The sequence below is a fragment of the Verticiella alkaliphila genome (genome assembly GCF_018904615.1).
Classification (GTDB): domain Bacteria; phylum Pseudomonadota; class Gammaproteobacteria; order Burkholderiales; family Burkholderiaceae_B; genus Verticiella; species Verticiella alkaliphila.
The window spans coordinates 1-55,455 of the sequence record NZ_JADCNH010000017.1 but is presented as its reverse complement, the minus strand read 5'-3'; the positions used below and the strand labels follow the sequence as shown (position 1 = coordinate 55,455).

The following is a 55,455-nucleotide window of genomic DNA, read 5'->3' as shown; positions in this document are numbered from 1 at the left end:
TGAATGTCCTGAGGGCGAAAACGCAGACGAATGCGAACGGGCATCTCGCCCTCCCCATCGCTCACGTCCGCATCGGCGGTGTAGGTCGTGGTGCCGAGAAACGGCGTGTTGAAGATCACCGTGCTGGTGATCGGGGGCCCGTCGAGCGGCTGCACCGTCACGCGGTCGCCGATATCGATGGGGGCATGATCCAGCGGGGCATCGGCCGGACGCTGGACGAGGTGGTGCGGAAACAAGGTCTTCACTGTCAATCCTGAAGGTAGGCACGACCGTCATTGCCGAACACAGGCAGCGGAAAGCTCCGACGCTGGCGGCGCAAATACGGTATCGGCGATGGGCGCTGCCACTAGCGTAGCGAACGCGGATGACGCTTTGATGATGGGCTTGCGGCTGGGAATTGTCGTAGGAGACCGCAGGCGCCGGGCTGCCGGGGCAGCGTGCTTTCCGAGAAGCGGATAGCCAAAGCGTGCCGCATTATGCACGTGGCCCAGGACCATGTCAAGTGGAAAATATCACTTCGCTGACGATTGCGCACAAATGCGCGACGATACGTAAGATTTACGCGCAGTTTTAGGCATCGACATCACCGCCGCGATAGCGTGGCGCGGAGGCAGTCTGGCCAGGCACATCGATTGCTATTAGCGGTTCACTTTGGCGACCCTTGATGATCGCCCCGCATGAGGAGTTTTGATGGCCAGCCGTTTTCACGCTTCGTACACCCGAATCACCCTCCAGCGCGCCCAAGGTCGCCTGGCGGCCGCGCGTCGCGCGTTGCCCTGGGAAGACCAGATCGCCGCGCGACCCGACGACGATCTCGGTGATCGTCCGCTGGAATTGCCGGTGCTCAAGCGGCCCACCGAGGCACCCGCCCGGCGGCCGGACGACGTCGAACCGCCGCGGCCGAATCACGTGCCGCTGCCCAGCCGTTCTCCGGTCGGCGTGAGCCTGCACGCCTGATTGATCACGCGGGCGGCGCGAGGCGGATCAGGCCTTCCTGCATGGTGGAGGCCACGAGCCGCCCGTCCCGTGTGAAGAAGCGGCCACGGCACAGACCGCGGGCGTTGCTGGCACTAGGCGATTCGGTGACGTACAGGAGCCATTCGTCCATCCGAAACGGCCGGTGGAACCACATCGCATGATCCAGGCTCGCGATATGTAGCGCCGGGTCGAAGAAGCTCATGGCATGGGGCAGCAGCGCAGCATGCAGCAGATAGAAATCCGACGTGTAGGCCAGCATGGCCTGATGCAGCACCGGCGAATCCGGCAGCGGGTCGGCCGCGCGCACCCAGGCCGTGAAGAGCGGCGGACGCGCCGTGGGCGCCAACGGATCGAAGCGCGTCACGGGACGGATCTCGATCGGCCGCACGCGCTCGTAGGCCGAGCGCACTTTTTCCGGCAGCCGCGCGATCACCGCAGCCAGCAGTTCGGATTCCGGCGTCAGCCCTTCCGGACCGGGCACGTCGGGCATCTCGTCGGCATGCTCCGCACCGTCTTCGAACACCTGGAAGGACGCCGACATGTTGAAGATCGGTCGGCCATGCTGGATCGCCACGACGCGGCGGGTGGTGAAGCTCGAGCCGTCACGAATGCGGTCGACGTCGTAGACGATAGGCGCGCGCTTGTCGCCTGGTCGCAGGAAGTAGGCGTGCAGGGAATGCACCCCGCGCCCCTCCTCCACGGTGCGCGCCGCAGCCGCCAGGGCCTGGCCCAGAACCTGGCCACCGAACACCGCGCGGCTGCCGATGTCGCCGCTGATGCCGCGGAAAAGGTTGAGCTCCAACGGCTCGACCTGCAACAGATTGATCAACTCCTGGGTCATGCTCATGGCGGGGAATCCTCGCAGCGTGTTCTCTGGAATATCCGCATTATCCGCGTTTCCCAGCCGCGCTGGTGCAGCGCAGCATGACGGCCCAAACAAGGCATTTTCGCTGGAGACGACATGGCGTGGCTCAAGGCCTTGCACATCATCTTTCTGATCCTGTGGTGCACAGGCCTCTTCTACATGCCGGCACTCTTCGCCCATTACGCCGGCGCCACCGACGCGCGCGAACGTCACCGGATGCGCATCATCACCCGCTTCACCTTCATCGTGATCACGTCACCTGCAGCGGTGCTCGCGATCATCACTGGCACCATCCTGGTTTACGCGACAGCCATCCAGGGGGTGTGGTTGCCCGCCAAACTCGCGGTGGTCGCGGGCATGGGATTCTTTCATGTGTATTGCGGGCGGCGTGTCGTGGAGCTCGAGCGGGGCGAACACATCGAGCGACGCAGCTTTCACATTGCGCTGGTGTTGGTGCCGTTCGTGCTCGTGAGCACGGTGCTGTGGCTGGTGCTTGCCAAGCCGACCCTGTGGAGCAGCGGCGCATGAGCGCGCCGCCTCAGGGCCGCGCTCAGCGCGAGCTGTCGTCCGCCAGGTCGAGCGGATCGGTGTCGTGGTCCTCGCCCTTGTCCACGGCGATCTGGTGTTCGAACACCAGCTTGCCACCCAGCCACCCCGCCGCTCCGACCAGTACGGCACCCAGCGCTGACAGATACAGCCCCGTTGGCATGATGCTGCCCACCGGGTCGGCCAAGCGCATCACCCAGTTGATGACGGCCGTGGCCAGCAGCGCGACGGCCAACACGAAGTGGTTCCAGCTCGCCGGACGGCGTCGGATCTCGGTCACCCACAACAACTCCACGGTGCCGGCGATGCCGGCGAGGATGCCCATGAAGGCCCCTGCGCCAACCAGCCAAAGCGAGACGCGCGCCCAGAAGGCGTCGCCCGTGTACCAGAAAGCGAGGTCCGTCCCCAGCACGCCGAGCAGAAACGCGATGGGAAAGGTGACGAGCATGGGGTGCAACGGGTGGCGGGCAAACGCGACCAGTGTGCCGGAGCCAGGCGGGAGGGGCTTGCCAAATCGTTCCATGAGTCTCCTGCGGGCGGAATCGTCGCCGAACACAGATGCACCCGGCGTAACGGGCGCCGTCTGCAAGGAACATTCCTGATGCCTCCTCGTCATGTCGTCGCCGGCCTCACCGCCCTGCCCCTGCTAAGCGGTTGCATTCGTCAACCCTTGTCCACGCTCGATCCTGCCGGCCCCGCCGCCGCCGACATCGCCCAGGTCTGGTGGGTGATGTTCTTCGGCAGCATTCTCGTCTGGCTCCTCGTAGTCGTTCTCGCGCTCTATGCCGGTATGCACCGGCGCCGCACGGGCAAGGCGCCACGGAATTGGCTGCTGATCGGTGGTGGGCTCGTGTTGCCCATCAGTACGACGCTCGCCCTGCTGATCTATGGCATCAACGCCGGACAGTCCATGCTGCCGCTACCGACGAAGGAGCCGGTGTATCGGGTAGAGGTGCGCGGGCACCAGTGGTGGTGGGAGGTCATCTACCTGGACGCACCGGGTGGGCCTCGGTATTCCGCCAATGAGATCCACATCCCGGCGGGCCGCTTCGTCGACGTACACGTCAGCACGAACGACGTGATCCACAGCTTCTGGGCGCCCGCCTGGGCGGCAAGATCGACGCCATTCCGGGACGCACCAACGTCGTGCGCCTGCGCGCCGATGCGCCCGGCGCTTACCACGGGGTCTGCGCGGAATTCTGTGGCGCGCAGCACGCCCGCATGCGCCTGGTCATCCACGCTCATGACGAGGCCGGCCTGGACGAGCGGATGCGTGCCCTGGTGACGCCCGCCGCCACGGCGGACATGACGACTCATGGTGCCCAGGCCTTCGCGCGCGACTGCCTGGCCTGTCACAGCCTGGATCCCGCCAGCCGCAGCGCGCAGCCGGGTCCCAACCTCGCGGATCTCGGCCTGCGCGGCACGCTCGCCGCGGGCACCCTGCCCAATACACCCGAGAGCCTGCGCGACTGGCTTGCCCACCCGCAGGCGCGCAAGCCCGGCAATCTCATGCCCGACCAGAACCTGTCCGGCGAGGACGTCGAGGCCATCGCCACCTTCCTGGAAAGCCTCCCGTGACCGAACCGTTGTCGCCCATTGCCCGCCATCACCGCCTTCAGGCGATCTGGAACGATCCCCAGCACGGGCTCGCGCGCATCTTCTGCGCCGTCAACCACACGGCGATCGGCCAGCGGTTCGTCGTCACGGCGCTGATCTTCTTTTTGATCGGCGGCGTGCTCGCCATGCTGATCCGCGCGCAACTCGCCACCTCGGGCAACGCCTTCCTGGGCAACGAACTCTACGCGCAGCTCTTCACCATGCACGGCACGGTGATGATGTTCCTCTTTGCCATTCCCGTGCTGGAGGGGATTGCGCTCTACCTGCTGCCCAAGATGATGGGCGCGCGCGATCTCGCCTTCCCGCGCCTCGGTGCCTACGCCTACTGGTGCTACGTGTCGGGCGGGATCATTCTCATCACGGCCCTCCTGCTGGGGCTTGCGCCCAACGGCGGATGGTTCATGTACACGCCGCTCTCGAGCACGGAGTTCACACCCGGCATCCAGGCTGACATCTGGCTGATCGGCGTCACTTTCGCCGAGATCTCGGCGATCTGCGGCGCGGCCGAGATCGTGGTCACTATCTTGAGGCTGCGCACGCCCGGCATGGGCCTTCGCTCGATGCCGATCTTCGCCTGGTACATGCTAGTCACCGCCGGCATGATCCTGATCGGCTTTCCCCCACTCATCCTTGGCAGCATCCTGCTTGAGATCGAGCGCGCCTTCGGCTGGCCGTTCTTCGAGGTCGCGCGCGGCGGCGACCCTCTCCTCTGGCAGCATCTGTTCTGGCTGTTCGGCCACCCTGAGGTCTACATCATCTTCCTGCCCGCAGCCGGCATGGTGTCCACCATTCTTCCCGTGTTCGCGCGCCGCCCGTTGGTCGGCCACACGTGGATCGTGGGTAGTGCGCTCGCCACCGGCTTCATCAGCTTCGGCCTCTGGGTGCACCACATGTTCGCGGTGGGCATCCCGTATCTGGGCCAGATCTTCTTCTCGGCCGCGAGCATGCTCGTGGCCGTGCCCACGGCCATCCAGTTCTTCGCCTGGATCGCCACGCTGTGGTCGGGCCGCCCGGTATTTCGCCTGCCGATGCTGTATCTCTTCGGCTTTCTCACGATCTTCGTCATGGGCGGGCTCACTGGCGTCATGGTGGCGCTGGTGCCGTTCGACTGGCAGGTGCACGACACGCACTTTGTGGTTGCGCACTTGCATTACGTGCTGGTGGGCGGCATGGTCTTCCCCGTGATGGCGGCGATCTACTACTGGCTGCCCCACGTGACGGGGCGCATGCCTTCGGAGACCATGGGCAAGTGGGCGTTCTGGATGATCTTCATCGGATTCAACGCCACTTTCCTCATCATGCATCTGACCGGGCTGCTCGGCATGCCTAGACGTGTCTACGTCTACGACGGTCACCTGGGCTGGGACGTGCTGAATCTGGTGTCCTCGATCGGCGGCTTCCTGCAGGCGATCGGCTTCGGCCTGCTGGTGCTCGACATCTTCTTGCAGGGCAGCATGGGACGCGCCGCTGTGCGCAACCCGTGGGGGGCCGACACGCTGGAGTGGACGACGGCGACCCCGGTGGCGCCCTACAACATCGGCGCCCAGCCACACGTCACCTCGCGCACCCCGTTGTGGGACCACCCCGATCTGGCGCCCGAACTGGCCGCTGGCAAACACTATCCAGGGAGCGCTCTGCCCACGCGCCGCGAGACGATCAGCGTGGACGTTCTGACCGGCGAGGCACGGCACCTCGTGATCCTGCCCGGCCCCAGCCGCATGCCAATCATCGGCACGCTGCTCACGGGAGGCTTTTTTCTCGCCGTGCTCTTCAAGGTCTACTGGCTTGCCGCCCTCTTTCCGTTCGCCGTGGCCGCCCTCTTCCTGCGCTGGGCGTGGAGCACCGGCGTACGTGAGGATCCGGTGCCGGTCAACGTCGGCCAGGGGCTGATGCTGCTGCCTCACCATGGTGATCCGGAAGGCAGCCCCGGGCGCGCTGGCACGATCTACACCTTGGCCGCCGACGGAACGCTCTTCGCGTGCCTGCTCTTTGGCTATGTGTTTCTGTGGACCATCGCACCGAACTGGCCCCCACCGGCGTTCATCGATCCCTCGCCGTGGCTGCCGCTTCTGGCCGCGAGCGGGCTCGCCGTCGCGCTCGGCACGTCCAGCCTGGGCCTGGCCCGTGTCGGCGCAGGTCGAGTCGGGGCCGGCGCCACGCTGGCTTGGCTCGCCACCGCGGGCAGCGTGGTTGGCGCGCTGGCCTTCGGCCTGCTGCCCAGTCTCGCGCTGCCGGCGCCCACGGGCCACGCCTACGCCGCCATCAGCGCGGTGCTCTGCTACTACATGGCCCTGCATTGCGCGATCGGGGCGCTGATGACCGGCTTCGCCGCGCAGCGCTGCCGCCATGGGTTCATCTCGGCCATGCGTCGCCTGGAGTTCGTCATCGCGCGCACCTGGTGGCGCTACACCGCGGCGGCCGGCGTCATCGCCCTGGTCGCCCTCTACGGCTTTCCGCTGGGGGCACGATGAGCACGTTTCCGCGCGGCCCCGTCTCGCTGCTCATCATGACCGGCGGCGTCATTGTCTGGAGCGTGTGCTTCGTCGTACTGTATGGCGGCATGTCGCTCGCCTGCACCCAGGGCTGGTTCGACGTCACGCTGGCCGGCCTGCACGGCATCAACTGGATGCTGGTCGTGCTCTGGGTGGCGCATCTCGTCCTGCTCGCGCTCATGACATGGGTGTCGCTGGGACACCTGCGCATGACCCCGCGCGAGGACGCGTCCACGCGGTTCGGCTGGCGCACGACGTTCGTTCTGAACGTCGTGGGGCTCGCAGGCACCGTCTGGATTGGTTTCCCGATCCTGATGACGGTGCCCTGCATTTGACCTTCAGCCGCTGACGCTCGGCCACTGACGCTCAGCCCATCAAGGCGTAGGGCCCACCGCGCTCGAGCGCTGCCCGGTAGGCCGGCCGGGCGTGAATTCGCGCAAGGAAATCCGTCAGACGCGGGTGCGTGGCCGCGGTGAGCCCCGCCCGCTGCGCCGCAGCCTCCAGCGGAAAGCTCATCTGCACGTCCGCTGCCGTCATCTCGTCACCGGCGAACCACTCGCGCAGCGCCAGTTCCGATTCCATGTACGCGAGCTGGTTGCGCAGGTTGGGCTCGATCATGCGTGCTTTCACGCCGTTGGAGATCGCACGGGCGATCGGCCGCGCGAAGAATGGCATCGGCATCGTTGGGATTTTGCCGAAGATCAGGCTGAGCAGGAGCGGCGGCATGGCCGAACCTTCGGCGAAGTGCATCCAGTAGGTGTAGCGCCGATGCGCCGGCGTGCCGGCAGCCGGGCGAAGCTGCCCGCCCGCCTTGTCCACCAGGTACTCCAGGATGGCGCCGGATTCGGCCACCGTGATCTCGCCATCGGTGATGACGGGCGACTTGCCCAGCGGGTGCACCTGGCGCAGCTCAGGCGGCGCCAGCATCGTCTTGGCATCGCGCTCGTAGCGCTTGACCTCGTAAGGCAACCCCAGCTCCTCGAGCAGCCACAGCACACGCTGCGAGCGCGAATTGTTCAGATGATGGACGACGATCACGGCGTTGACTCCTCGGATGCCCGGCAAATGTGGGCATGTGGGTTGCTTGAGCGCCTCATGGGCGCCCGGCCATGGTAGCGGCACGCGCGCGCCGCTACAACGGTCGGAGGAATCGCCATGCCACGCGTCGTCTGGAAAGGTGCCATCTCGTTCGGGCTGGTGCACGTGCCCATCGTGCTGCATCCCGGCGCACGCCGCGCCAATCTCGATTTCGACTGGGTCGACAAGCGCGACATGGCGCCGGTGGGCTATCAGCGCATCAACAAGGTCACCGGCAAGACCATCGAATCCGAGCACATCGCCAAGGGGTATCAGTACGAGAAGGGCGAATACGTGCTGATGAGCGACGAAGACTTTCGCCAGGCAAACCCGACGGCCACGCAGACGGTCGAGATCGTGTGCTTCGTCAAGGCCGAGGAACTGCCGCCCTACTACTTCGAGACGCCCTACTACATGGTGCCGGACAAGCGCGGCACCAAGGGCTATGTGCTGTTGCGCGAAACCTTGCGCAAGGCCGACCGCATCGGCATTGCCAACGTGATCCTGCACACCAAGCAGCACCTGGCGGCCGTCATGGTGGTGGATGACATGCTGGTGCTCAACACCATGCGCTATGCCGACGAGATCATTGCCCGCGACGACCTGGACGTGCCCGCAGGCAACCTCGACAAGGCCGGCATCTCCAGCCGCGAGGCGGACATGGCGCGTCGGCTGGTGGACGACATGACCGAAGCCTGGGAGCCCTCGCAATTCCGCGATGCCTATCGCGAGGATCTGCTCGCGCGCATCGAAGAGAAGATCGATGCGGGCCAGACCCACACCCTCACCGAACCCTCCCGCGATGCCCCGAGCACGCGCAGCAGCGCCAAGGTGATCGATCTGGTGTCCATGCTCAAGCAGAGCATCGAATCCCGCACGGGGCGCAAGTCCGCCGCCAATGACGACGAGGAGGCCACCCCGCGCCGGGGCCGAAAGGCAAGCGCATCGGACGACGCGGACGCGACCCCCGTGCGCAAGCGGGCGACGAAGGCGGCCGGCAAATCCGCTGGCAAGTCGACGGCGCGCAAGACAGCCACCAAGACAGCGGCCAAGGCGGCAGGCAGGCGTGCGGCCAAGCGGCCCGCGAAGACAGCATCTGAGCGTGCGGCACCGGCAAAACGCCCCGCCAAGACGACGGCCCCGCGTCGGCGCGCCGCCTGAGCGGAGTGACGCATGGCCAGGGATGCCCTCACTGCCTACCGCGACAAGCGCGATTTCTCGGCGACGGCCGAGCCTAGCGGCAAGCGCGCAGGCAAGCGACGTCAGGCGCAGGCACCGATCTTCGTCGTGCAGCGCCACGAAGCCCGTGCCCTGCACTACGATTTCCGGCTGGAACTCGATGGCGTGCTGCGCAGCTGGGCCGTGCCCAAGGGGCCATCGCGAGACCCTGCCGCCAAGCGCCTGGCCGTGGCCGTGGAAGACCATCCGATCGACTACGCGACCTTCGCTGGCGAGATCCCCGAAGGCCATTACGGCGCCGGCCATGTCGACATCTGGGATGGTGGGACCTGGGCGCCGATCGATGCCGATCCTGCCGCCGCACTGGACAAGGGGCGGCTGCATTTCACGTTGCAAGGTCGGGTATTGCAAGGCGAATGGATCCTGATCCGTACCGGTCGCAGCGGCAAATCCTGGCTGCTGCGCAAGCGCGACGATGAATTCGTCGTGCCCGGCGATGATGCGGAAGCGATCACGCCCGTGACGGCGTCGCAGCCGGCCGATGCCGGCTCGGCGAAGGCGCCATCGCATGCCGCCAGCAAAGCGCCTGACAAGACGGCCCCGCGTCGTGCGCCGAAGGCCAAGCGAGCGCCCCTGCCTGAGCGCCTGACGCCCCAACTCGCGACGCTGGTCGACGCCCCGCCGCCCGGCCCGGGTTGGCGCTATGAGCTGAAGTACGACGGCTATCGCATGCTGTGCCGTATCGACGGCAAGGACGTTCGCTGGATCAGCCGCACCGGCAAGGACTGGACAGCGCGCATGCAGCCACTCTCTGACGCCATCGCCGCGCTGGACCTCGGCCGAGGTTGGATCGACGGCGAGGTCGTGGTCTTCGGCGAGAACGGCAAGACGGAATTCCAGGCGCTGCAGAATGCCCTGGATGCGCGGGCGGACACGCTGCACTTCATTGCGTTCGATCTGCCTTATTGGGGCGGCAAGGACTTGCGCGCGCTGCCCCTGGAGGACCGCCAGGCGCAATTGCAGACCCTGATTGCCGCCATCGAAGGGGCCCCCATCAGCTTCACCGACCGCATCGACGCGCCGGATGCCGCCAGTGCGCAGGAGGCGTTGGACCAGGCGTGCCGGCTTGGACTGGAAGGGCTCATCGCCAAGCAGGCCGATGCGCCCTACACCGCGGCACGCTCGTCCACCTGGGTGAAGCTCAAGTGCCGGCCGCGCCAGGAGTTCGTGATCGGCGGCTACACCAGTCCCGCGGGCAGCCGCACCGGCTTCGGCGCCTTGCTGGTCGGCGTACGCGAGGGCAACAAGCTGGTCTACGCCGGGCGTATCGGCACTGGGTTCGACAGCGACACGCTGGATTCCCTGCATGCGAGGCTGCGCAAGATCACCGTGGCGACGAGCCCTTTTTCCGCCCCGTTGCCGCCCAACCAGCGCCGCTTCGCCACCGGCGGGCCACGCGACATCTTCTGGGTCAAGCCAACGCTGGTGGTGGAAGCCGAGTTCGCGGGCTGGACGAGCGACAACGTGCTGCGCCAGGCGAGCTTCGCCGGGCTGCGGCAGGACAAACCCGCGCGCGACGTGGGACGCGAGACAGCGGCCCCGCCGCCGGCAGATGACCCTGCGGAATCCGCGGCCGCCACCGGGCGCCGCACCACGACCCGTCGCGGCAGCACCGCGGCCCGACCCGACAGCGCCGCCCGGCCATCGCGAGGCCGCGGCGCAGAACGCCCGAACCCGGTGGCGGGTGTGCGCATCACCCACCCGGATCGCCTGCTCTTTCGGGATCCCGACATCGACAAGCTGGATCTGGCCACGTACTACGAGGCCGTGGGCGAATACCTCATGCCACACCTGCGGGGGCGTCGCCTGGCGATGCTGCGCTGCCCCGAAGGCACCCAGGCGGAATGCTTCTTCCAGAAGCACATCGCTCAGCGGCTGCCCGCCGGCATACGTCGCGACGGCGAGCACATCCTCGTGGCCGCGCCCAAGGGCGTGGTCGCGCTCGCACAGAACGGCGTCATCGAACTACACACGTGGGGTTCGACGCTGCCAAAGGCCGATCGTGCCGATCGCCTCACGCTCGATCTGGACCCTGGCCCCGGTGTCGATTGGCCCGCGCTCGTGGAAGCCGCCCAGCTGACGGCAACCCTGCTGCGCGAGATCGGCCTGGTCCCCTTTCTCAAGACGACGGGCGGCAAGGGGCTGCACGTGGTGACACCGATTCGTCGTACGCTGGATTGGGATGCGGCCAAGCGGTTTGCTGGAGGGCTCGCGCGGCACCTGGCCGGGCTCATGCCGGATCGCTATACCGCGAACATGAGCAAGGCGCGCCGCCAGGGCCGCATCTTCATCGACTACCTGCGCAACGGCGAGAATGCCACGGCAATCGCGGCCTTCGCGGCGCGCGCCCGGCAAGGGGCCCCTGTCTCCCTGCCTCTGGCTTGGGAAGACCTGGCGCCAAGCCGTGATCTGCGCGGCGCCGTCTTCAACATCCGCAACGTGCCCACGCTGCTCGCCCAATGGACGGACCCGTGGGCAGACTACGCCGGTGCGGCGCAAACCGTCACGCAGGATCTGCTCAAGGCATTCGCGGACAAGGCATGATTCAACCTGGGGGGCACGCCGCTTGCTCTACGAGAGCACACCCTCTCAAGGAGACTGGCATGGCCCACCAACCCGTCGAACCCGATACTCCCGACGCACCGATCCCGGTCGATCCCGATCCGGTACCCCCGTCGCCCGATGACGTGCGCGCGCGCCCCAGCACCATTGCCGGCTCGCCGGCCCGGGACCTGCCCGGTACGCCCGGCCCTGACGCTTCCGGCCAACGCCCCTGACCTCTTCACCAAGGACCTGTCCATGACCCGTTGGATCCTCACTCTCGCCGGCATGACGCTGGCTGCCGGCACCGCCATGGCGGATGTCACCGTGCCCATTCATGCCGCGACAGACAAGGGTCAAGGCGATTCCCTCGGGTCGGTCACGGTGACCGCTACGGAATACGGCCTGGTGTTCACGCCCAAGCTCACCGGACTCACGCCAGGCATCCACGGTTTTCACATTCACGAGAACCCCAGCTGCGACGCCAAAACCACGGACGGCAAGGTAACTCCGGCGGGCGCAGCGGGCGGGCACTACGACCCGCAGAAGACAGGCCGCCATGGCGCGCCCTGGGGGGATGGCCATTTGGGCGACCTGCCCGCGCTCTACGTCAACGACCAGGGCCAGGCCGTCCAGCCTGTCCTGGCGCCGCGGCTGAAAGACCTCAAGGAGATTCAGGGCCGATCCCTCATGGTGCATGCGGGTGGTGACAACCATGACGATCATCCCGAGCCGCTGGGCGGTGGCGGGGCTCGCATCGCCTGCGGCGTGGTGAAGTAAGGAGCTGACTCATGCAGGCAGGATGGCTGCGCCGTGTGCGCGAATTTGGTCCCTTGGCGGTCTTCATCGATGCCGCGCAACGCTGGATCGACAAGCGTGCCTCGAGCAAGGGCGCGGCGCTCGCGCTGTACATGGTGTTCTCATTGGCCCCCATGCTGTTGCTGGTGATCGCAATCGGGGGATGGTTTTACGGCGAGGATGCCATACGGACAGAGTTGCTCGCGCAGATCGGGCTCTATGCGGGCGAACAGAGCGTGCAGGCAATCCGCACGGTGCTGGAAAGCGCGCAGTGGTCTGAGGGCAGCCTTATCGCCGCGCTGATCTCCATCGTGCTGCTGGTGTTCTCCTCGACCACGGCGTTCGCCGAGCTGAAGGCAAGCCTGGACGACATGTGGGATGTGGACCTCCTGGCGCAGGCGGGCCTTCGTGCCACGGCCATGAGCCGCGTGCTCTCGTTCGGCATCGTCGTGACGCTCTCGTTGTTCCTGCTCATCTCCGTCGTCATCGATGCCGTGATAGCTGCCTTGCAGACCCGCTGGGCGGCGCTCTTCAATGAGCAGTTCTTCACGATCCTCGCCCGCGTGATCTCCAACGCATTCTCGTTCGCCGTCTTCGTGATGCTCTTTGCGATCGTGTTGAAGACGCTGCCGAGCGTGAAGATGCGCTTTCGCGATGTGCTGCCGGGTGCGCTGCTGACGGCCGTGCTCTTCGTGCTCGGCAAGGTGGGGATCGCCTACTACCTGAGCCAGGGCACGCTGGTGTCGTCCTACGGTGCGGCCGGCTCGGTGATTGCACTGATCCTCTGGATCTACTTCTCGTCGCTGCTGTTCTTCTATGGCGCGGCATTTACTCGGGAGTACTGGCTGCGCTACGGGGCTGGCCGCAAGCTCAAGGCCGTCGTGGAGCCGTCTCCCGCCTATGGCGCGATGGGGACAGGGCACTCGCGGCTCTGAATAAAGACGGGGCGCCGCTTGGCGCCCCGTCTTCGTCTGTTCGCGTCAATCCGTCAGGTAAAGGCGTGGAGCATGACGAATCCACAGCCGAGGCAGAATCCCAGGGCCACTAACGCCATCAGCCCATCGCGCCCTATCAGGGCCAGGCCGAACGCCGTAATGGCCACGCCTGCGCTCGTGGCAGCAAAAGGCAACAGTTCGAGCGGTGGCATTGTGAGAGCCACCAATGAACACATGGCCGCGACGAAATATACCGCATAGCTTTCGACCAGGAACGTGAGACGCTGGCGCAACAGTCGGTCGATCCAGCGGGCCACCGGGCGCGTGAATCGCATGGCCTGCTGCAGGCGCTGATGGGACACGCACCGATTGAGCAGCCACTGCGGCATCCAGAAATGCTGGCGGCCGATCAGGAGCTGCACGCTCAACAGCAGCACCATCAAGCCAGCCAGCGAGGGCACGCCCGGCACGCCACTCAAGGGCGACAGCACGAGCAAGCCGGGAAGCAGCAGCAATGGCCCGAAGGAGCGGCGACCTATGATGTCGAGCATCGCATCGACTTTCACCTGGTCATTGTCGCGTTCAGCGAACTCCAGGCGGTCAAGCATCTCGGTGAGGGTGGTAGCTTCCAGGCGCGTGACCCGGTTGCGCTGGAACCGCTGGCGGACCCAGTCGCGATAACGCCGACGCCGCGGCAGCGGCACCTCGGATTCAGGAGCTGACATGCGACGGGACCCAGCACAAAACGTGCCAGATCCGTCGCATCCTAGTCACGACACATCTGTGCCTGCGTGATGCTGCTCTTGGCGGGCACGCTTTGCGTCAACCACACATTGCCCCCGATCGTGGAGCCCTGGCCAATGGTCACGCGACCCAGGACGGTGGCCCCGGCATAGATCACCACGTCATCTTCGACGATGGGGTGACGCGGCGCGCCCTTTTGCAGCGAGCCGTCTTCGTTGGCAGGGAAACGCTTCGCCCCCAGCGTCACGTTCTGATAGATGCGTACGTGATTGCCAATGATCGTGGTTTCGCCGATGACCACCCCCGTGCCATGGTCGATGAAGAAGCTATGTCCCACCGTGGCTCCGGGATGGATGTCGATCCCGGTCTTGGAGTGCGCGATTTCCGTCATCAGTCGAGGCAGTAGCGGAATGCCCTGCGCATAGAGCACATGCGCCAGGCGGTAATACGTGATGGCCAGAAAGCCCGGGTAGCACAGCAGGATCTCGGAGATGCTGTGCGCTGCCGGGTCGCCCTGGAAGGCGGCGCGCAGGTCGCTCACGAGCAACGCGCGCACCTCGGGCAATGTATCGGCGACATGGCGGGTGACTTCCACCGCTTTGGCATCGAGCGCCTCGCTCGTCCAAGCGTCGTCGTCCGACAGAAACAGCAAACCGCGCCGCAACTGCCCGCGCAACGCATTGAGCGTGCGATTGAGCGTATTGCCCACGAAGTAGTCGATGCTCTCGTCCGTGAGATCCGTCTCGCCGTAGTGCGTGGGAAACATGGCACAGGCGAGCCCGTGGAGGATGTCCTGCAGCACCGCGCGCGACGGCAGTTCGCGCAAGCGGCCGCGATGGCGCACCTTGTGGGTATGTTCGCGCGACGTGCGCAAGGCCTGCACCAGCCCGGTCAGATTCCAGTCGGGCTGGCCATGGTCAGGGTACGAGGGCATATAAGGGAGTCGGGACATGGCGAATCGGAGGCAGATACGGCAAGGGCCGTGGCGCATGCACACGGCCCTCTACCTTACACCGCGTGCCGACGCGGCAGCGGCAAGCCCCGTCTGATGACAGGGGCTTCACGATGCCACTGTCAGTTGCCCGGGCCGTTGCCGCCGACGCTGTAGCGACCGGCACCCAGGAGCGCCACCGCCAAGGCACCGAAGAGGAACAGGCCCTGGAGTTCAAGCGACCAGCCGCCGCCATTGCCCAGCGAAAAGAGTTGCTGGCTGTGCGCGAGGAAGATCGCGACCAGCATGTTGACTGCCACCAGCAGAGCTGCCCAGCGCGTATAGATGCCGATGATGAGCAGCACCGGGGCCAGCACCTCGCCCACGTAGACGCCCCAGGCCAGAAAGGCCGGCAAACCCTTGGCGGCCAGCATGCCCTCGATCGGCCCGATGCCGTTCATGAGCTTGGCCAGACCGTGGAGCAGTACCAGGATACCGATCGTGAGGCGCAGTACCAGCTTGCCCGCATCATCCGTGCGTTGTAACGACATGACAGCAACTCCCAGGGTTGTGTGATGGCCACGAGCGGCCGCCGGTACTCTAGACCTGCCGATACGCAATGCAATGGGGGGGGGGGCCGCGGCGCCGTCAGTCGTCCTCGAGCTTGACGGTCACCGGCGTGGCTTTCAGCAGTTCGGTCAGCACCTTCGGATCGATGCCGATCAGATACCCCCGACGCCCCCCGTTGAGCAGGATGTCCGGCATGTCGAGGATGGACGCTTCGACGAACACCGGCATCGCGCGCCGCGTGCCGAATGGCGATGTGCCACCCACCTGGTAGCCGGAATGCCGCTGGGCCACCTCGGGGGTGCAGGGCTGGATGCGCTTGCGGCCCGCCTGCCGGGCGAGATTCTTGGTCGAAACCTCGCAATCCCCATGCATCAGCACGATGAGCGGCTGGGCCTTCTCATCTTCCATGACGAGCGTCTTCACGACCTCGTGCGGGTCGCGTCCGAGCTGACGGGCGGACTCGCGTGCGCCACCGTGATCGACGTAGTCGTAGACGTGTTCGGTGAAGGCAACGCGCTGGCGGCGCAGGAGATCGGTGGCTGGCGTGGCCGAGACGTGACGGGACTTGGACATGAGGAATCATCCGCGCGATGGTGTTGCGCGTGCAGCTGCTTCAGGCGCTCGCGAGCAACGTGAGTGTAGATCTGGGTGGTGGAAATGTCGGCGTGACCGAGCAACAGCTGCACGACGCGAAGATCGGCGCCATGGTTGAGCAGATGCGTGGCGAACGCGTGGCGCACGACGTGCGGCGACAGGGGTGCGTCGATGCCGGCGCGCGCCGCCGCTTTCTTGACGATGAGCCAGAACGCCTGGCGGGTCATGCCCTCGCCGCGCGCCGTCACGAAGACGTCGTCGCATGCGCGCGCGCCCAGGAGCGCGCCGCGCGCTTCGGCGAGATACCGCGCCAGCCAGTGCGCCGCCTCCTCACCCAGCGGCACGAGCCGGTCCTTGCCGCCCTTGCCGCCCACGACACGCACCACCCCTTCCGTCAGGCTCACGTGCAGGAGCCGCAGGCCCACGAGCTCGGAGACACGCACACCGGTGGCGTACAAGGTCTCCAGCATGGCGCGGTCGCGCAACCCAAGCGGCTCGCGCACGTCGGGCGCGGCGAGCAAGGCCTCGACCTGCGCTTGCGACAAGGTCTTGGGCAGGCGCGGGGGCGGCTTGGCCGACGCCAGGCGCAGGCAGGGATCCTCCGTGCAATGGCCTTCGCGCAGCGCCCATTGGTAGAAGCGGCGCAATGTGGCGAGCCGCCGGTTCGCGGTGGTGGCGCGTGTGTCCAGCGCATTCTCGGAGAACCAGGCCTGCAGCGCAGCGGCATCAGCCCGGGCGAGCTCGGTGACGCCCTGCGCGGCCAGCCACGCCGCGAGCGCCTGCAGGTCGCGCCGGTACGCTGCCAGCGTGTTGGCGGCCAGACCGTCTTCCAGCCAGAGACTGTCGACAAAGGCATCGATGAGCGCGGGAGCGGCGTGGGGCATGGGAGTGACCGTGAGAATCCGCATGATAGGCGATCCGCAGGACGTGCGCACGCGGCGTGATGATGTCTTATTGTTCCTACATTACGGTGGGAAATGAAGCACCACAGACGCGGCCATGGCTCATCGGAGCCATGGCCTGCCCGCGCGTCGGTTGCTAGAGTGACTGCACACCCACTCCAGGGAGACGTTCATGCCCGCCAACGATCTGCTTCCCACCCTGCACGGCCTCGTGGCCAGACACCACGACCTGCTTGAACGACTGGCCCAGGTCAAAGACTCCGCCCAGGCAGCACGGCTGATGACTGACGCGGCCGCCGCCGAAGGGCTGCGCCTGGATACCCGCGCCGTGGAGCAGCGCCTGATTGCCGAGCAGCACGGGGCATTGGGCCTCATCAGCGACGAAGCCCTCGCCTTGCTGGCCGGCCCGGCTTGCAGGCGATCCTGGCACGGATGAGTCATCATCCACCGATTGCTGCCATGGTCGAGCGCGCTGCACTCGACCTTAGCGGTCGACACGCTGCACCGCAAGGGCTGGCACAGGGGTTGCCTTGAAGTCAGGGCACTGACTACCACGAGGAAGATCCCATGTTTGCCCACAACAAGCGTCTGCAATACACCGTGCGGGTGTCGCAATCGAACCCCGCGCTGGCCAATCTCCTGTTGGAACAATTCGGCGGTCCGCAAGGCGAGCTCGCTGCGGCGTGTCGGTACTTCACCCAGGCCCTGGGCGAAGAGGATCCGGGCCGCAAGGACATGCTGATGGACATTGCCACCGAGGAGCTCAGCCATCTGGAGGTGATCGGCACGCTTGTGGCCATGCTCAACAAGGGCGCCAAGGGCAAGCTTGCCGAAGCCACCGACACCGAGGCCGAACTCTTCCGTTCGCTGCAGGGCGCGGGCAACGATTCGCACGTGACCCAGGTGCTCTACGGCGGCGGCCCGGCACTCGTCAACTCGGGCGGCCAGCTGTGGACGGCCGGCTACATCGATACGATCGGCGAGCCCTCGGCCGACCTGCGCTCGAACATCGCTGCCGAGGCACGTGCCAAGATCGTGTATGAGCGGCTCATCAATGTCACGGACGACCCGGGCGTGCGCGACGCCCTCACCTTTCTCATGACGCGCGAAGTGGCGCATCAGCAATCCTTCGAAAAGGCGCTGTACTCCATGGACAAGAGCTTTCCGCCGGGCAAGTTGCCGGGCGATCCGCGCTTTACCAACGTCTACTTCAATCTGTCCCAGGGCGAAGGCGACACGACTGGTCCGTGGAACGATCCGGCGGTGTTCCAGGTGGAGAACGATGTGGCCAATGCCCACAGCATCGACGGGGACGGCATGGCGAGCGTCGCCATGGCGCCGGACGAGGAAGCCGCCGTGCAGGCACTGGCGACCCGCACGATGTCGAGCCCGGACACGAGCCCGGTCACGGGTGCCGAACTCGCCTCGGGCCCACCTGTCGAGCAGGCCGGGCAGCGTCGTTGAGCGTCCGGGATCCGGCTAAGTCCCGATCCGGCAACCCGCGCCGGCAATGGCGCGGCGACACGGCGGTGAGGCATCGCGCCTCGCCGCCCCTTTGCGTCAACCGTTGACGACTTCTCCTCCGTTCGGATGCAGTACCTGACCCGTCATGTAGCTCGCATCGTCGGAGGCCAGGAAGACATAGCACGGACCCACTTCGTCGGGCTGCCCAGGTCGCTTCATCGGCACCTGTTGTCCGAACTCAGCGACTTCCTCCGGTGTGAAGGACGCGGGGATCAGCGGCGTCCAGATCGGTCCAGGGGCCACTGCATTGACGCGGATGCCCCGCTCGACCACCGCCGAGGACAGCGAGCGTGTGAAGGCCACGATCGCGCCCTTGGTCGAGGCATAATCCATCAGCTTCGCGCTGCCCCGGTAGGCCGTGACCGACGTCGTATTGATGATGCAACCGCCCGACGGAATGGCCGGCAGCAATTCGCGCGTCAGGTTGAACATCCCGAAGAAATTGGTGCGAAACGTACGCTCGAGCTGGGCGCTGGTGATGTCTTCCAACGCCTGCTGCGTATGCTGTTCAGCAGCATTGTTGACGAGAATGTCGATCTTGCCGAAGCACTCGCGCGCGCGTGCGGCCACCGCCTTAGCGTGGGCCTCATCGCCCAGATCACCGGCGATGAGTTCGCAACGGCGGCCGGTGGCTTCTACCAGGCGCTGCGTCTCGTGCGCATCCTCTTCCTCATCCAGATAGGCCACGAGTACGTCGGCACCTTCCTTGGCAAACAGGACGGCGACGGCGCGGCCAATGCCACTGTCACCGCCGGTGATCACCGCCGTGCGCCCCTGCAGCTTGCCCGCCGCGAGGTACTCGCGGCCATCGCCCTGCGGCCGTGGCTGCATCTCGGATTGGATGCCGGGTTGGCGATCCTGCTGCTGCGGCGGCAGCGTATCGGGTTTCGAGCTCGACATGAACAGACTCCTCAAGAAGACCAAAATGTGAGGACATGTCTGAGCAAACCCTATGCCCCTTCGCGGGGCGGCATGCCGGGTGGGCGCATGAATGAAACGCCGAGCAGGCCAAGCGTGGGCTCGGTGAATCCTGCTCGGCGTCAGCGGCGCGGAAGGAATGGCGAGCCGATGCGGTCTGTCGCTGAGGCAGACCCGGCCCGCCGGCGCCTTACACGTAGCGACGCGATTCCAGATCGGCCACGCGCGAGCGCGAGCCCGCGAGGCCGGCCCCGCCACTCACCAACGCACCGATCACGAGCGCGATGAAGGCCCACAGCGCCGAACGCGACGCGGCAGCAGCCGCCTTGTCCGCTTCTTCACGCGCGCGTTGCTCGGCCGCCTCGAGGCGCTCACCCAGACGGTTGAGATCCTCTTCGACCTGCGTGAGTCGGCGCTCGAGTGCAGCGACCGACTCCCGGTACTGGGCAATCGCCTGGTCGACCGCTCGCTCGGCTTCCGGGCGGGTCATCTGCGTGTTGTTCTGCAGGGCTGTCACCGCCGCTTCACGATCCACGTTGTCGGCAATGCCTTCCGCCCGCTGGCGCAGTTGCTGGCCGAGTTGCTTGGCGATCTCGCCCACGTTGTCAGGACGGTCGAGCATGTCGCCCACCGCGCGGCTCACGTCACGACGGGCTTCGGCGACCTGCCCGCGCAGATACTGCGGCTGCAACTCCGGCACACCGGTGTCGCGCAGGATCTGGCCGATGCGCTCGCCGGGATCGGCCTGGACGTCGTCGCCGAATTGCTCGTTGAGCTGCTGCGTCGCCCGCTCGATGAGGCTGCCTGTCCCACCGGCCGCGCCGGCAGCGGCCTGGCCGACGCCCGAGGCGACCGTGCCTGCGGCAGAGAAGATGGACCCGACGGCATTGCCGGCGATACGCAATGCGCCGCCCAGTGCCATGGCGCCGATCACGGTGCCGATGAGCAACGCCGTGCCCCAGGTGAGGAACCCGTGGATGAAGCCGGTACGGCCCGCCAGGCGGCCCGCCACGTAGCCGCCCGCTGCCAGGCTCACGATCATGGCGATGGCGGACACGATGGTAAAGCCCGTGCCCACGCCGGCGAGCGGATCGCTCTCGAGCGGCTCCACCATCCCGAACCCGATGGCCGCACCCAGCATCGCCAGCGCGATGGAGATGGCAAACACTGTGACCACGCCCCCGATGATGCTGCCCCACGAGGCCCTGCGCACCTCGAAACTCTCGATCACCACACTCATGATGTACTCCTGCGCCGATGCCGGCTGACAAGCCGATGCGCCGCGCCGGCCCATGCCGGTACCTGCATCGTGCTGCGGGCCAAAGCAATCGGTGTGCCGTCGAGCTGGAAACCGCCCGCCTGCGTCGCCGCGGAGTGTCGGCAAAGCAACGCGGCGCAAAGGCGCATCCCGCGCCTGCTGCAGAAGACAGGCAAAGAAAAAGCCCCTGGATCGCTCCAGGGGCTTCGAAATACTTGGTGGGTCGTGCGCGGCTCGAACGCGCGACCATCGGATTAAAAGTCCGGTGCTCTACCAACTGAGCTAACGACCCAAGCCCATGATTATGGCAGGACAGGCACTCATCCGTCAAATCGGGGTCGTCTCCTGGGTAGGCGCGCGACCTCGCGGCACAGAAATTGCAATCTGGTTACCTCGACAGCAGAGGCACCCTGCCCCTGCCGGCGAGCCGGCTGCCGAAAGGCCGGACTGGCACGTCTTTCCCTGCGACCGCATGCACGCTCCACTTCCCGCTGTGACGCCGTCCCGGACGGCCTTCTTCTTCGATCTCGACGGGACGCTCGCGGACTTCTGCCTGCGGCCCGAGGATGTCAGGATCGCAGCCCAGCCGCTGGCCGACCTGGCGGCGCTGGCCGATCTCTCCGGGGCGCTTGCGGTCGTCTCCGGCCGGGCCCTCTCGGAGATCGATCGGCTCATTGCACCGCTGGCGGTGCCCGCTGCGGGCGTGCATGGCGTGGAACGACGCGACGCCAACGGCACGGTGCACCGCCTTCCGCCTGAAGAACTGCCACCGCCTGAACTGGCCGGACGCCTCGAGCGCGCCCTGGCGGCATTTGCAGGAGCCTTCGTCGAAGACAAGGGCGCCGCCCTCGCCCTGCACTACCGTGGCGCGCCGACGCACGCGCGTGCCGTGCTCGCCATCGCGCAGGCGGCGGTGGTCCGTCATCCCCAGTTGCGCCTGCAGCCCGGCAAATTCGTCGTCGAACTCAAGCCGGCGCGTGCGGACAAGGGCCGCGCCATCACGGCCTTTCTCGACGAAGCCCCGTTCGCCGGCCGCACGCCGCTCTTCATCGGCGACGACCGCACCGATGAAGCCGGCTTTGCCGTCGTCAATGCAGCGCGTGGCATCAGCATCAAGGTCGGCCCAGGCGAGACGTGCGCCACGTATCGGCTGGACAGCGTCGAGGCCGCCGCGGCGTGGCTGCGCGACCTGGTGTGCCCCGGCACGCCCCCCGTTTGAAGAGGACACGAGTATGGGACGTCTCATTGTGGTATCGAACCGGGTCGCCCCGGTGGGCGACGAAAAGCGCAATACCGGCGGTCTCGCGGTAGGCCTCTTGGGCGCCATGCGCGAAGCCGGCGGCATCTGGTTCGGCTGGAACGGGCAGGTCACGACGACGGCCGCTCCGCTGGCGCGGCAGGAAAAGAATGGCATCACGTTCGCCACCATTGGCCTGAACAAGCGGGACTACCGCCAGTACTACAGCGGGTTCTCCAACGCCACCCTGTGGCCGACCTTCCATTACCGCATCGATCTCGCGCGGTTCGATCGCAACGAGTATGCGGGCTACCAGCGTGTGAACGCCATGCTCGCCGACGAGCTGATGACGTTCCTGCAAACGGACGACGTGGTCTGGGTGCACGACTATCACCTGCTGCCCTTCGCGCAGGCCTGCCGCAAGCGCGGTGCGCTCAACCCGATCGGCTTCTTTCTGCACATCCCGTTTCCCGAGCCGCAGGTAGTGGCCACCATCCCGCCGCACCAGGAATTGATGCGGGCGATGCTGAGCTATGACCTGCTGGGCTTTCAGACCGAAACGGATCGGCGTGCTTTCCTGAACACCATCGCCCAGCAATCGGGGGTGCAGGTGCACGAGGACGGCAGCGTCCATGCCGAGGGCAACGTCACCCGCACAGGCGTCTACCCGATCGGCGTCTCGCCCGGGCACATCGCCGAGGAGTCCGCCGCCGGGCGTGACCTGTCGCGTCAGATCACGCGAGGGGTGAGTGGCGATACCCGCAAGGTGGTGGTGAGCGTGGACCGGCTGGATTACTCCAAAGGCCTCGTGGAACGCTTCTGCGCCTTCGATACGTTGCTCGAGACGACGCCTGAGCTTCGGCATCGCGTGCAGTTCATCCAGATCGCCCCGCCGTCGCGCTCGGACATCAACAGCTACCAGCTCATCCGCAAGCAGCTGGAGGCCGAGGCCGGTCGCATCAACGGGAAGTTCTCCGACCTGGACTGGGTGCCCATTCGCTACATCAACAAGAGCTACGACAGGCGCACCCTGATGGGCCTCTTTCGCAACGCGCAGGCGGGCTTCGTCACGCCGCTGCGCGACGGCATGAATCTCGTCGCCAAGGAGTACGTGGCCGCGCAGGATCCAGAGGATCCCGGCGTCCTGGTGCTCTCGCGCTTTGCCGGTGCAGCGCAGGAGCTCGACGGGGCGTTGCTCGTCAATCCGTACGATCGAACCGGCATGGCCGAGGCGCTGCGCACGGCGCTGTCGATGCCGCTCGAAGAACGCCAGGCACGCCATGCCGGCATGCTGCAGGTGCTGAAGACGGCGGACATCGATGCCTGGCGCAACCGGTTCCTGGAGGACTTGCGCCGCGGCTAGCGCGCATGCTCCGGCCGCGGCAACGGCGGAAACGACGAGGGGCGGCGCAGTGCGCCGCCCCTCGTGGCAGGGATCAGGTCATTTGACCTTCGACCCCCCCGTGCCTGGTTGATCAGGCCATGGCGTGCGTCGCGCGCTTGCGTGCGGCGAGCCAACGGCCCACGGCGACGATCAGCACCGCGCCCACGGCTGAGGCGGCGAGCGTGACCGTGCTGGAAGGCTCGCCGAAGTTGTTGACCACGACGACGTCCGTGACGAGCATGCCGCCGGCGATCCAGCCCAGCAGCGCCGCACCGAAGGTGACGACCATCGGGAAACGATCGATCAGCTTCAACACAAGGGTGCTGCCCCAGACGATGATCGGCACGCTCACGACCAAGCCGAAGATCACGAGGCCAAGCTGGTGATCCGGGTTGGCGTTCTGGGCCGCGCCGGCGATGGCGATGACGTTGTCCAGGCTCATGACGAAGTCGGCCACGATGATGGTCTTGATGGCCCCCATGATCGTCGTGCCGCCCTGGATGCCATCATGGCTCTCGTCTTCCGGCACGAGCAGCTTCACGCCCACCCACAGCAGGAGCAGTGCGCCCACGACCTTCAGGAACGGGATCGTGAGCAGCGTCAGGGCAAAGAAGATCAGGACGACGCGCAGACCGATGGCGCCGGCCGTACCCCAGAGGATGCCCTGCATGCGCTGCTTCTTGGGCAGGTTGCGGCAGGCGAGCGCGATGACGACGGCGTTGTCGCCGCCCAGCAGGATGTCGATCAGGATGATCTGGAACACCGCGGCCCAGCTCAAGGTTTGAAGAAATTCAAGCAAAGTGTTCTCCCCGGAGGGTGGAAGTTTGGGATGACGCACGTGCCCAGTCCGGACATGGCGGATCGGGCTGATGGCAATGATGGGAAAAAAGCGAAGCGGTCACCGCGGCGGCACGCCACGACAGTGGCAGCCCAGGGCGCGGGCCAGCGGGCACGGCTGAGCGTGCGGCGGGGTGGGAACGAAGCGACGTCTCCTCAAGCAAAAAGGCCTGTGATCCATTCGGGACACAGGCCTTTTACGTGGAGTACGCGGACCTTGCCCCTTGTTGGGCAAGGTCTTGCTTGCAGCCGAAGCTGCCCGGGGCACCGGGCGACGTGTGCAAAGCACCCATCGCCGTCATGACGATACCGCGGCGGAAAAGCTACTCCCCTTGACGCCGCGTAGTTTAAGCGGGCGGATTCCGAAGTCAACCCCGGGCAGGCGATTTATTCGCACATTTCCCGCAAACCTGAGGAATACCCTGATGACTCGGGACCGTCGACGATCAGCGAGCGGGCATCCGGAACGAGAACCGCGTGCCGTCGGCGTCGGACTGCACCGACACCTCGCCACCGTGCGCTCGCGCGATCTCGGCCACGATGAACAGCCCCAGGCCCAGGCCTTCCGCACCCGGATCGGCCGTGCTGCGCGTGAACGGCTCGAAAAGCGCGGCCTGAACCGCCAGCGGGATGGGCTCGCCTTCGTTGAAGACGGTGATCTCCAGCCCCTGGGCGGAACTCGTCATCGCCACCCGGACCGGGCGGTCGGGGGCGCCATGCTGCAGGGCGTTGGCCACGAGATTGGACACGAGCTGCCCGATGCGCGCGCCGTCGCAAGCGATAGATACGGCCAGCGCGATGCTGGCTTCGATCCGGCGCTCTGGCCAGGCCGCGCGCAACTCGGCCACCACGTGCTCGAGCTCGGTCGCCAGCGCCGGATTGCACGTGCGCTGCAGGCGCAGGCCGTCGCCCAGCCTTCCGCGAGCAAAGTCCAGGATGTCGTTCACGAGGCGTGCCATGCGCCACGTGCTCTTCTCCATCAGGCCCACCACGGCGGCCGCGCGAGGCTCGAGTGGCGTGCGCCGCAACACGGCCGTCGCCGCCGTCATGGACCCGAGCGGCGCGCGCAGGTCGTGGCCCAGCACCGCGATGAACTGCTCGCGAAGCACCGCCAGCTGGCGTTCGTGCGCGAGCTCGGCCTTGCTCATGGCCAGCGCCTCCTGTGCCTGCAGGTGTTCGCCGATGAGGTTGGCGAAGAGCTGGAACATGCCGAGCACGCCCCCGCCCTTGACCGTCACGGCATTCACATCCAGGGCGCAGAGCGTGCCGAAGAAGGCACCATCCGGCCGACGGATTGGCACGGAGATGTAGCTGCGGAAGTTGTACATCGCCGGGATGACATGATCGTGGTAGACCGGATCGGTCGTCACGTCATCGATGAGGATCGGCTCGTTCTGCGCGCGTACGGTGTCGCAGAAGGTGGTCTTGATGTCGAGCTCGTGGCCCGCCGTCATACCAAAGCCCAGTTCATCACGCACGCTGCACGCGACCCAGCGGGCCTCGGACACGCGGGCCACCGCCGCGAACCGCATTCCGGTCATCTGGCACACCACGTCCAGGATAGGCCGGACTACGGCCAGCCGGCCGGCGGCGGCGACTTCGTCATCGAACATGGGGTCTCAGCAATACGGGTGACGGGCCGCCTCGTCATCGACGGCGCCGGAATATGACATTTTAGAGGGCAATGGCCGAGCATGCCGTGCCGCGGCGGTCTAGATCGTTTCTGCACCCGTGGCCCGTGATGGCCAGCTCACCTGCAGAACAGTACCCGCCTCGGACGATTGCGCTACGGACAGACGCCAGCCGAGCCTCTCGCAGACCAGGGTGACGATGAAAAGCCCAAGCCCGGAGAGGCCCGCGCCTTGCACAGGGCCCGCGCCGGCCAGTGCCTCGCGACGCTCGGGCGGCAGCCCTGCGCCCTGGTCGGCCACCTCGAGACGGGCCTCGCCCACGCGCACGCGGATAGGTTCGCGGGTGTGCTGCACCGCGTTCTGCACGAGGTTGCGCACAAGCATCTTGGCAAGCGCCGGATCCGCGGTGACCCGGCACGTGGCATCGGCCTCGACATGGATCCGCCCGGGGGCGGCCACGCCGACACGCTCGAGTTCATCGCACACCTCGCGCACCAGCGCGGTCAACGACAGCGTCTGTGTTGACGGATCCTGGCCCGTGCGGCGGGTGAGGTGCAAGATGGCGCGCACGTTGTCGCCCATCTCGTCATTCGCGCGCCGCACGCGGGCGAACGTGCGCGCGTCCTCAGGCGTGAGCCGGCCGCGCTGCTCGATCACGTCCAGCGCGCCGCCGATCACGGCCACGGGCGTGCGCAGTTCATGGCTGGCCAGACTGAGCAGCGACTGCTCGCGCCGCACGTAGGCTTCCATCTCGTCGAGGAAGCGATCGAACGTATCCGCGATCTCGCGCAGCTCCAGATCCTGGGACGCGACAGCGAGCCGCGGCATGGTGGGCGACGGCTGGGTCCGCCCGATCTGGCTGGCCAGTTGCTGCAACGGCTGCACCAGGCGACGGCTCGTGAGCCAGGCCAACAAGACGCCGATGCCCACGACGCCCAAGGCAATCACCCAGAGCAGCGCGAGAAACTCGGTCTCGCGCTGCTCGAAGAGCGTGATGTCCTTGGCGATGTAGAGCCGCCCGCCGGCCGCCTCGCCGGCCGTGACGAGAAAGGTCGACGCACCGAGCTCGACCTCCCCCGAGAAGGGGTATGGCAAACCGGCGAAGACCGCGGGCAACGGCACGGCCGGATCTGCCGGCACGCCCGGCGGCGCATAGTAGGCCTTCACGCTCGCCGTGTCCCACACGAGCGTCTCTCCCGGCCGGACGTTCTGCACGAGGAAGTCGCGCTCAGCCTGCAGATCCAGCTCCAGGACGGATTGCTCGAGCTGCTCGTTGGCGAAGTAGACGCTGAATACCGTGACAGCCAGCGTGAGCAGCACCGCCAGGAGGACGGTGCGCTGGATGCGCTTGAAGACGGTACGGGCCATGCGGGCTCAAGCCTCGCTCGGTGGCTCGAGACGGTAGCCGCGGCCATGGACCGTCTTCACGAGCGCGTGCCCTAGATGATCCTGCAACTGGCGACGCAACAGGTAGACGTGGGTCCGCACGCTGTTGGCGTCGGTATCGCGCTCGCCGGACACGTGCTCGGCAAGCTGTTCGTGCGAGACGTAATGCGGGTGCGCGCGCATCAGGGCCTCGAAGAGGCGCGCTGACGCCCCGGACAACTGCACGTGGGCTTGGCCGAGACCGGCCTGCAGCGTACCCGGGGCGAAGCGCACGGCCCCTGCCGTGAGCTCGCCCGGCCCGCCCGTGCTGCGTCGGTGCAGTGCTTCGATGCGCACGGCGAGCTCGCGCAGATGGAATGGCTTGACCAGGTAGTCGTCCGCCCCCCGGGCAAACCCTTCGACCTTGTCGTCGATGTGATCCTTGGCCGTCATGAAGATCACGGGCGTGCGGCACTGCAAGGTTTCGCGCAGCGTCTGGCATACGTCCAAGCCCGACATGCCGGGCAACATGACGTCCAGCACGATGACGTCGTAGACGTTGGCGGCAACCAAGCGCAGCGCCGTGGGCCCGTCGGCGGCGAAATCCAGCGCGTAGCGGGTCTCGCCCAGGAACTCGAAGAGGTTCTCGGCGAGCCCGCGGTGGTCTTCGACCACGAGGACACGAACGGGAGGCGGCGTCATGCAGATTCCTGACAACAGTGCCGAAGCCGGCAGGCGAGATCGGCCTGCGTGGCATCAACGTGGCGGCAGACGGTACTGTCCCTGACGATAGGCGAATTCCGGCCAGAGCGCATGACCCAACGCCGTGCGGGCGAGCGAGGGCGAAAGCTCGCGGGGCTCCAGGCCCTCCGGCATCGTGTAGTGGAACTGGCGCGCGGGCTTGTCAGGCTCGAGCACCACGAGATCGTCGCCCACCAGATATCCGAAGTTGTCGCCGTACTGCATGATCGCGCGCCCGCCGTCCGTGGCGCGGGTCAGATCACGCCCCGGCATCGGATGCTCGCTGTCCACGCCCATCACCGAGAGCAGCGTGGGGGCCAGATCCACCTGACTCACGAGACGATCGTCGCGGCGCGGGGCGACGTCCGCCCCGAGGATGAGCGCCGGGATGTGGAAGTGACGCACGGGCACGAGGCTCGCCCCGCCCACGCGGGCATCGTGATCGGCCACGACGAGGAACACCGTGTTCTTCCAATACGGCGCCTCGCGCGCCTTGCGAAAGAAGTCGCCTAGCGCCCAGTCGGCATAGCGCACGGAATTGTCGACCGAGGCTGGCTCGCCCTCGGGCGTGATGCGTCCCGTCGGGTACTCCCAGGGGGAGTGGTTGGTCACGGAGAACGCCAGCGTGAAGGTGGGCTGCTCGCCGCCAACGCTCAGGAGCCGATGCAGCTCGTTGAACATGTCCTCGTCGCTCGCCCCCCAGGAGCCCACGAAGTTGGGCTGGCGAAAGGCATTGCCGCGATCGACGACTTCATTGAAGCCGTTGCCGAGGAAGAACGCGCGCATGTTGTCGAAATGGGCCTCGCCCCCATACAGGAAACGCGAGTGAAAGCCTTGGCGGCCGAGCAGCTCGGCGATCGTGAAGAACTGGGTCTGTGCGCGCGGCAGCTTCAAGACTGCCTCGGCGGGCGTCGGCAGAAAGCCGGTGGACAAGGCCTCCAGACCACGCACCGAACGCGTGCCCGTGGCGTAAGCTCGGGTGAAGGCCCAGCCTTCGTCGTACAAGGCATCGAGCGCGGGGGTCAGACCCCGTCCGCCCAACGTGCCCACATACTGCGCGCCCAGGCTTTCCTCGACGATCATCACTACGTTCAGCGGCTTGTCGCGCCGCACGGTGGCCACCTGCCGATGCAGTGTCGGGATGCCCTCGACGCGGCTGGGCTCGGTCATGCCCGCCCCTTCGCGCACGATGGCCAAGGCTTCGGCCTCGGGCATAGCCCCGTACAGCGCGGAGGCCGAACGCTCGTCCTTCATGCGATACGCTGCGTAGGTGACGCTGTAGAAGCCGTTCAAGGGCAGCGCGTTGACCATGGCATCCGCGCTGAAAGCGACGGTGGCTGGATTGATGGGGCGGTGTGCCAGCGTGCCCCGGATCGCAAGGAACATGGTCAGCAGCAGCACGACGCTGGCGATGACGCGCCAGGCGAGCGGCAGCCTGCGATCCGGCGTGCCGGGCCGAAAGATCCGTCGTGATGCCCAGATCGCCAGCGCCAGGACGGCGAGCCCTGCGGCCAGCATGCCGAGATAGCCCTTCACCAGCATCTCGCCCACTTCGCGCGGGTACAGCAGATACTCGAAGAAGAGTCGATTGGGACGGGTGTCGTATTCCATGAGGAACTGCGGCGAGCAGATTTCCAGGAAAGCGAGCAGCACCCAGGCAAAGCGATACCAGTACGCGGTGAACCGCACGGCGCCCAGGCGCTGCCCCAGCCAGGGGCCGAACACCGCGAGCGGCGCGCTGAGCATGGCGAGCACGACGACATCCATGCGCAGGCCGCCCAACATCACGGGCCAGAGACCCTCGACCGCGGAGACGCGCGGCCACAGCCAGGCAACCAGGGCCAGTCGGCTCAATGTGAGAAGGGCAAGGCCGGCAATCCAGAACCGGACAGTCAGGCGCAGCATGCAGTCTCTCGCGACAAGGAAAGTGCGCGACTGTAGCCCGGATATTGTCAAGAATTCGTCAAACGCCATTGCGTTCGACGCAGACAGCAAGGCGCTGCCGCTGGCGCCCCGGACACGAATCGAACGTGTGACCCCCTTCTTAGGAGGAAGGTGCTCTATCCACTGAGCTACCGGGGCATAGCCCGACATTCTAGCGCAAGGCGCGCGCGAACAAGGGCGGCCAGGGCGGCCCACGCGGTATAGTGCCGGGTCAGTCACCCCGCGGCCCGCCATGTTCAGTTATCGCCACGCCTTTCACGCCGGCAACCACGCCGACGTGCTCAAGCACAGCATCCTCGTGCAATTGCTCCAGTACCTGCGCCGAAAGGACACGCCCTTCTGGTACCTGGACACGCATGCCGGTGCCGGCGTGTACGACCTGGGCAGCGCCTGGGCCAACAAGACGGCCGAATTCGCGGGCGGTATCGAGCGGCTGTGGGAGGCCACGGATCTGCCGCCCCTGCTGGCGGACTACGTGGCCCTCATCAAGTCCATGAATCCGTCCGGCAACCTGGGACGCTACCCCGGCTCGCCCTGGATCGCGTTCGAGTTGCTTGGCGAGCGCGACAAGCTGCGCCTCTTCGAGATGCATCCCACGGAAGTGGTGGTGCTCGAGCAGAACCTGCAGCGGCGCGGACGCGGCGATGCGCGCAAGTTCATGCTCTACGCGACCGACGGCTTCGTGGGCTTGAAGGCGTTGCTGCCGCCGCCGCCCCGGCGCGGCATCGTGCTGATCGATCCTTCGTACGAGGACAAGAACGACTATCGTCGCGCCCTCATCACGGTTCGCGAAGGCCTGGAGCGCTTTGCCACCGGCTGCTATGCCGTCTGGTATCCCCAGGTGCAGCGTCGCGAATCCCAGATGCTTGCGGAGAAGCTCGAACGCCTGCCCGTCAAGAGTTGGGTGCACGCCACGCTCACCGTCGCCGCCCCGAGCGCGAGCGGCGTGGGTCTGCATGGCAGCGGCATGTTCATCATCAACCCGCCCTACACGTTGCGCGACGAGCTTGCACGCACCCTGCCCTATCTCGCCAAGACGCTCGGCAACGACGGCGCGGGCACCTATACGCTGCGCCACGCAGGCTGACGGCGCGGATCCCCCCCGCGCGGGAAAGGATGCCTTTCCCCACCGGGGGCTGTGTTTTGTGGCGGACGGCCTCATCATGAAGGCATCCCTGCTTTCGTCGAGACCGCCATGGCCGCTGCCACCTCTGCCCGCATGCCCACCCTCTTTCTCGCCCATGGCTCGCCCATGAATGCGATCGAGGACACGCCCTACAGCCGCGCCTGGCATGCGCTGGGCAAGGCCTTGCCGCGCCCGAAGGCGATCCTGGCCATCTCCGCGCATTGGGAAACCCACGGCGTCGGTGTGACCGCCATGGAGCGCCCGCGCACGATCCATGACTTCGGCGGCTTTCCGCGCGCGCTCTTCGAGGTGCAGTATCCGGCGCCGGGCAGCCCGGCACTGGCCGCTCGCGTGGCCGAACTCCTCGCCCCCACCACGCCCGTGATCCAGGACACCCAGGCCTGGGGGCTAGATCACGGCAGCTGGTCGGTGCTGGTGCACGTGTATCCCGGCGCCGACATTCCGGTCGTGCAACTGAGTCTGAACGTCGATCTCTCGGCAGCGGCGCACTACGCGCTCGCCCGGCAACTGCGCCCACTGCGTGACGAGGGTGTGTTGATCGTGGGCTTCGGCAACATCGTGCACAACCTGCGTACCGCCCGGCGGGGCGACGATGCACAGGCCTACCCCTGGGCCGAGCAGTTCGACGCGGCCGTGGCCCGCGCGCTCGAGGCGGGCGATCACGCTGCCATCACCGATTGGCAGAACCTGGCGCCGCAGGCCAGCTTCAGCGTGCCCTCGGACGAACACTACCTGCCGCTGCTCTATGCGGCGGGCGCGGCAGAGCCTGGCGAGGCGGTGAGCTTTCCTACCGATGGCATCACGTGGGGCTCGCTCAGCATGCGCAGCGTGGGCTTCGGGCTGGATCCGGCGGCGACGACCGCGGCACGGGCGGCTGCCGGCTGAGCGTCCCGGGCCAGACGGACGAGCGCACCGGTTCGCCGCCGGCATCGTCGGGAAGATGTCCGCAGGCCGACACGCGGGCTATCATCGTCGGGAAACGGGCGCCACAGCCCGTACCCTGGCGCGGCAAGCGCCTGCCCGAGGAGACACGATGCCTGACCCGCACGCCGCCCCGCCCGTGGTCTGGACGCCCACGTCCGCCCAGATTGACGGTGCCAACCTCACGGCCTTTCGCCGCTGGCTTTCCACAGCGCGTGGCCTGGACTTCGCCGACTACGACGCGCTCTGGACGTGGTCGACCACTGAGATCGAGGCGTTCTGGCAAGCCGCCTGGGATTACCTGGACGTGCCCGCCCCACAGCCCCCTGCCACGGTGCTGACCGAGCGCCGCATGCCGGGCGCGCGATGGTTTCCCGGCACCCGCGTCAATCTCGCCGCCGCGGTGTTGCGCCAAGGGCAGGACATGCCCCACCACCCAGCCATCCTCTATCGCAGCGAGACCGGCACAAGCGCTGAGCTGGTCTGGACCGATCTGCAGCAGCACGTCGCGGCATTGGCGGCCCGGCTGAGCGCGCTGGGGGTGAGCCCAGGCGACCGCGTCGCCGCCTACCTGCCCAACGCGCCCGAGAGCATCGTGGCCTTTCTGGCGTGCGCGAGCGTGGGCGCGGTCTGGTCAGTCTGCTCGCCAGACATGGGGCCCGCGAGCGTGCTGGACCGCTTTCGCCAGATCGAGCCCGTGGTGCTCATCGCCTGCAACGGCTATCGCTACGGTGGCAAGTCTCATCTGCGCCAGGATGCCGTGGCTGCGCTGCGTGCTGGCCTGCCCAGCATTCGGCACGTCATCGGCGTGGACTGCCTGCCCGAGGCCGGGGCCCTGCCGGATGCCTTGCTTTGGGAGGACGCCATCCAGGGTGAGGCGCAGGCGGCGCCGGTCTGGCTGGATTTCGATCACCCGCTCTGGATCGTGTACTCCTCCGGCACCACCGGCATGCCCAAGCCCATCGTGCATGGGCATGGCGGCATCCTGCTGGTGATGGGCATGCTCACGCTCATGCACAACGACCTGAAGCCGTCAGACCGCTTTCACTGGTATTCGAGCACCGGCTGGATCATGTGGAACACCCAGATCGGCGCACTGCTGGCGGGCGCCACCCTGTGCATGTACGACGGCAGCCCCGCGTGGCCGGATTGGGGTGCCCTGTGGCGCTTCGCGGGCGAGATGAAGCTCACATTCTTCGGTGCGGGGGCGGCGTTCTATGCGAGCTGCGAGAAGGCGGGCGTGGCACCTGCGCGCATCGCGGATCTCTCGAGCCTGCGTGCGGTCGGCTCGACCGGTTCACCGCTCGCGCCTGCCTCCTACGAGTGGATCCACGCCCAGGTGAGCCCGACCGTCTGGATCGCGCCCATCTCCGGCGGGACGGACTTCGCCGGCGCCTTTCTCGCAGGTGACATCACGCGACCCGTGTACCTGGGTGAGATGCAGTGCCGCTGCCTGGGCGCGGCCGTGCACGCGTACGACGACGCGGGGCACCCGGTGCAGGATGACGTGGGGGAACTGGTCTGCGTGGAGCCCATCCCGTCCATGCCGCTCTACCTGTGGGGCGACACCGACGGCAGCCGCTATCACGAGAGCTACTTCGACACCTACCCCGGCGTCTGGCGCCACGGCGACTGGCTGCGCATCACGCCACGCGGTGGCGCGATCATCTACGGGCGCTCGGACACCACCATCAACCGCCAGGGCATCCGCATGGGCACGAGCGAGATCTATCGGGTGGTGGAAGCCTTGCCCGAGATTGTCGACAGCCTGGTCGTGGATCTGGAATACCTGGGCCGCCCGTCCTACATGCCCCTCTTCGTGGTGCTGCGTGAGGGCCATACGCTGGACGAGGCCTTGCGCGCCCGCATCCGCGATGCGATCCGGGCCGCGCTGTCCGCGCGCTACCTGCCGGACGACATCATCGCCATTGCCGCCGTGCCGCGCACGCTGTCCGGCAAGAAGCTCGAGCTGCCCATCCGCAAGCTGCTGCTCGGGCAGCCGCTGGTCAAGGTGGCCAATCGGGATTCGCTTGCCAATCCGGACAGCGTGGACTGGTTCGTGCGCTTTGCGGTGGAACGTGCGCGACAGAACGAAGCGCAACCCAACGTGGCGACGCGCACGGTCTGAGGCCGCCAGCGGCTGGCCGGCTACTGCACCACGCCCAGCATGGGGCCGAAGCCACCGTGCCATGAACGGTCGTTGCGGCCCAGCGCGGGCGCATAGATCCCCGCGCCGCGCCCCCCATCGAGGAACAGTGCGTTCGGGCAGTGCAGATGGTCGCGGAACAGGCGCGCGAAGTCGTGGAAATTGATGGGCGCCTCGCTGATCGCGAACTGCACGACGCCGTCGCGGCAGACCCCGACGCCGCTGCGGCGCGTGCGATCCGTGGAGCCCGCGATAAAAGCCGGATGCAACGCGCCGTCGATCACCAGCATGGGCCCGGACTGCGTCGCAAAGCGCACCGCGCGCCGCTGCGTCAGGAACGCCGTGGTGCTCGCCACCCCCGCCCCGGCATCATCGAGATAGAACACGCCGTTGGGCTGCTTGTAGAAGTTCGGCACCTTGGCAGGCTCGGCATCGATGGTCTGGGTATTGGCGGCCTTCAGGCGCTGGCCGTCCTCCACGTAGAGGCCGATCGGCGAGAAATCCTTGGCGTACATGCCTGCGTTGATCGCGAACCGCAGCGACCGGCCGTCATCCGCCACGGCCTTCGCCAGCGACGAGAACCGTCGGTACGGTTCGCCGTCCGCACCCTGCCAGAAGAGACGCAGATCGGTCTCGCCCGGCTTGACCGTGCACACGACGATGCCCTGGCCTTCGAACGTCTGCGGCTGGCAGGGATCGGTCGATGCACCCGCCGGCGACGCCCAGGCGACGCCGGCAAAAAGAGACGCCAGAGCAGCACGGATCGCACGCACACGGGAATGCAGGAGAGAAGACATGACGCTATCGATGAGGCGAGGTTCAGGCAAGCATAGCGCACGCCCGGCCAGTGCCTGCTGACAGCGGGACGGCGTCAGCCCTGGGCGAGCAGGCGGGTGAGACTATCCGGCAAGCCCGCGTTCGGCTTCGTCGGGGGCGGCGCGAAGCTGCCCCGCGTGGCTTTGCCGGGGTTCAGCCGCACCAGCCCCATCGCGTGCTGCACGGCGCTCGACACCCCGTCCACGACCGGCACGGGCAGGCTGCCGTGCAGCGCACGCGCGAGGCCGGCGAGCGGCGCACCCGCGACGATGATGACCTCGGCGCCATCCTCCTCGACCACACGCTCGCACAGATCACGCAAGGCCTGCGCGTGGTCTTCCTGCACGGATCCCACCGACGCGAGCGGCCGATCCAGCGCACGAATGCTGGCCAGACGATGCTGCAAGCCATGCGATTCGACGACCTCGCGGTACCACGCCTGGATGCGTTGCGAGATCGCGACGATGGAGAAGCGATGACCCAGTAGACACGCGGAGGCCAGCGCGGATTCGGTCAGCCCCAGCACGGGCACCGGCATCACCTCGCGCAAGCCGGATAGCCCAGGATCACCGAACGCCGCCACGATCATGGCATCGTGACCGGCATGATGCTCAGCGGCCGCCAGTGCCGTGGCATAGGCGCCGATCAGCGCCTCGAAGCGTGTCTCGATGTAGGCCACGCCCATCTGTGCCGTGACCATGGTGATATCCACATCCGCGCCTGCGCTCAACCGGGCTTCCTTGTGGATGAGATCGGACACGCTGGTGGAGATGTTCGGGTTGATGACGAGCAAACGCATGAGGAGAAGTCCGAAAAAGCAGAGGGAAGTCGAAGGGGTCAGGCGCGACGCGGCGCCAGCGTGGGTTCGCCGCACGTGAGGAACTGGCCGCGACCGGGCGAGGCATGAAAGCCCGCCGCATCCCAGGCAACGCGACCGCGCGCCAGGGTGATCGCAGGCCAGGCCGACAGCTGCATGCCTTCGTACGGCGTGTAGTCCACCGCGTGGTGCAGGTGGCTGTTGGTGAGTGTCAGCTCGCGCTCGTCCCAGATCACCAGATCGGCATCCGAGCCCACCGCGATTGTGCCCTTGCGCGGATGCAGGCCATAGGCTTTCGCGGGGTTGGTTGCCGTCAGCTCCACGAACTTCTGCGGCGTGAGCCGGCCCGCCAGCACGCCCTCGGACCACAAGAGCGGCATGCGGGTCTCCAGACCGGGAATGCCGTTCGGAATGTGCCGGAACGCCACGGCTTCGCCACCCGGATGCTTGCCATCCTCGCCCTCGAAACGGTAAGGCGCGTGATCGGACGAGAACACCGTGAAAAGGCCATCGGCCAAGCCGTTCCAGATCACATCCTGATTGGACTTGTCGCGCGGCGGCGGGCTGCACACGCACTTGGCGCCCAGGTAGGCGTGCTCCCCCTCGGTGCCAAGATCCTCGGCCGTGAGAAACAGGTACTGCGGGCAGGTCTCGGCATAGATCTTCAGACCCAGGCCGCGCGCCCAGCGGATCTGCTCGACCGCATCCTTGCCGGAGACATGGACGATCAGGATGGGCACGTCGACCAACTGCGACAGCGAGATGGCCCGATGCGTGGCCTCGCGCTCGACGAGCATCGGGCGCGCATGCGCATGGAACCGCGGCGCCGTGCGGCCCGCCGCCTCCAGCCGTTGCGTGAGCCAGTCGATGCAGTCGGCGTTCTCGGCATGCACCATGGCCATCGCGCCACGCTGACGGGCCACCTCGAGCACATCGAGGATCTGTCCATCGTCGAGCTTCAGATCGTCGTAGGTCATGTAGATCTTGAACGATGTGTAGCCCTCGGCGATCAGGGCCGGCAGCTCCTCGTGCAACACTGTCGGCGTCGGGTCGCTCACGATCAGATGAAAGCTGTAATCGATGTGGGCCTTGTCACCGGCACGCCGGTGATAGTCGTCGACGGCCGCGCGCAGGGACTGCCCCTTCTGCTGTGCGGCAAACGGGATTACGGTGGTCGTCCCGCCGCACACGGCCGAGCGGGTGCCCGTGTCGAAGTCGTCGGCCATGCGGATAGGGGCGGCATGCGGCTGGTCCAGATGGCAGTGGGCGTCCACGCCGCCCGGGGTCACGTACCGCCCCGCGGCGTCGATGTCCCGGGCGCCAGGCGGCAGGTCCGTGCCCAGCGCCGCGATGCGCCCGTCGCGGATGCCGATGTCGCAGGAGAAGACGTCGGCCGCTGTGACCACGCGCGCGTTGCGCACGACGAGATCGAAGAAGTGTTCAGGCATGGCGTGTCGCTTGGAAAGGGAATCAGGCATGGCTCAGGCCGCCATCCAGCCACCGTCGACCATCAGCGTGGCGCCGGTGATGAAGGTGGCCTCGCCACTGGCGAGGAACACCGCGGCAGCCGCGACGTCATCGGGATGACCCAGGCGCGGCCAGGGCGTGCGGCGCGTCGCACGATCCAGCACGCCAGGGTCGACGGCCCGGCCGCCCGCCCCCGTCTGGATCTTGCCGGGCGCGACGGCGTTGCAGACGATGCCGTGGGCGGCATAGTCGGTGGCCACCTGGCGCGTCAGGTAGTCGACACCGGCTTTGCTCACGCCATACGCGAGATCCCCGGGCGCCGCGATCATCCCGTGCTGGGACGACAGATTGACGATACGTCCGCGCACGCCGTGCGTCTCGAACCCGGCGTCAGCGGGCTGGGCAAGCATCTGGCGCACGGCGGCCCGACAGCATCGATACACGCCACCCAGATTCACGTCGAGCACACGCTGCCACTCGGCCTCGTCGAGTTCCAGCAACGGGCGCGCATGACGCACGCAGGCGTTGTTGACGATGACGTCGAGCCGGCCAAAGCGCGCCACGGTGTCTGCCACCATGGCCTGGACCTGCGCGTCATCCGACACGTCGGTGCGCATGTAACGCGCGGCATGCCCGTCCCGTTCGATGCACTCGACGGTCGATGGCCCGCCCTCGATGACGTCGGTGGTCACATCCGCCACGACGACGTGGGCGCCATGGGCAGCGAACAGGCGCGCAATGCTGCGGCCAATGCCCGATGCGGCGCCTGTCACGATGCACACCTTGTCCTGCAGACGGCGCGCGGCCTGCGGCAACGGATTCGTCATGATGCCTCCTGGCGGTGACGCGGTGGCTGGCTTTCGCGCCAGGCCAGATAGTCGTGCGCAGCTGCCGACAGATCGTGGCGCGGGACGAAGCCCGTGTCGTGCGCCAGCCGCTGCCAGCACAGGCCGGCACGATCATAAGACGCGTAGAGATCGATGTTGGCCGGTTCGTCGGCGTTGGCCACGCGCCAGTCGAAGCCCGGATACCGGATGACGAGCATCGCGCACCAATCCGACAGCGCCCAGCGAAAGCCAGCCGCGATGTTGTAGCAGCGGTGCGTGAGGCGGGGCGCATCCAGCAGGCAGGCCATACCGGCCGCGTTGTCACGCACGTACAGCCAATCCCGCAGACTGTCGCGCGGCAGCACCGCCGTCTCGCCGCGCTCGGCGCAGCGCAGAATCTGCAGGGGCGCGCTCAAGGTGTCGCGCACGCCCGTCTCGGCTTCCCACGGACCGAAGCAGGTGCCGAGTCGGGCCACCACCAGATCCAGACCATGGAGTTCTGCCAGGCGCTGCGCGCCGGCCTCGGCGGCGAGCTTGCTGATGCCGTAGAGCGCCTCGGGCGCAAGCGGCGTCGTCGCCTCGTCCAGCAGCGCCGTGCCCCGCCCGCTATGCCCGTAGACCGAACCGGAACTGGCGTGCACGACACGCGGGACGCCACACGCAGCCGCGGCCGCCACCACGTTCCAGGCCCCTGCCACGTTGACGTGCGCAATGCTGCCGGGCGCGCTGCGCTCGCGGGTCTGCCCCGCCGTGATCGCAGCGAGCGAGACGAGCCGCGTCGGCCGATGACGCGCGAGGACATCCTGCAGGCTCACCAGGTCGCATACGTCGCCCGGCTCGAAGACGAGCTTGCCGGGCAGCGATGCGAATGCCTGCTGTGCGGCCTCGGGCAACGCGCGCACATCGAGTCCGATCACGGTCTCGCCCCGGCGCAGCAGATGCTCGGCCAGGGCCAAGCCCACGAACCCGCCCATGCCGGTGATGAAGGTGCTCGCCATGGCTCAGGCCGCCTGTGCCATCGGGTTGGCGGCCTCGGGCCGAAGCAGAGACAGGATATGTCGCTTGTAGTCGTTGAAGCGCGGTGAGGTGGGATCGCGCGGACGGTCCAGATCGATGGGCAGCAGTTCGCGGATGCGTCCTGGGCGTGCCGACATCACGGCCACGTGCGTGCCCAGGGCCAGCGCTTCATCGATACCGTGCGTGACGAAGACGATCGTGCTGCGGCTCTCGCGCCAGATGCGGATCAGCTCGGCGTGCATGTCCATCTTGGTCTGCTCGTCGAGCGCGCCGAAAGGCTCGTCCATGAGGATGACTTCCGGGTTCATGAGCAATGCGCGCGCGATGCCCACGCGCTGGTTCATGCCACCGGAGAGCTCGCTTGGGAAATGGTTCTCGAAACCCGTGAGCCCGACCATGTCGATGAAGCGCTGCGCGCGTTCGCGACGATCCTTGCGTGGCGCACCGCGCATCTTCAGGTGAAAGGCCACGTTCTCCCAGACGGGCAGCCACGGCATCAGGTTGGCCTGCTGAAAGACGACGCCGCGGTCCGCCCCGGGCGCCTGGACATCGTGACCGCCGACGCACACCGTGCCGCTGCTCGGGTGATCGAACCCCGCGATCATGTTGAGCAGCGTCGACTTGCCACACCCGCTCGGCCCGAGCAGGCACAGGAACTCGTTGCGCGCAACCTCGATGTTGACGTCTTCGAGCGCCACGACGGGCTTGCCGCGCTTGGCATCCTCGAACAGACGCGAGACGTTGCTGACGGTGATGAGAGACATGGCGTCAACCTTCCTTGGCCTGAAGTGTGGAACCGCGCTGCCAGCGCAGCACGTGCGCGGCGAGGTGCTTGATCGCGAAGTCGCTGAGGAACCCGAGCAGTCCGATACTCACCATCGAGGCGATCACGATGTCATAGCGCAGGAAGTAGTAGGAATCCCACAGCACGTAACCCACGCCACTCTTGACGGCAACCATCTCGGCTGTGACGGTGAGCATCCAGGCCGAACCGATGGCAATGCGCAGCCCCGAAAAGATGCTGGGCAAGGCCGCCGGAAACACGATGTGCGCGAGCAGCATGCGCGGGGTGCCCCCGGTCATGGCGCCTGCGCGCAGCAGGTTGCGGTCGCACGTTTTCACGCCGTGGATCGTCGAGAGCAGCACGGGAAAGAACGAACCGAGAAACACCAGGAAGATGGCGGGCTTGTCGGCGATGCCGAACCAGATGATGGCCAGCGGGATCCAGGACACGGGCGGCACCGGCCGCAGCACCTGCAGCGTGGGTTCAATCAGCTTCTCGACCTTGCGCGACCAGCCGATCGACATGCCGAGGAAAATGCCCAGTGCCGTGGCGATCCCAAAGCCCGCGAACACCCGTCCCGCACTGGCGGTCACGTCGTGGATCCATTGACCGCTGTAGTTCTGCGTATTGCCGTCCAGGCCGAAGACCCAGTCGGCCCATGCCAGCATCACCTGCGAGGGCGCGGGCAGCAACGCGGGCGGCAACACGCCGGAGCGAGAAAAGAGCTCCCAGCCCACCAGGATGAGGACCGGGACGATGCCCCGATCGATGCGTTGATAGGTGCGCCTTGCGAGCGAAGATGACATGGTCGTTCGCCTCATCAATAGCCGAGTTCAGCCTTGGGTTTGCCGGTGGCGGCCTCCAGGAACTGGTAATCCATGTTCTTGTCGATGGCCTCGCTCACGTCCTTGCTGATGTAGTTGAGCTCGCGCATCATCTTGCCGATGGCCAGCGCAGATTCGCGGTGCATCTGGTGGTCGGGATAGAGGTTCTCGACCGCACCGGCGGCAATCTTCTCGTCCAACCCGGTGATCTTGTGAATGGTCTGGACGAAGAGCGGCTTGTCTTCGGCCATCTTCTCATTGACGGCAACGATGGCGCGAACGGTCTGTTCCACGGCCTTCGGCTTGTTCTTGATGACGTCCGAGCGCGTGATGATCAGGTTGGTGAGCTTGCCCGCAGCCTGGTCATACGGAAAGGCGAAGAACTTGGCGGCCTCGACCTGGCGGATCTGGGTGGCAAAGGGGTCCACCGACGTGATGAGCTCAACTTCGCCGCGGCGCAAGGCCTGCACGTGATCCGATGGGTTCGGGATGTTGATGAACTGCACGTCCTTGTTGACGTCGATGCCTTGACGCGCGAAGGCGCCACGCATGTGGATGTCCTGGGCATTGCCGCGCGATGCCGCCACCCGGAAGGGCTTGCCCTGGGCCTTGTAGTCGGCAATCACGGCCTTCAGGCTGTCCCAGTCGTTCTCCTGGATGGGAAGATTGTTGCCCACCAGGATCTGCGAGCCGCCATTGATCTGCCCCGAGATCGCCACCACGTCGAATCCCTTGTCCAGGGCCGTCGCGTAATGGAGGTAGGTGAGCTGGGCCACGTCCACGCTCTTGGACAGCAACGCGGTCATGGCGTCATTGCCGGTATTGAACGAGATGGCTTCGAGCTTGACGCCGTCGGCGTACTCGGGCGTCAGGCTCAGGGGCGTGCAGTGCGCGCACTTGGCGTAGCCAAGCTTGATGGCGTCCTCGGCAGCGGTGGCCGTGAAGGGCAGGATGGCCGCGACGGCCAGGGACAGCTTCAGGAGGGAGCGACGCATGACAGACCTCGGTTCGGTGAGTGGAACGACCCACACGGGTCGCTACCGAACCAGGTTCATGCACGCATCATGCCAACTTGCATGCACTTCGGCAAATTTTTGTCTACGATCCTCTCAGCAACCACCAAGAGAAGGAATAATCTGTTTTGCATACATAGTCATATTTCTTTGTATGCATTAATACGGAGCATCGGTGATTCAGGATAGTGCGCACATGCACGCGCTGCGCGCGCCTGGAAGCCGTTAACCGAACAGGACTTCTGCCAGATCCACCTCGACCTCGCTCTGACGATCCAACCGGAGCGCACTTTCGATATGGTGCAGATGATGCGCCATGACCGCCAGGGCGCCCGGCAGGTCGCCGGCTTCGATGGCCGACACGAGCGCGGCATGATCGTCGTTCGGGCAGGCCGAGGCGAGCGGCGCATCAAATGTGAGGATCGCCAGGCACGTGAGCGGTGTCAGCTCGCGCATCATGCGCGACAGAATGCTGCTGCCGGACAACTCAGCCAGCAGCACATGAAACTCGCCCGACAGGCGGATGGCACCTGGACGGTCGCCCTGCGCACGGGCGTCACGCTCGCGTGCGATGAGCTCGCGCAAACGCGCCACGGCATCTGGCGCCGCACCCTCTCCCATGCGTTCGATCAGCCGCTGCACCACCGAGGGCTCCAGCGTGCGGCGCACGGCGAGCACGTCCCTGGCCTCCTCGGCGGTCGGGGTGGCCACGAAGGCGCCGCGATTGGGCACGAGCGTGACGAGCTGCTCGATGGCCAGACGCTGCAAGGCGCCCCGCACCTGCGTTCGACTGACCTCGAAGAGCTCGGCCAGACGCTCCTCAGGCAGCTTGGTGCCCGGACGCAACCGATGTTCGGAGATCGCCCGGTAGATGCGCTCGTGGATGTCATCGCGCTTGGGAAGCGTAGCGGGCGGGCGGGACTTGACGGCAGCGGGCATGGATCAGCGAGGTAGACGACGACCGGCGGCGGACCACCGTGAAAACCCGCAACGGCGGCGGGTGCATCATGATATTGTATACAAACGAGCAGCCTATTGCACAAGGGCTGACTGACACCGCAGCCGCCCTTCAGGCGCATTGCGATGTCCTCGTCGTGCGCCATTCGATGGAATGTTATGTCGCGTCTGCGCCTGGGCATGCTCACGCCCTCCTCCAACACCACGCTCGAGCCCGTCACCTCCGCCATGGTCGAGGCGCTGCCCGACGTGAGCGCGCACTTCAGCCGCTTTCGGGTCAAGGAGATCACGCTCTCGTCCACGGCGCTCGGTCAGTTCGACCCGAGCGGCATCCTGGCCGCGGCCACCTGCTGGACGATGCCCATTGCCAGGTGATCGGCTGGAGCGGCACCTCGGCATCGTGGCTCGGGTTCCATACCGATGAGGCGCTTTGCGCCTCGATCGAGGCCCAGACCCAGGCCCAGGCCTGCACCTCTGTGCTCGCACTCAACGAAGCCTTGCGCGCCTGCGGCGTCTCTCGGCTCGGGCTCATCACGCCCTATCGGACAGATGTTCAGAACGCCATCGTCGCCAACTACGCGAACACTGGCGTCAGCTGCGTCGAGGCCCACCTGGGCATCCAGGACAATTTCTCGTTCTGCGAAGTCACGGCCGCGCAGATTCGCGATATGGCCGAACGCCTCATGGCTGGGCCAGTCAGTGCGCAGCCCGAGGCCCTGACGATTCTGTGCACCAACGTGCGCGCCGCACACCTCGCCGTGGAGCTCGAAGCGCAATACGGCGTGCCGGTGTTCGACAGTGTGTCAACGGTCGTGTGGAAAGCGTTGAGACTGGCCGGCGTAGAGACAGCCAGCATGCAAAGGCGTTGGGGCGGCCTCTTCGCCCTCCCCCCACACGTCGCGCAGGCTCATCCGACCGCCGACCCTGCCCACTGACCGTGCCATCCAGGCGAAGCGCCGCTCAGCCGGCTGCCCGGCCGAGCGCCGCTTCGACGTCGCGCAGCTTGTCCTTGCCGAAGTAGATCTCGTCGCCCACGAAGAACGTGGGCGAGCCGAACGCGCCGCGCTCGAAGGCCCGCTGCGTGTTGGCAAGGAGCTCGGCCTTGACCTCGGGCGTCTGGGTGGCGGCGAGCAGCGCCTGTGCGTCGAGCCCGGCCGTTTGCAGGACCTCGCCCGCGACGGCCGGATCCGCCATGTCGCGCCCTTGCTCCCACATGCCGGCGTAGACGGCATCGACGTAGGGGGCGAGGACGCCGGCCTGGCGCGCGGCCACGGCGCCCCGCATCACGAGGAGCGTGTTGACCGGGAAGTGCGGATTGTCGCGAAACCGCTGCAGGCCGTGTTGACGAACGAAGCGCTCACGCTCCAGGCGCTCATACTCGAGCTTGTTGGCGACACCCGCGAAGGCCTCCATGGGAGAGCGGTTGTTGGTGAGCTTGAAGAGGCCGCCCAGCAGGATCGGCACGTACTCGACGGTCACGCCCGTACGGGCCTCGATGGCCGGGATGACTTGATGGGCAAGATAGGCGTTGGGGCTACCGACGTCGAAGAGGAACTGGACGGTGGGGGACATCATGACTCCAGCAGGTGGCGGTTGAGAGATCACCAAGACTCCATCCAGGGACGCAACTCCATCTCGTGCGTCCAGGCATTGCGCGGCTGGCAGTGCAGTTGCCAGTAGACCTCGGCGATGCTCTGCGGATCGACGATGCCGTCCTGATCCTTCAGGGCATAGCGCTCGGGGAATTGCGTGCGGATGAATTCGGTGTCGATCGCACCGTCGATGATGGGATGCGCGACGTGGATGCCCTGCGGGCCGAGCTCTCGCGCCATGCTCTGCGCCAGTGCCCGCAGCGCGTGCTTGGCGCCGGCAAAGGCGGCAAAGCCCTCGCGTCCGCGCAGGCTGGCGGTGGCGCCCGTGAAAAGAATGGTGCCCCGCCCGCGCGGCAGCATCACCCGGGCGGCCTCACGGCCCATCAGGAAACCCGCGAAGCACGCCATCTCCCACACCTTGGTGTAGACGCGCGCCGTGGTCTCGGTGATGCCGAAGCGCACGTTGGCGCCGATGTTGAAGACGGCCACCTCGATCGGGGCGATGTCGCGCTCGATGCGCTGCACGAGCTCGACCATGGCCTCTTCCTGCCGGGCATCGCTGCCGAAGGCATGGGCCACCCCGCCGGCAGCCTCGATGTCTTCCACGAGGGGCGCGAGCTTGTCCGCATGCCGCCGGGTGACACAAGCGATGTAGCCCTCGCGGGCAAAGCGCCGGGCGATGGCGCCACCCGTGGCGTCGCCGGCGCCAATCACGAGAATGGCCTTGCGCTGGTCCATGCGAGTCTCCTGCCGAGGCCTTCGCCCCAATACGTGTAGCTACACATACTAGCGGAGACGCCGGCCCTGAGCCAGCGCGTGTTTGCCCTACCCCTTGCGCCTCGGGTAACCCTGGGCCGTGATGCGCTGCCAGACGACGCGCTTCTCGTCGTCGGACAGAAAGACCCAGTTGGCCACTTCGGCCGCCGTACGGCCGCAGCCGCGGCAGACCTCGTCAAAGAGGGTGGAACACACGGCCACGCAGGGAGAATCGGTATTGCGGAAAACCGCCACGGGCTTGGCCGCGGCGGCGTCATCAGGGGAAGTCATGCGGCGCAGCATACCACCGGGCCGCGGCCCGCCCGGGCATTGCCCCTTCAGGCAGCCTGGGCGGCGAAGACGCGACCGCGACGCGGCCGTGCCAGCAGACGATCGCCCTCTTTCAGGCCCAGCGCGTGGAACTGCGCCTCCGGGATCTCGGCTTCGATCGGATCTGTGCTGCCGTCGCGCATCAGCTCGAGATACGCACTCGGGCCGGCCAGCCAGGCATGGTTCAGGCGCACCGCAAAGCCCTCGCCACCTTCCTGCCAGGGCGACACGTCGAGCTCGTGCGGACGCACGTAGGCCACGGCCGGTTGCGCGTGCGCGCCGAGGTCCGGCGCGGCGAGTTCGATGCCGTCCAGACGCATAACGCCGTCGCGCGCCTCGCCACGGAACTGGTTGACCCCGCCCAGAAAGCCGTACACGAAGGGCGACGCAGGGCTTTCCCAGACCTCGCGCGGCGTGCCCACCTGCTCGATGTGGCCGGCGTTCATCAGCACGACCCGATCGGCCACTTCCAAGGCTTCTTCCTGATCGTGGGTGACGAAGACGCTCGCGACGTTGAGCTCGTCATGCAGGCGACGCAACCAGCGGCGCAGCTCCTTGCGCACTTTGGCGTCCAGCGCGCCGAAGGGCTCGTCGAGCAGCAATACCTTGGGCTCGACTGCCAGCGCCCGCGCGAGCGCGATGCGCTGACGCTGGCCACCGGAGAGCTGGGCCGGATAGCGATCGGCCAGCCAGTCGAGCTGCACGAGCTTGAGCAGATCCGTGACCTTCTTCTTGATGGCGGCTTCGGACGGGCGCTGTGACCGGGGCTTCACGCGCAGGCCGAAGGCCACGTTCTCGAAGATCGTCATGTGACGAAAGAGCGCGTAGTGCTGGAACACGAACCCGACCTGGCGTTCGCGCACGTTGACGTCGGTGGCATCCTCGCCCGCAAACCACACCCGGCCGGCATCTGGCGTTTCCAGGCCGGCGATGATGCGCAGCAAGGTCGTCTTGCCGCAGCCCGAGGGGCCGAGCAATGCCACCAGCTCGCCGGTCTCGATGTGCAGCGAGATGTTGTCCAGCGCGCGGAAGTTGCCGAATTGTTTGGACAGGCCGGAGACTTCGATACTCATGGGAACTCCTCTGGCGGGCGCGCTTGGCGCGCCCGCGCAACGATCAGGGGGCCGCAGCCGCGGAGACAGGGATGACGGCGGGCGTGTGCGTCTCTTCAGGCGCGTGACGCGCGCCGGACATCAGCCGGGCGTGACGCCACTCCACCCACGACTTCAGCCCCAGGGTCAACAGTGCCAGCAACGCGAGCAGCGAGGCGACGGCAAACGAGGCGGCGAACATGTACTCATTGTAGAGAATCTCCACATGCAGGGTCATGGTGTTGGTCAGACCACGCACCTGCCCGGACACCACGGACACCGCCCCGAACTCGCCCATGGCGCGAGCGTTGGCCAGGATGGCGCCGTAGAGCAGGCCCCACTTGATGTTGGGCAGGGTCACCCGGCGAAACAGCTGCCAGCCACTGGCGCCCAGGGTGAGCGCTGCGAGCTCCTCGTCCGCCCCCTGCGCCTGCATGAGCGGGATGAGCTCGCGCGCGATGAAGGGGAAGGTGACGAACAGGGTAGCCAGCACCACGCCGGGCACTGCGTAGACGATGCGCAGGTCGTTGTCCTGCAGCCAGGGGCCGAACCAGCCTTGCGAGCCGAAGAGCAGGATGAAGACCAGGCCTGCCACGACCGGCGACACCGAGAACGGCAGGTCGATCAGGGTGATGAGCGCCTGCTTGCCGCGGAACGTGAAGCGGGTGATGGCCCAGGCCGCCGCCACCCCCACGGCGAGGTTGATCGGCAGACTGATGGCCGCGACGATCAAGGTCAGGCGGATGGCCGACAAGGCGTCCGGATCGACGATGGCCTGGAGGTAAACCTCCCAACCGCGCTTGAAGGCCTCGATGAACACCACCAACAGCGGCAGGAAGAGGAAGATGCCCAGGAAGACGAGGGCAACGGTGAGCAGCGCCCATCGCACCCAGCGGGGTTCCTCGAGCACCGGGGACAGCGGTGCGCGTGAATCGCTTATTCCGCTCATAGGGTGACCCTCCTGTCGCTACGCGACATCCTCCCCGAGGGAGGCATGGCGCCGCCTTCGGGCGGCCGGGCGGCGGCGCGAACGCCGACTGCCCTCCTGTCGCTACGCGACATCCTCCCCGAGGGAGGCATCGCGCCGCCTTCGGGCGGCCGGGCGGCGGCGCTCATGGCTGCCTCCCTGCACCGCGACGGGCCTGCCAGAACTGCAGGCCATTGATGATGAGCAGCAGCACGAACGAGAAGGCCAGCATCACGGTCGCGATGGCGGCCGCACCGGCATAGTCGAACTGCTCGAGCTTGGAGATGATGAGCAGCGGCGTGATCTCGGAGATCATTGGCATGTTCCCGGCGATGAAGACGACCGCGCCGTACTCGCCCAAAGCGCGAGCGAAGGCGAGGGCAAAGCCCGTGAGCAGCGCAGGCATCAGGGTGGGCAGCAGCACGCGCTGGAATGCCTGCCAACGGCTTGCCCCCAGGCTGGCCGCAGCCTCCTCGGTCTCGCGCTCGATGTCTTCGAGCACGGGCTGCACGGTGCGCACCACGAACGGCAGGCTGATGAAGATGAGGGCGATGACGATGCCCACCGGCGTGTAGGCGATCTTCCAGCCGAACCAGTTCTCCAGCGGCTGCCCCAGCCACCCATTGTTGGCATAAAGCGCAGTGAGTGCGATGCCGGCCACCGCCGTGGGCAAAGCGAACGGCAAGTCCACGAGGGCATCGACCAGCCGCTTGCCGGGGAATCGGTAACGCACGAGGCACCAGGCCACGATCAGGCCGAACACCACGTTGACCACTGCCGCGAACAACGCCGCGCCGAAGGTGAGCTTGTAGGAGGCGACCACGCGCGGCTCGGTGACGACCGCCCAGAAGTCCGCCAGGCTCAGTTCGGCGGCCTTGATGGGCAGCGTGGCCAGCGGGATCAGCACCAGCAGGCTGAGATACAGCAGGGTGAAGCCCATGGACAGGCCGAACCCGGGCAGCACGCCCGCACGGCTGCCCCGCCGCCGTGGCGGCGACGGGGCCATGGACGCAGAGACGACGGCGCTCATCGACGACCCGGGGTGTAGACCTGGTCGAAGGTGCCACCATCCGCGAAGTGGGTCTCCTGGGCCTTGCGCCAGCCACCAAAGGCACCATCGATCGTCACGAGATCAACCTTCGGGAACTGGTCGGCGTATTTCGCAGCCACGCCCTCGTCCGTCGGACGGTAGTAGTTGCTCGCGATGATCTCCTGCGCCTCAGGGGTGTACAGGAACTCGAGGTAGGCTTGAGCGGCCTCGCGCGTACCCTTGCGATCCACGACACGGTCCACCACGGCCACGGGGGGCTCTGCGAGGATGCTGATGGACGGCACCACAATCTCGAACTTGTCCGGACCCAGTTCCTTCAACGCGAGGAAGGCCTCGTTCTCCCAGGCGAGCAGCACGTCTCCCTGGCCGCGTTCGACGAAGGTCGTCGTCGAGCCACGGGCGCCGGTGTCGAGCACAGCCACGTTGCGCAGGAGCTGGCCCACGAACTCGCGGGTCTTGGCCTCATCGCCACCGAACTTCTTCTCCGCATACGCCCAGGCGGCGAGGTAGTTCCAGCGCGCGCCCCCCGAGGTCTTCGGATTGGGCGTGATGATCGAGACGCCCGACTTCACCAGATCGTCCCAGTCCTTCAGGCCCTTGGGGTTGCCCTTCCTGACCAGGAACACGATCGTCGAGGTGTAGGGCGAGCTGTTCTTGGGCAGGCGCGCCTGCCAATCTTCGGGCAGCAGCTTGCGGTCGGCGATGGCGTCGATGTCGTAGGCCAGTGCCAGGGTGACGACGTCGGCATCCAGGCCGTCGATCACCGAGCGCGCCTGGCGGCCGGAGCCGCCGTGGGACTGGCGAATGGTGAGCGTGGTGCCAACCTTCTGCTCATAGAGCTTGATGAAGGCGTCGTCGATCTCGCGATACAGCTCGCGGGTCGGGTCATAAGACACGTTGAGCAGCGTCTGGGACTGGGCAGCGTGGGCGGGAACGGCAGCGGCGATGGACGCGAGGCCGAGGGTGGCGGCGATGGCGGCCAGGCGAAGGGTTTGGGACAAGCTCACTGCCGGACTCCTTGTTGCAGAGAAGGGATTCGAGGCGTGATGGTGACGCGCGGCGGGTATGGAGGGAACGACGGTTTGGCTGGTTCTTTATTTCCTCTTGTCATATGGCGGTGGCGCAACGCATCCGCCGGCGCACCGGCGGCGCCTCGAAAAGCCCGTACACTCTGCGCCGTACGCCGTCCCTAGCGAGACCCCATGACCCCTGACGCCCTCGAACGCCGACTCACCGAGCTGGAGATCAAGGCCAGCTTCGCCGATGACCTGCTGGAGCAACTGAACCAGACGATCTTTCGCCAGCAGCGCCAGATCGAGCAGCTGGCACGTGAGCTCGCGTCCCTGCGCGACCAGGTTTCCGATGTCGACCCTTCCCGCCAGGCGAGCCTGCGCGAACAGATCCCCCCGCATTACTAGAGTGAGCCCACCATGGCCAAGAAACCCGAAGCCCTCGATCCCGAAACCGAAGCCTTGATCGCGTGGTGCACGCAGGTCGAGGAGATCTTCGTCGCCGCCGGCGCCAGCCGCGAAGAGGCGCAGGAGCAGATCGAAGAGAACGCCGAATGGTTCACCGATCTCTTCTATGAGGGCCTGACGCCTGAGGAAGCGGCGCGGCAGGCGCTCAACGACTGACGTCACGAAACTGCAATAAAGTCTGACAAAACGCGGCATTTGGCGGCAAGCCGCGACATACTGCTTCCTCCCTGATTCGTAGCATTGCCGTCCGCGCGACGGCCAAGGAGAGCCTGTATGTCCCTGCGTCCATCCTGGTGGTTAGCCGCCCCTGCGGCCCTCGTGGTGCTGTCCGCCTGCGGCGGCGGCGACGATACGCATACGCCGATCGCCGATAACGCGTGCGAAGTCGTGGCCTCGGGCGGCTCCGTGGTCGTTGGCTCGGGCCTGCCCGGCGATCCCGCGGCGCCCGAGCCCGCCTCGGGCTACCGGCTGGGCAAGGAGGCCGTGCAGACGCGCTCGTACATGGTGGTGGCGGCCAATCCCCTGGCCACGCGCGCCGGATGCGACGTGCTCAAGGCTGGCGGCAGCGCGGTGGATGCCGCCGTGGCCGTGCAGGCCGTGCTGGGCCTGGTCGAGCCGCAATCGAGCGGCCTGGGCGGCGGTGCCTTCATGCTGCACTACGACGCGGCCACGCGTGAAGTGGTGGCCTATGACGGACGCGAAACCGCGCCCGCCGCGGCCACGGCAGACTACCTGCGCTGGATCAGCGACGAGCAACGCACCGCGCCGCTGCCCAATGCACGCGGCAGCGGCCGTTCGATCGGCACGCCCGGCGTGGTGCGCATGCTCGAGCTCGCGCATGGCGATCATGGCAAGCTGGCCTGGAACGGTCTCTTCGACGCCGGCATCACGCTCGCGCGTGACGGCTTTCCGATCAGCGGGCGCATGGCCGATGCACTGGCGGGCGGCGCGAGCAACCTTGCCCGCGACCCGGATGCCGCCGCCCTCTATCTGAATGCGGACGGCACGGGCCGCGCGCTCGGCAGCCGGTTCCAGAACCCGGATTACGCGAGCGTGCTGCAACGCATCGCCAACGATGGGGCCGACGCCTTCTACACCGGCACCATCGCCCAGGGCATCGTCGACAAGATCCGCATGAGCACGAGCGCGGACGGCTCGCCGATGACACCCGGCCTGACGACGCTGGACGATCTGGCCGGCTACGAGGCCAAGCGCCGCGAGGCCGTGTGCACGCCCTACCGCGCCTACTGGGTCTGCGGCATGCCCCCGCCCTCCTCCGGCGGCATCGCCGTGGCCTCTGCGCTCGGCATCCTGGAGAACTTCGATCTCGCCGCGCACCGTCCTACCGCCATCGACCGCGACGGTGGCAAGCCCACGGTGACGGGCGTGCATCTGGTGAGCGAAGCCGAACGCCTGGCCTATGCCGACCGTGACAAGTACATCGCGGATACGGACTTCATCCCGCTGCCGGGCGGCACCTGGAACACGATGCTCAATCGCCCCTACCTGGCGAGCCGGGCAGCACTGATCGACGTGAACCGCAGCATGGGCACCGCCCAGGCCGGCAATCTGGGCGACGTGCCGCTCGGCATCGATCGCACGCCCGAACGCGGCACCACGCACTTCAGCATCGTGGATCGCGCGGGCAACGCCGTGGCCATGACCACCACCGTCGAAGGCGGGCTGGGGTCGTACCACGTCACCCAGGGTTTCATCCTCAACAACCAGCTCACGGACTTCTCCGCGCAGCCGCGCGACGCCGCCGGCGTACCCGTGGCCAACCGCGTGGCCCCCGGCAAGCGCCCGCGCAGCTCCATGGCACCCACGCTCATCTTCCGTGCCACGCCGGACGGGGCCCGCGGTGAGTTCGTGATGGCCACGGGCTCGCCCGGCGGCGGCACGATCATCCAGTACGTCGTGAAGACCGTGGTCGGCGTCCTGGATTGGGGCCTGGATGCCCAACAGGCGACCTCGCTCGTGGATTTCGGCGCCGCCAACAGCCCGACCACCACGGTGGGCGGCGAGCATCCGAACATCGACGCGGCCAACGGCGGCGCCAACGACCCGCTGGTGCAAGGCCTGCGGGCCCTGGGCCACACCGTGTCGGTGAACGCGCAGTCGAGCGGCATTGGCACCATCGTGCGCAAGGCTGTCAATGGCCAATGGCAGCTCGAAGGCGGGGCGGATCCGCGCCGTGAAGGCATTGTGCTGGGCGACGCCCTGCGCTGATGGCCGCGATGCCCGGCGTGCCGTGGCGCGCCGGGCATCAATATTCCTGACGACAGCCGTCAAGGAATCTCGCTTTCTCGAGACCCTGGCGGGCTCCTAGACTCGACGACGACAACAACGAGGAGACCCGCATGATGAACCGCCGTCAATGGCTCACCGCAATGGCTGCGGCCGCCGCTGCCACCGCCCTGCCTGCCTGGGCCCAATCCCGCACCACGCGGCTGCTCGTCGGTGCCACGCCAGGTGGGGGCACAGACCTCGTCGCGCGCAGCCTGGCCGTGGCCATGGAAAAGCCCTTGGCCTCGACGGTCGTGGTGGAGAACCGGCCCGGCGCGGCGGGCAACATCGCCGCAAGCGCTGTGGCAGCGGCGCGCGGCGATGCGAGCACGCTGCTGCTTGCCTATACGAGCCACGCCATCAACGCGTCGATGATGCAGTTGCCCTTCGACCCGATGGCGGACTTCACGCCCATCAGTCTCGTGGCCACCTCGCCTCTGCTGCTGATCGCCGGCAAACAGGTGCCTGTCTCGTCCCTGCCCGAGCTGATCGACTACGTGAAGCGCGAAAAGCGTGAACTCAGTGTCGGCATCCCGGGACTGGGCAGCGCCAGCCAACTGGCGGGCGCCATGCTGCAACACCAGACTGGCCTCACGATGATCAACGTCCCTTACAAGGGCGCCTCACCGGCGATGCAGGATCTGCTCGGCGGCCAGATCGATCTCATGGTGTCGAACCTGGCCACGGCACGCGCGTTCCTCGCGGCCGGGCAGGTGAAGGCGATTGCGGTCACGACCCGCGATCGAGTCGCGGAGTACCCGACGGTGGCGCCCGTGGCCGACGTGATCCCGGGATTCGACTTCAGCAGCTGGTATGGCCTGCTTGGCCCGGCCGACATGCCCGCCGACACCCTGGCCAAGCTCGAAGGCGCGGCCCGCGAGGCAGCAGGTTCCGAGCGGCTGCGCCAGCAACTCAGCCACGAAGGGCTGCGGCCGGTGGGCAGTGATCGCGCCGAATTCGCGGCATTCCTGAAGGTAGAAGCAGAACGCTTCGCCGCCGTGGTCAAGGCGACCGGGCTGACGATGGGATAGCGACATGCCGGGCCTTGGCCTGGCCGCGCAGGGACGGATCGGGGCAAGCCCGATCCCATCCGGCAATGCACATCGGCCCCGGCATCGACGCCGGGGCCGCGCAGGATCAGAGGCCCGCGCTCTTGCGCAGCGCTTCGGCGCGATCCGTGGCTTCCCACGTGAACTCGGGCTCGGAGCGGCCGAAGTGGCCGTAGGCGGCCGTCTTGGTGTAGATGGGGCGCAGCAGGTCGAGCATCATCACGATGCCCTTCGGGCGCAGATCGAAGTGCTCGCGCACGAGCTTGGCGATCTGGTCGTCCGGGATGACGCCGGTGCCTTCGGTGTAGACGGTGATGTTGATGGGCTCGGCCACGCCGATGGCGTAGCTCACCTGCACCTGGCATTGACGCGCGAGGCCTGCGGCCACGACGTTCTTGGCGACGTAGCGCGCGGCGTAGGCGGCGGATCGGTCCACCTTGGACGGATCCTTGCCGGAGAAGGCGCCACCGCCGTGCGGGCATGCGCCGCCATAGGTGTCGACGATGATCTTGCGGCCGGTGAGGCCGGCGTCGCCTTGCGGGCCGCCGATCACGAAGCGCCCAGTCGGGTTGACCATGTAGCGCGTCTTGGCCGTGAGCAGGCCGTCCGGGAAACTCTTCTTGATGATCTCTTCGATCACCGCTTCGCGGATCTCTTCCTGGCTGATCTCCGGATGGTGCTGGGTGGAGAGCACGACCGTGTCGACTTCGGCCGGCTTGCCATCCACGTAGCGGAAGGTGACCTGGGACTTGGCATCCGGGCGCAGCCACGGCAGGCGGCCGTCGCGGCGCAGTTCGCTCTGGCGCTGCACCAGGCGGTGGGCATACCAGATCGGGGCGGGCATGAGATCCGGCGTCTCGTCGCACGCATAGCCGAACATGAGGCCCTGGTCGCCCGCGCCCTGGTTCAGGTAATCCTCGGAGCTGCGATCCACGCCCTGGGCGATGTCCGGCGATTGCTTGTCGTACGCGACGAGCACGGCGCAACCCTTGTAGTCGATGCCATAGTCGGTGTTGTCATAGCCGATGCGCTGAATGGTGTCGCGCGCGACCTTGATGTAGTCGACATTGGCCGTCGTGGTGATTTCCCCGGCCAGCACGACCAGGCCGGTGTTGCACAGGGTCTCGGCTGCCACGCGGGCGTTCGGATCCTGCGTGAAGATGGCGTCAAGAATGGAATCGGAGATCTGATCGGCGACCTTGTCGGGGTGCCCTTCCGAGACGGATTCCGATGTGAAGAGGAAATCGTTGTTCATGGCCACGCGATAATCCTTGCAAAGAAGTGGAAAGCGCGTTGCACGCCGTATCCAGATCAGTGCTGAGTTCCGGACCTCGACCAGGCAGCGACGCTTTAGCGGATGCATACACCGGCAGGAAACCTGCCACGGCCGCCCCGCAAGTTGTCGTTAACTCGGCGGCCGCTTTCATTTTAGGCGAAAATTCCCGGTTCGCTCATGCCGGAATACCGCACGTTTCATGCTGGTTTTCTTCTATCGCTTCCTTGCCTGCCTGCCCCTGCGCCTGTTGCACGCGCTGGGCCGCGGACTGGGCCGCCTGGTCTATGCGCTGCCTGGTCGCTATCGCGAGCGGCTGCGGGCGCACGCGGCACAGGCGGGCTACCCGGACGCCCGTTTCGCCCGCGAGGCCGCGGCGCAATCCGGGGCGGCCATGCTCGAACTCGCCTGGGTCTGGTTCCGTACCGATGACGCGCTTGCGCGGGTCGTGTGCGATGACGTCGCCGTGCTCGACGCCGCGCTCGCAGCCAGGCGCCCCGTGCTCTTTCTGACACCGCACCTGGGCGGCTTCGAGATCTCGGCGCGGTATGCCGCGCGCCGTGGGCCGATCACCGTGCTCTTTCGCCCGCCGCGCCAGGCCGCCCTCGTGCCGCTGGTCGAGGAGGCGCGCGCGCGCTCGGGCGTGGCCACGGCGCCCACCACCATGGGGGGCGTGCGCCAACTGCTGCGCGCCCTGCGCGATGGCGGCCAGGTCGGCATGCTGCCCGACCAGGTGCCTGGCAACGGCGAAGGCGCGTGGGCACCCTTCTTCGGCCGCGAGGCCTACACCATGACCCTGCCGGCGCGCCTCGCCGCGCAGACCGGCGCCACCGTCATCGGCGCGGCGTGCGAGCGCCTGCCGCGCGGACAAGGCTGGCGCGTGCACCTGCGCGTCATCGACGGCCCCGTCCCCGACTCACCCGCCGCGCAAGCCGCGTGGATCAATACCGCCATGGAAGAACGCATCCGTCTATGCCCCGAGCAGTATCTCTGGAGCTACAACCGGTACAAGCAACCGTGAGCGCGCATCGCCGCGTGCGCGTCCTTCGCCTGGCGCCCCGTCGGAGGCTCGCCGATGACCGGTGATCGTCACGACGGCACCGCCACCGTCCACCCCGAGGGCGCCGCGGGCTGGGTCTCGCGCGGGTTCGCCTGGCTCGCCCGGCGCTCGCCGGGGG

53 protein-coding genes, 2 tRNA genes and 3 pseudogenes (1 of these 58 only partly in view) are annotated in these 55,455 nt (G+C 66.8%); 23 read left to right on the top strand and 35 right to left on the bottom strand.

Features of this window, described 5'->3' with window-relative positions; genetic code table 11:
- On the bottom strand, positions 1-245 hold the 5' portion of the coding sequence (locus tag IMZ29_RS12605) for a hypothetical protein (protein WP_216184332.1). Its footprint begins 34 nt before the window's first position; 245 of the gene's 279 nt are visible here — the first part of the coding sequence; it begins with the start codon at positions 243-245; its stop codon lies off the left edge, out of view.
- A 445-nt stretch (positions 246-690) separates the two neighbouring features.
- On the opposite strand from IMZ29_RS12605, the gene IMZ29_RS12600 reads away from it, so the two are divergent.
- Positions 691-957 carry a hypothetical protein gene (locus tag IMZ29_RS12600; RefSeq protein ID WP_216184329.1) on the top strand — a complete coding sequence of 89 codons (267 nt, stop codon included), beginning with the start codon at positions 691-693 and terminating at the stop codon, positions 955-957.
- Positions 958-961: 4 nt separating this feature from the next.
- Here the strand turns inward: IMZ29_RS12600 and tesB are convergent, their stop codons facing one another.
- On the bottom strand, positions 962-1,825 hold the full coding sequence (tesB, locus tag IMZ29_RS12595; protein WP_216184326.1) for an acyl-CoA thioesterase II: 864 nt from the start codon (positions 1,823-1,825) through the stop codon (positions 962-964).
- A 114-nt stretch (positions 1,826-1,939) separates the two neighbouring features.
- On the opposite strand from tesB, the gene IMZ29_RS12590 reads away from it, so the two are divergent.
- Positions 1,940-2,371, top strand: a complete 432-nt coding sequence (locus IMZ29_RS12590; protein WP_216184323.1) for a CopD family protein — start codon at positions 1,940-1,942, stop codon at positions 2,369-2,371.
- A 22-nt stretch (positions 2,372-2,393) separates the two neighbouring features.
- On the opposite strand, the gene IMZ29_RS12585 is transcribed toward IMZ29_RS12590, so the two are convergent.
- Complete coding sequence (locus IMZ29_RS12585) at positions 2,394-2,912, bottom strand: DUF2231 domain-containing protein (protein WP_216184320.1); 519 nt, start codon at positions 2,910-2,912, stop codon at positions 2,394-2,396.
- A 746-nt stretch (positions 2,913-3,658) separates the two neighbouring features.
- On the opposite strand from IMZ29_RS12585, the gene IMZ29_RS12575 reads away from it, so the two are divergent.
- From IMZ29_RS12575 to IMZ29_RS12565, 3 genes are read left to right on the top strand one after another with little or no spacing between them, the layout of a single operon-like run.
- The gene (locus tag IMZ29_RS12575; RefSeq protein WP_216184318.1) at positions 3,659-3,967 is read left to right on the top strand and encodes a c-type cytochrome; all 309 of its coding nucleotides are present in this window, start codon (positions 3,659-3,661) and stop codon (positions 3,965-3,967) included.
- A complete protein-coding gene (gene ctaD / locus IMZ29_RS12570; RefSeq protein ID WP_371820248.1) occupies positions 3,964-6,477 on the top strand; it encodes a cytochrome c oxidase subunit I in 2,514 nt (837 codons plus the stop codon). The genes IMZ29_RS12575 and ctaD overlap by 4 nt, the downstream gene beginning before the upstream one ends.
- Positions 6,474-6,833 carry a hypothetical protein gene (locus IMZ29_RS12565; protein WP_216184313.1) on the top strand — a complete coding sequence of 120 codons (360 nt, stop codon included), beginning with the start codon at positions 6,474-6,476 and terminating at the stop codon, positions 6,831-6,833. Before ctaD ends, IMZ29_RS12565 begins: the two co-directional genes overlap by 4 nt.
- A 31-nt stretch (positions 6,834-6,864) precedes the next feature.
- Here the strand turns inward: IMZ29_RS12565 and IMZ29_RS12560 are convergent, their stop codons facing one another.
- Entirely contained in the window at positions 6,865-7,536 is a 672-nt protein-coding gene (locus IMZ29_RS12560) for a glutathione S-transferase family protein (RefSeq protein WP_216184310.1), read from the bottom strand.
- 117 nt (positions 7,537-7,653) lie between these two features.
- On the opposite strand from IMZ29_RS12560, the gene ku reads away from it, so the two are divergent.
- Genes ku through IMZ29_RS12535 form a run of 5 tightly spaced genes read left to right on the top strand, consistent with a single transcriptional unit; the run spans position 7,654 to position 13,088 of the window.
- Positions 7,654-8,736 (top strand): non-homologous end joining protein Ku, encoded by a 1,083-nt coding sequence (gene ku, locus IMZ29_RS12555; protein ID WP_216184307.1) that lies wholly within the window; start codon positions 7,654-7,656, stop codon positions 8,734-8,736.
- Between the two features lie 12 nt (positions 8,737-8,748).
- Positions 8,749-11,358, top strand: a complete 2,610-nt coding sequence (ligD, locus tag IMZ29_RS12550; RefSeq protein ID WP_216184304.1) for a DNA ligase D — start codon at positions 8,749-8,751, stop codon at positions 11,356-11,358.
- Between the two features lie 59 nt (positions 11,359-11,417).
- Positions 11,418-11,591 carry a hypothetical protein gene (locus IMZ29_RS12545; protein WP_216184301.1) on the top strand — a complete coding sequence of 58 codons (174 nt, stop codon included), beginning with the start codon at positions 11,418-11,420 and terminating at the stop codon, positions 11,589-11,591.
- A gap of 22 nt (positions 11,592-11,613) precedes the next feature.
- Positions 11,614-12,135 (top strand): superoxide dismutase family protein, encoded by a 522-nt coding sequence (gene sodC, locus IMZ29_RS12540; protein ID WP_216184298.1) that lies wholly within the window; start codon positions 11,614-11,616, stop codon positions 12,133-12,135.
- Between the two features lie 11 nt (positions 12,136-12,146).
- Positions 12,147-13,088 carry a YihY/virulence factor BrkB family protein gene (locus IMZ29_RS12535; RefSeq protein WP_216184295.1) on the top strand — a complete coding sequence of 314 codons (942 nt, stop codon included), beginning with the start codon at positions 12,147-12,149 and terminating at the stop codon, positions 13,086-13,088.
- 53 nt (positions 13,089-13,141) lie between these two features.
- Here IMZ29_RS12535 and IMZ29_RS12530 read toward each other — a convergent pair whose 3' ends face one another.
- From IMZ29_RS12530 to xerD, 5 genes and pseudogenes are all read right to left on the bottom strand, one after another.
- Positions 13,142-13,792 (bottom strand): exopolysaccharide biosynthesis protein, encoded by a 651-nt coding sequence (locus IMZ29_RS12530; RefSeq protein WP_216184292.1) that lies wholly within the window; start codon positions 13,790-13,792, stop codon positions 13,142-13,144.
- A 62-nt stretch (positions 13,793-13,854) separates the two neighbouring features.
- Positions 13,855-14,784, bottom strand: a complete 930-nt coding sequence (gene epsC / locus IMZ29_RS12525) for a serine O-acetyltransferase EpsC (RefSeq protein WP_253207087.1) — start codon at positions 14,782-14,784, stop codon at positions 13,855-13,857.
- Positions 14,785-14,906: 122 nt separating this feature from the next.
- Positions 14,907-15,314: a DoxX family protein gene (locus tag IMZ29_RS12520; RefSeq protein ID WP_216184289.1), complete on the bottom strand. Its 408-nt coding sequence runs from the start codon at positions 15,312-15,314 to the stop codon at positions 14,907-14,909.
- Positions 15,315-15,411: 97 nt separating this feature from the next.
- The gene (locus tag IMZ29_RS12515; RefSeq protein ID WP_216184286.1) at positions 15,412-15,906 is read right to left on the bottom strand and encodes an aminoacyl-tRNA deacylase; all 495 of its coding nucleotides are present in this window, start codon (positions 15,904-15,906) and stop codon (positions 15,412-15,414) included.
- Between the two features lie 17 nt (positions 15,907-15,923).
- Positions 15,924-16,811 (bottom strand): annotated as a pseudogene (gene xerD, locus IMZ29_RS12510) (site-specific tyrosine recombinase XerD); the annotation flags it as partial.
- A gap of 190 nt (positions 16,812-17,001) precedes the next feature.
- Here xerD and IMZ29_RS12505 point away from each other — a divergent pair.
- Together IMZ29_RS12505 and IMZ29_RS12500 are read left to right on the top strand one after the other, a co-directional pair.
- Positions 17,002-17,265 carry a hypothetical protein gene (locus IMZ29_RS12505; RefSeq protein WP_216184284.1) on the top strand — a complete coding sequence of 88 codons (264 nt, stop codon included), beginning with the start codon at positions 17,002-17,004 and terminating at the stop codon, positions 17,263-17,265.
- A gap of 131 nt (positions 17,266-17,396) precedes the next feature.
- Positions 17,397-18,293, top strand: coding sequence for a manganese catalase family protein (locus IMZ29_RS12500; protein WP_216184281.1), 897 nt, complete (start codon positions 17,397-17,399; stop codon positions 18,291-18,293).
- A gap of 96 nt (positions 18,294-18,389) precedes the next feature.
- Here the strand turns inward: IMZ29_RS12500 and IMZ29_RS12495 are convergent, their stop codons facing one another.
- From IMZ29_RS12495 to IMZ29_RS12485, 3 genes are all read right to left on the bottom strand, one after another.
- Complete coding sequence (locus tag IMZ29_RS12495; protein ID WP_216184278.1) at positions 18,390-19,253, bottom strand: SDR family oxidoreductase; 864 nt, start codon at positions 19,251-19,253, stop codon at positions 18,390-18,392.
- 208 nt (positions 19,254-19,461) lie between these two features.
- The gene (locus tag IMZ29_RS12490) at positions 19,462-20,511 is read right to left on the bottom strand and encodes a hypothetical protein (RefSeq protein ID WP_216184275.1); all 1,050 of its coding nucleotides are present in this window, start codon (positions 20,509-20,511) and stop codon (positions 19,462-19,464) included.
- A 234-nt stretch (positions 20,512-20,745) separates the two neighbouring features.
- Positions 20,746-20,821 (bottom strand) — tRNA-Lys (locus IMZ29_RS12485).
- A 180-nt stretch (positions 20,822-21,001) separates the two neighbouring features.
- Between IMZ29_RS12485 and otsB the strand changes: the two genes are divergently transcribed.
- On the top strand, positions 21,002-21,748 hold the full coding sequence (gene otsB / locus IMZ29_RS12480) for a trehalose-phosphatase (protein WP_216184272.1): 747 nt from the start codon (positions 21,002-21,004) through the stop codon (positions 21,746-21,748).
- Positions 21,749-21,761: 13 nt separating this feature from the next.
- Complete coding sequence (gene otsA, locus IMZ29_RS12475; protein WP_216184269.1) at positions 21,762-23,129, top strand: alpha,alpha-trehalose-phosphate synthase (UDP-forming); 1,368 nt, start codon at positions 21,762-21,764, stop codon at positions 23,127-23,129.
- 112 nt (positions 23,130-23,241) lie between these two features.
- Here otsA and IMZ29_RS12470 read toward each other — a convergent pair whose 3' ends face one another.
- The 6 genes from IMZ29_RS12470 to IMZ29_RS12445 form a co-directional block, all read right to left on the bottom strand.
- Positions 23,242-23,949: a TerC family protein gene (locus IMZ29_RS12470; RefSeq protein ID WP_216184266.1), complete on the bottom strand. Its 708-nt coding sequence runs from the start codon at positions 23,947-23,949 to the stop codon at positions 23,242-23,244.
- A gap of 484 nt (positions 23,950-24,433) precedes the next feature.
- A complete protein-coding gene (locus IMZ29_RS12465; RefSeq protein WP_216184263.1) occupies positions 24,434-25,600 on the bottom strand; it encodes a GAF domain-containing sensor histidine kinase in 1,167 nt (388 codons plus the stop codon).
- 99 nt (positions 25,601-25,699) lie between these two features.
- Positions 25,700-26,986, bottom strand: a complete 1,287-nt coding sequence (locus IMZ29_RS12460) for a sensor histidine kinase (RefSeq protein WP_216184260.1) — start codon at positions 26,984-26,986, stop codon at positions 25,700-25,702.
- A 6-nt stretch (positions 26,987-26,992) separates the two neighbouring features.
- Positions 26,993-27,685, bottom strand: a complete 693-nt coding sequence (locus IMZ29_RS12455) for a response regulator transcription factor (protein WP_216184257.1) — start codon at positions 27,683-27,685, stop codon at positions 26,993-26,995.
- A 54-nt stretch (positions 27,686-27,739) separates the two neighbouring features.
- Positions 27,740-29,629 carry an LTA synthase family protein gene (locus tag IMZ29_RS12450; RefSeq protein ID WP_216184254.1) on the bottom strand — a complete coding sequence of 630 codons (1,890 nt, stop codon included), beginning with the start codon at positions 29,627-29,629 and terminating at the stop codon, positions 27,740-27,742.
- A 101-nt stretch (positions 29,630-29,730) separates the two neighbouring features.
- Positions 29,731-29,806, bottom strand: a tRNA-Arg gene (locus IMZ29_RS12445).
- Positions 29,807-29,900: 94 nt separating this feature from the next.
- Here IMZ29_RS12445 and IMZ29_RS12440 point away from each other — a divergent pair.
- From IMZ29_RS12440 to IMZ29_RS12430, 3 genes are all read left to right on the top strand, one after another.
- Positions 29,901-30,755 carry a 23S rRNA (adenine(2030)-N(6))-methyltransferase RlmJ gene (locus IMZ29_RS12440; RefSeq protein ID WP_216184251.1) on the top strand — a complete coding sequence of 285 codons (855 nt, stop codon included), beginning with the start codon at positions 29,901-29,903 and terminating at the stop codon, positions 30,753-30,755.
- A gap of 108 nt (positions 30,756-30,863) precedes the next feature.
- Entirely contained in the window at positions 30,864-31,700 is an 837-nt protein-coding gene (ygiD, locus tag IMZ29_RS12435) for a 4,5-DOPA-extradiol-dioxygenase (RefSeq protein WP_253207086.1), read from the top strand.
- A gap of 148 nt (positions 31,701-31,848) precedes the next feature.
- Positions 31,849-33,864, top strand: a complete 2,016-nt coding sequence (locus IMZ29_RS12430) for an acetoacetate--CoA ligase (RefSeq protein ID WP_216184248.1) — start codon at positions 31,849-31,851, stop codon at positions 33,862-33,864.
- Positions 33,865-33,884: 20 nt separating this feature from the next.
- Here the strand turns inward: IMZ29_RS12430 and IMZ29_RS12425 are convergent, their stop codons facing one another.
- The 9 genes from IMZ29_RS12425 to IMZ29_RS12385 all read right to left on the bottom strand — a co-directional run bounded on the left by IMZ29_RS12425 (position 33,885) and on the right by IMZ29_RS12385 (position 42,386).
- A complete protein-coding gene (locus IMZ29_RS12425) occupies positions 33,885-34,679 on the bottom strand; it encodes a phosphodiester glycosidase family protein (protein WP_216184245.1) in 795 nt (264 codons plus the stop codon).
- A gap of 74 nt (positions 34,680-34,753) precedes the next feature.
- Entirely contained in the window at positions 34,754-35,497 is a 744-nt protein-coding gene (locus IMZ29_RS12420) for an aspartate/glutamate racemase family protein (protein WP_216184242.1), read from the bottom strand.
- A 38-nt stretch (positions 35,498-35,535) separates the two neighbouring features.
- Positions 35,536-36,963 (bottom strand): dihydropyrimidinase, encoded by a 1,428-nt coding sequence (hydA, locus tag IMZ29_RS12415; protein WP_216184404.1) that lies wholly within the window; start codon positions 36,961-36,963, stop codon positions 35,536-35,538.
- Between the two features lie 33 nt (positions 36,964-36,996).
- Entirely contained in the window at positions 36,997-37,809 is an 813-nt protein-coding gene (locus tag IMZ29_RS12410; RefSeq protein ID WP_253207083.1) for an SDR family NAD(P)-dependent oxidoreductase, read from the bottom strand.
- Entirely contained in the window at positions 37,806-38,807 is a 1,002-nt protein-coding gene (locus IMZ29_RS12405; protein WP_216184239.1) for an NAD-dependent epimerase/dehydratase family protein, read from the bottom strand. Before IMZ29_RS12405 ends, IMZ29_RS12410 begins: the two co-directional genes overlap by 4 nt.
- Before the next feature lie 3 nt (positions 38,808-38,810).
- A complete protein-coding gene (locus tag IMZ29_RS12400; protein WP_216184236.1) occupies positions 38,811-39,590 on the bottom strand; it encodes an ABC transporter ATP-binding protein in 780 nt (259 codons plus the stop codon).
- A gap of 4 nt (positions 39,591-39,594) precedes the next feature.
- Positions 39,595-40,416: an ABC transporter permease gene (locus tag IMZ29_RS12395; RefSeq protein WP_216184233.1), complete on the bottom strand. Its 822-nt coding sequence runs from the start codon at positions 40,414-40,416 to the stop codon at positions 39,595-39,597.
- 14 nt (positions 40,417-40,430) lie between these two features.
- Positions 40,431-41,429, bottom strand: a complete 999-nt coding sequence (locus IMZ29_RS12390) for an ABC transporter substrate-binding protein (RefSeq protein ID WP_216184230.1) — start codon at positions 41,427-41,429, stop codon at positions 40,431-40,433.
- Between the two features lie 243 nt (positions 41,430-41,672).
- Positions 41,673-42,386, bottom strand: a complete 714-nt coding sequence (locus IMZ29_RS12385) for a GntR family transcriptional regulator (protein ID WP_216184227.1) — start codon at positions 42,384-42,386, stop codon at positions 41,673-41,675.
- A 177-nt stretch (positions 42,387-42,563) separates the two neighbouring features.
- Here IMZ29_RS12385 and IMZ29_RS12380 point away from each other — a divergent pair.
- A pseudogene (locus tag IMZ29_RS12380) lies at positions 42,564-43,339 on the top strand (maleate cis-trans isomerase family protein).
- A gap of 25 nt (positions 43,340-43,364) precedes the next feature.
- Here IMZ29_RS12380 and IMZ29_RS12375 read toward each other — a convergent pair.
- The 7 genes from IMZ29_RS12375 to IMZ29_RS12345 form a co-directional block, all read right to left on the bottom strand.
- A complete protein-coding gene (locus IMZ29_RS12375; RefSeq protein WP_216184223.1) occupies positions 43,365-43,976 on the bottom strand; it encodes a 2-hydroxychromene-2-carboxylate isomerase in 612 nt (203 codons plus the stop codon).
- Positions 43,977-44,005: 29 nt separating this feature from the next.
- Positions 44,006-44,734, bottom strand: a complete 729-nt coding sequence (locus IMZ29_RS12370) for an SDR family oxidoreductase (RefSeq protein ID WP_216184220.1) — start codon at positions 44,732-44,734, stop codon at positions 44,006-44,008.
- A gap of 87 nt (positions 44,735-44,821) precedes the next feature.
- The gene (locus IMZ29_RS12365) at positions 44,822-45,043 is read right to left on the bottom strand and encodes a DUF1289 domain-containing protein (RefSeq protein WP_253207082.1); all 222 of its coding nucleotides are present in this window, start codon (positions 45,041-45,043) and stop codon (positions 44,822-44,824) included.
- A 47-nt stretch (positions 45,044-45,090) separates the two neighbouring features.
- Positions 45,091-46,155 (bottom strand): sulfate/molybdate ABC transporter ATP-binding protein, encoded by a 1,065-nt coding sequence (locus IMZ29_RS12360; RefSeq protein ID WP_216184215.1) that lies wholly within the window; start codon positions 46,153-46,155, stop codon positions 45,091-45,093.
- Positions 46,156-46,198: 43 nt separating this feature from the next.
- Positions 46,199-47,122, bottom strand: coding sequence for a sulfate ABC transporter permease subunit CysW (cysW, locus tag IMZ29_RS12355; protein WP_216184212.1), 924 nt, complete (start codon positions 47,120-47,122; stop codon positions 46,199-46,201).
- 163 nt (positions 47,123-47,285) lie between these two features.
- Positions 47,286-48,170 (bottom strand): sulfate ABC transporter permease subunit CysT, encoded by an 885-nt coding sequence (gene cysT, locus IMZ29_RS12350; protein WP_216184211.1) that lies wholly within the window; start codon positions 48,168-48,170, stop codon positions 47,286-47,288.
- Complete coding sequence (locus IMZ29_RS12345) at positions 48,167-49,165, bottom strand: sulfate ABC transporter substrate-binding protein (protein ID WP_371820251.1); 999 nt, start codon at positions 49,163-49,165, stop codon at positions 48,167-48,169. The genes cysT and IMZ29_RS12345 overlap by 4 nt, the downstream gene beginning before the upstream one ends.
- Before the next feature lie 228 nt (positions 49,166-49,393).
- Here IMZ29_RS12345 and IMZ29_RS12340 point away from each other — a divergent pair, with 228 nt between their 5' ends.
- The 4 genes from IMZ29_RS12340 to IMZ29_RS12325 all read left to right on the top strand — a co-directional run bounded on the left by IMZ29_RS12340 (position 49,394) and on the right by IMZ29_RS12325 (position 52,986).
- A complete protein-coding gene (locus IMZ29_RS12340; protein WP_216184208.1) occupies positions 49,394-49,609 on the top strand; it encodes a SlyX family protein in 216 nt (71 codons plus the stop codon).
- 12 nt (positions 49,610-49,621) lie between these two features.
- Positions 49,622-49,825: a hypothetical protein gene (locus IMZ29_RS12335; protein ID WP_216184205.1), complete on the top strand. Its 204-nt coding sequence runs from the start codon at positions 49,622-49,624 to the stop codon at positions 49,823-49,825.
- A gap of 117 nt (positions 49,826-49,942) precedes the next feature.
- Positions 49,943-51,898: a gamma-glutamyltransferase family protein gene (locus tag IMZ29_RS12330; protein WP_216184202.1), complete on the top strand. Its 1,956-nt coding sequence runs from the start codon at positions 49,943-49,945 to the stop codon at positions 51,896-51,898.
- Positions 51,899-52,029: 131 nt separating this feature from the next.
- Positions 52,030-52,986, top strand: coding sequence for a Bug family tripartite tricarboxylate transporter substrate binding protein (locus IMZ29_RS12325; protein WP_216184200.1), 957 nt, complete (start codon positions 52,030-52,032; stop codon positions 52,984-52,986).
- A 106-nt stretch (positions 52,987-53,092) separates the two neighbouring features.
- Here IMZ29_RS12325 and metK read toward each other — a convergent pair whose 3' ends face one another.
- The gene (gene metK, locus IMZ29_RS12320) at positions 53,093-54,259 is read right to left on the bottom strand and encodes a methionine adenosyltransferase (RefSeq protein WP_216184197.1); all 1,167 of its coding nucleotides are present in this window, start codon (positions 54,257-54,259) and stop codon (positions 53,093-53,095) included.
- 208 nt (positions 54,260-54,467) lie between these two features.
- Here metK and IMZ29_RS12315 point away from each other — a divergent pair.
- Positions 54,468-55,298: pseudogene (locus IMZ29_RS12315) on the top strand (lysophospholipid acyltransferase family protein); the annotation flags it as partial.
- Positions 55,299-55,455 lie beyond the last annotated feature (157 nt).

Bases quoted from the DNA above. Each gene is read 5' to 3' on its own strand.
- IMZ29_RS12400 (WP_216184236.1), bottom strand. From the start codon at position 39,590: ATGTCTCTCATCACCGTCAGCAACGTCTCGCGTCTGTTCGAGGATGCC.
- IMZ29_RS12335 (WP_216184205.1), top strand. From the start codon at position 49,622: ATGGCCAAGAAACCCGAAGCCCTCGATCCCGAAACCGAAGCCTTGATC.
- IMZ29_RS12535 (WP_216184295.1), top strand. From the start codon at position 12,147: ATGCAGGCAGGATGGCTGCGCCGTGTGCGCGAATTTGGTCCCTTGGCG.
- IMZ29_RS12370 (WP_216184220.1), bottom strand. From the start codon at position 44,734: ATGGACCAGCGCAAGGCCATTCTCGTGATTGGCGCCGGCGACGCCACG.
- cysT (WP_216184211.1), bottom strand. From the start codon at position 48,170: ATGAGCGCCGTCGTCTCTGCGTCCATGGCCCCGTCGCCGCCACGGCGG.
- IMZ29_RS12565 (WP_216184313.1), top strand. From the start codon at position 6,474: ATGAGCACGTTTCCGCGCGGCCCCGTCTCGCTGCTCATCATGACCGGC.
- IMZ29_RS12460 (WP_216184260.1), bottom strand. From the start codon at position 26,986: ATGGCCCGTACCGTCTTCAAGCGCATCCAGCGCACCGTCCTCCTGGCG.
- otsA (WP_216184269.1), top strand. From the start codon at position 21,762: ATGGGACGTCTCATTGTGGTATCGAACCGGGTCGCCCCGGTGGGCGAC.
- ygiD (WP_253207086.1), top strand. From the start codon at position 30,864: ATGGCCGCTGCCACCTCTGCCCGCATGCCCACCCTCTTTCTCGCCCAT.
- sodC (WP_216184298.1), top strand. From the start codon at position 11,614: ATGACCCGTTGGATCCTCACTCTCGCCGGCATGACGCTGGCTGCCGGC.
- IMZ29_RS12375 (WP_216184223.1), bottom strand. From the start codon at position 43,976: ATGTCCCCCACCGTCCAGTTCCTCTTCGACGTCGGTAGCCCCAACGCC.
- IMZ29_RS12420 (WP_216184242.1), bottom strand. From the start codon at position 35,497: ATGCGTTTGCTCGTCATCAACCCGAACATCTCCACCAGCGTGTCCGAT.
- IMZ29_RS12385 (WP_216184227.1), bottom strand. From the start codon at position 42,386: ATGCCCGCTGCCGTCAAGTCCCGCCCGCCCGCTACGCTTCCCAAGCGC.
- IMZ29_RS12455 (WP_216184257.1), bottom strand. From the start codon at position 27,685: ATGACGCCGCCTCCCGTTCGTGTCCTCGTGGTCGAAGACCACCGCGGG.
- IMZ29_RS12390 (WP_216184230.1), bottom strand. From the start codon at position 41,429: ATGCGTCGCTCCCTCCTGAAGCTGTCCCTGGCCGTCGCGGCCATCCTG.
- IMZ29_RS12585 (WP_216184320.1), bottom strand. From the start codon at position 2,912: ATGGAACGATTTGGCAAGCCCCTCCCGCCTGGCTCCGGCACACTGGTC.
- IMZ29_RS12450 (WP_216184254.1), bottom strand. From the start codon at position 29,629: ATGCTGCGCCTGACTGTCCGGTTCTGGATTGCCGGCCTTGCCCTTCTC.
- IMZ29_RS12440 (WP_216184251.1), top strand. From the start codon at position 29,901: ATGTTCAGTTATCGCCACGCCTTTCACGCCGGCAACCACGCCGACGTG.
- IMZ29_RS12545 (WP_216184301.1), top strand. From the start codon at position 11,418: ATGGCCCACCAACCCGTCGAACCCGATACTCCCGACGCACCGATCCCG.
- IMZ29_RS12590 (WP_216184323.1), top strand. From the start codon at position 1,940: ATGGCGTGGCTCAAGGCCTTGCACATCATCTTTCTGATCCTGTGGTGC.
- IMZ29_RS12425 (WP_216184245.1), bottom strand. From the start codon at position 34,679: ATGTCTTCTCTCCTGCATTCCCGTGTGCGTGCGATCCGTGCTGCTCTG.
- IMZ29_RS12410 (WP_253207083.1), bottom strand. From the start codon at position 37,809: ATGACGAATCCGTTGCCGCAGGCCGCGCGCCGTCTGCAGGACAAGGTG.
- IMZ29_RS12365 (WP_253207082.1), bottom strand. From the start codon at position 45,043: ATGACTTCCCCTGATGACGCCGCCGCGGCCAAGCCCGTGGCGGTTTTC.
- tesB (WP_216184326.1), bottom strand. From the start codon at position 1,825: ATGAGCATGACCCAGGAGTTGATCAATCTGTTGCAGGTCGAGCCGTTG.
- IMZ29_RS12465 (WP_216184263.1), bottom strand. From the start codon at position 25,600: ATGTTCGATGACGAAGTCGCCGCCGCCGGCCGGCTGGCCGTAGTCCGG.
- otsB (WP_216184272.1), top strand. From the start codon at position 21,002: ATGCACGCTCCACTTCCCGCTGTGACGCCGTCCCGGACGGCCTTCTTC.
- epsC (WP_253207087.1), bottom strand. From the start codon at position 14,784: ATGTCCCGACTCCCTTATATGCCCTCGTACCCTGACCATGGCCAGCCC.
- IMZ29_RS12520 (WP_216184289.1), bottom strand. From the start codon at position 15,314: ATGTCGTTACAACGCACGGATGATGCGGGCAAGCTGGTACTGCGCCTC.
- IMZ29_RS12395 (WP_216184233.1), bottom strand. From the start codon at position 40,416: ATGTCATCTTCGCTCGCAAGGCGCACCTATCAACGCATCGATCGGGGC.
- IMZ29_RS12500 (WP_216184281.1), top strand. From the start codon at position 17,397: ATGTTTGCCCACAACAAGCGTCTGCAATACACCGTGCGGGTGTCGCAA.
- metK (WP_216184197.1), bottom strand. From the start codon at position 54,259: ATGAACAACGATTTCCTCTTCACATCGGAATCCGTCTCGGAAGGGCAC.
- IMZ29_RS12515 (WP_216184286.1), bottom strand. From the start codon at position 15,906: ATGTCCAAGTCCCGTCACGTCTCGGCCACGCCAGCCACCGATCTCCTG.
- ligD (WP_216184304.1), top strand. From the start codon at position 8,749: ATGGCCAGGGATGCCCTCACTGCCTACCGCGACAAGCGCGATTTCTCG.
- IMZ29_RS12430 (WP_216184248.1), top strand. From the start codon at position 31,849: ATGCCTGACCCGCACGCCGCCCCGCCCGTGGTCTGGACGCCCACGTCC.
- IMZ29_RS12330 (WP_216184202.1), top strand. From the start codon at position 49,943: ATGTCCCTGCGTCCATCCTGGTGGTTAGCCGCCCCTGCGGCCCTCGTG.
- IMZ29_RS12340 (WP_216184208.1), top strand. From the start codon at position 49,394: ATGACCCCTGACGCCCTCGAACGCCGACTCACCGAGCTGGAGATCAAG.
- ku (WP_216184307.1), top strand. From the start codon at position 7,654: ATGCCACGCGTCGTCTGGAAAGGTGCCATCTCGTTCGGGCTGGTGCAC.
- IMZ29_RS12405 (WP_216184239.1), bottom strand. From the start codon at position 38,807: ATGGCGAGCACCTTCATCACCGGCATGGGCGGGTTCGTGGGCTTGGCC.
- IMZ29_RS12505 (WP_216184284.1), top strand. From the start codon at position 17,002: ATGCCCGCCAACGATCTGCTTCCCACCCTGCACGGCCTCGTGGCCAGA.
- cysW (WP_216184212.1), bottom strand. From the start codon at position 47,122: ATGAGCGGAATAAGCGATTCACGCGCACCGCTGTCCCCGGTGCTCGAG.
- IMZ29_RS12360 (WP_216184215.1), bottom strand. From the start codon at position 46,155: ATGAGTATCGAAGTCTCCGGCCTGTCCAAACAATTCGGCAACTTCCGC.
- IMZ29_RS12325 (WP_216184200.1), top strand. From the start codon at position 52,030: ATGATGAACCGCCGTCAATGGCTCACCGCAATGGCTGCGGCCGCCGCT.
- IMZ29_RS12495 (WP_216184278.1), bottom strand. From the start codon at position 19,253: ATGTCGAGCTCGAAACCCGATACGCTGCCGCCGCAGCAGCAGGATCGC.
- IMZ29_RS12575 (WP_216184318.1), top strand. From the start codon at position 3,659: ATGCGTGCCCTGGTGACGCCCGCCGCCACGGCGGACATGACGACTCAT.
- IMZ29_RS12490 (WP_216184275.1), bottom strand. From the start codon at position 20,511: ATGAGTGTGGTGATCGAGAGTTTCGAGGTGCGCAGGGCCTCGTGGGGC.
- IMZ29_RS12600 (WP_216184329.1), top strand. From the start codon at position 691: ATGGCCAGCCGTTTTCACGCTTCGTACACCCGAATCACCCTCCAGCGC.
- hydA (WP_216184404.1), bottom strand. From the start codon at position 36,963: ATGCCTGAACACTTCTTCGATCTCGTCGTGCGCAACGCGCGCGTGGTC.